The 55,886-nt window shown below is 73.2% G+C and carries 52 protein-coding genes (1 of these 52 only partly in view); 22 read left to right on the top strand and 30 right to left on the bottom strand.

The genetic code is table 11. The features are described 5' to 3' along the window. Window positions 1-307, top strand: the 3' end of a protein-coding gene (locus tag A6A06_RS24225) for an isocitrate lyase/PEP mutase family protein (RefSeq protein WP_073763454.1). It extends 578 nt beyond the left edge of the window; 307 of the gene's 885 nt are visible here — the last part of the coding sequence; its start codon lies off the left edge, out of view; its stop codon occupies window positions 305-307. A gap of 26 nt (window positions 308-333) precedes the next feature. Here the strand turns inward: A6A06_RS24225 and A6A06_RS24220 are convergent, their stop codons facing one another. Beyond that, the gene (locus tag A6A06_RS24220; protein ID WP_073763453.1) at window positions 334-747 is read right to left on the bottom strand and encodes an SsgA family sporulation/cell division regulator; all 414 of its coding nucleotides are present in this window, start codon (window positions 745-747) and stop codon (window positions 334-336) included. 275 nt (window positions 748-1,022) lie between these two features. Between A6A06_RS24220 and A6A06_RS41065 the strand changes: the two genes are divergently transcribed. Next, a complete protein-coding gene (locus A6A06_RS41065; protein WP_073763452.1) occupies window positions 1,023-2,567 on the top strand; it encodes a sigma factor in 1,545 nt (514 codons plus the stop codon). 54 nt (window positions 2,568-2,621) lie between these two features. On the opposite strand, the gene A6A06_RS24210 is transcribed toward A6A06_RS41065, so the two are convergent. Beyond that, window positions 2,622-2,936 (bottom strand): GNAT family N-acetyltransferase, encoded by a 315-nt coding sequence (locus tag A6A06_RS24210; RefSeq protein ID WP_073763451.1) that lies wholly within the window; start codon window positions 2,934-2,936, stop codon window positions 2,622-2,624. Window positions 2,937-3,192: 256 nt separating this feature from the next. On the opposite strand from A6A06_RS24210, the gene A6A06_RS24205 reads away from it, so the two are divergent. Then, on the top strand, window positions 3,193-4,323 hold the full coding sequence (locus A6A06_RS24205) for a WD40/YVTN/BNR-like repeat-containing protein (RefSeq protein ID WP_242440917.1): 1,131 nt from the start codon (window positions 3,193-3,195) through the stop codon (window positions 4,321-4,323). A gap of 70 nt (window positions 4,324-4,393) precedes the next feature. On the opposite strand, the gene A6A06_RS24200 is transcribed toward A6A06_RS24205, so the two are convergent. The 5 genes from A6A06_RS24200 to A6A06_RS24180 form a co-directional block, all read right to left on the bottom strand. After that, window positions 4,394-5,128 carry a class I SAM-dependent methyltransferase gene (locus A6A06_RS24200; RefSeq protein ID WP_073763450.1) on the bottom strand — a complete coding sequence of 245 codons (735 nt, stop codon included), beginning with the start codon at window positions 5,126-5,128 and terminating at the stop codon, window positions 4,394-4,396. A gap of 492 nt (window positions 5,129-5,620) precedes the next feature. Further along, entirely contained in the window at window positions 5,621-6,127 is a 507-nt protein-coding gene (locus tag A6A06_RS24195; RefSeq protein ID WP_073764506.1) for a MarR family winged helix-turn-helix transcriptional regulator, read from the bottom strand. 211 nt (window positions 6,128-6,338) lie between these two features. Next, window positions 6,339-8,297, bottom strand: a complete 1,959-nt coding sequence (locus tag A6A06_RS24190) for an FUSC family protein (protein WP_079194295.1) — start codon at window positions 8,295-8,297, stop codon at window positions 6,339-6,341. 50 nt (window positions 8,298-8,347) lie between these two features. Next, window positions 8,348-9,367: an acyl-CoA dehydrogenase gene (locus tag A6A06_RS24185; protein WP_073763449.1), complete on the bottom strand. Its 1,020-nt coding sequence runs from the start codon at window positions 9,365-9,367 to the stop codon at window positions 8,348-8,350. A gap of 83 nt (window positions 9,368-9,450) precedes the next feature. Then, window positions 9,451-10,674, bottom strand: coding sequence for an acyl-CoA dehydrogenase family protein (locus tag A6A06_RS24180; protein WP_073764502.1), 1,224 nt, complete (start codon window positions 10,672-10,674; stop codon window positions 9,451-9,453). A 120-nt stretch (window positions 10,675-10,794) separates the two neighbouring features. Here A6A06_RS24180 and A6A06_RS24175 point away from each other — a divergent pair, with 120 nt between their 5' ends. The 3 genes from A6A06_RS24175 (at window position 10,795) to A6A06_RS24165 (ending at window position 13,525) form a co-directional block, all read left to right on the top strand. Next, window positions 10,795-11,613 carry an SDR family oxidoreductase gene (locus A6A06_RS24175; protein ID WP_073763448.1) on the top strand — a complete coding sequence of 273 codons (819 nt, stop codon included), beginning with the start codon at window positions 10,795-10,797 and terminating at the stop codon, window positions 11,611-11,613. A 22-nt stretch (window positions 11,614-11,635) separates the two neighbouring features. Beyond that, on the top strand, window positions 11,636-12,262 hold the full coding sequence (locus A6A06_RS24170) for a TetR/AcrR family transcriptional regulator (protein WP_073763447.1): 627 nt from the start codon (window positions 11,636-11,638) through the stop codon (window positions 12,260-12,262). A 105-nt stretch (window positions 12,263-12,367) separates the two neighbouring features. Continuing rightward, the gene (locus tag A6A06_RS24165) at window positions 12,368-13,525 is read left to right on the top strand and encodes an acetyl-CoA C-acetyltransferase (protein WP_073763446.1); all 1,158 of its coding nucleotides are present in this window, start codon (window positions 12,368-12,370) and stop codon (window positions 13,523-13,525) included. Between the two features lie 55 nt (window positions 13,526-13,580). Here A6A06_RS24165 and A6A06_RS24160 read toward each other — a convergent pair whose 3' ends face one another. The 5 genes from A6A06_RS24160 to A6A06_RS24140 all read right to left on the bottom strand — a co-directional run bounded on the left by A6A06_RS24160 (window position 13,581) and on the right by A6A06_RS24140 (window position 17,741). Further along, entirely contained in the window at window positions 13,581-13,892 is a 312-nt protein-coding gene (locus tag A6A06_RS24160; RefSeq protein WP_073763445.1) for a hypothetical protein, read from the bottom strand. A 198-nt stretch (window positions 13,893-14,090) separates the two neighbouring features. Continuing rightward, window positions 14,091-15,146 (bottom strand): NAD(P)H-dependent flavin oxidoreductase, encoded by a 1,056-nt coding sequence (locus A6A06_RS24155; RefSeq protein ID WP_073764498.1) that lies wholly within the window; start codon window positions 15,144-15,146, stop codon window positions 14,091-14,093. Beyond that, a complete protein-coding gene (locus A6A06_RS24150; RefSeq protein ID WP_242440916.1) occupies window positions 15,143-15,994 on the bottom strand; it encodes a CoA-transferase subunit beta in 852 nt (283 codons plus the stop codon). Before A6A06_RS24150 ends, A6A06_RS24155 begins: the two co-directional genes overlap by 4 nt. After that, window positions 15,991-16,857, bottom strand: coding sequence for a CoA transferase subunit A (locus A6A06_RS24145; RefSeq protein WP_073764496.1), 867 nt, complete (start codon window positions 16,855-16,857; stop codon window positions 15,991-15,993). The genes A6A06_RS24150 and A6A06_RS24145 overlap by 4 nt, the downstream gene beginning before the upstream one ends. A gap of 11 nt (window positions 16,858-16,868) precedes the next feature. Next, window positions 16,869-17,741, bottom strand: a complete 873-nt coding sequence (locus tag A6A06_RS24140; RefSeq protein WP_073763444.1) for an enoyl-CoA hydratase family protein — start codon at window positions 17,739-17,741, stop codon at window positions 16,869-16,871. Window positions 17,742-17,839: 98 nt separating this feature from the next. On the opposite strand from A6A06_RS24140, the gene A6A06_RS24135 reads away from it, so the two are divergent. From A6A06_RS24135 to A6A06_RS24125, 3 genes are all read left to right on the top strand, one after another. Then, entirely contained in the window at window positions 17,840-18,688 is an 849-nt protein-coding gene (locus A6A06_RS24135; protein ID WP_073763443.1) for an SDR family oxidoreductase, read from the top strand. Then, window positions 18,678-19,667: an SDR family oxidoreductase gene (locus A6A06_RS24130; protein ID WP_073763442.1), complete on the top strand. Its 990-nt coding sequence runs from the start codon at window positions 18,678-18,680 to the stop codon at window positions 19,665-19,667. The genes A6A06_RS24135 and A6A06_RS24130 overlap by 11 nt, the downstream gene beginning before the upstream one ends. Window positions 19,668-19,863: 196 nt before the next feature. After that, window positions 19,864-20,640 (top strand): SDR family oxidoreductase, encoded by a 777-nt coding sequence (locus A6A06_RS24125; RefSeq protein WP_073763441.1) that lies wholly within the window; start codon window positions 19,864-19,866, stop codon window positions 20,638-20,640. A 61-nt stretch (window positions 20,641-20,701) separates the two neighbouring features. Here A6A06_RS24125 and A6A06_RS24120 read toward each other — a convergent pair whose 3' ends face one another. Further along, entirely contained in the window at window positions 20,702-21,526 is an 825-nt protein-coding gene (locus tag A6A06_RS24120) for an N-acyl homoserine lactonase family protein (protein ID WP_079194294.1), read from the bottom strand. Between the two features lie 118 nt (window positions 21,527-21,644). On the opposite strand from A6A06_RS24120, the gene A6A06_RS24115 reads away from it, so the two are divergent. Next, window positions 21,645-22,091, top strand: coding sequence for a hypothetical protein (locus A6A06_RS24115; protein ID WP_242440914.1), 447 nt, complete (start codon window positions 21,645-21,647; stop codon window positions 22,089-22,091). Window positions 22,092-22,356: 265 nt separating this feature from the next. Here A6A06_RS24115 and A6A06_RS24110 read toward each other — a convergent pair whose 3' ends face one another. The 3 genes from A6A06_RS24110 to A6A06_RS24100 all read right to left on the bottom strand — a co-directional run bounded on the left by A6A06_RS24110 (window position 22,357) and on the right by A6A06_RS24100 (window position 25,308). Beyond that, the gene (locus tag A6A06_RS24110) at window positions 22,357-23,160 is read right to left on the bottom strand and encodes a DeoR/GlpR family DNA-binding transcription regulator (protein WP_073763440.1); all 804 of its coding nucleotides are present in this window, start codon (window positions 23,158-23,160) and stop codon (window positions 22,357-22,359) included. 76 nt (window positions 23,161-23,236) lie between these two features. Beyond that, window positions 23,237-24,127 carry a class II fructose-bisphosphate aldolase gene (locus A6A06_RS24105; protein WP_073763439.1) on the bottom strand — a complete coding sequence of 297 codons (891 nt, stop codon included), beginning with the start codon at window positions 24,125-24,127 and terminating at the stop codon, window positions 23,237-23,239. 245 nt (window positions 24,128-24,372) lie between these two features. Then, window positions 24,373-25,308, bottom strand: coding sequence for an SIS domain-containing protein (locus tag A6A06_RS24100; RefSeq protein ID WP_073763438.1), 936 nt, complete (start codon window positions 25,306-25,308; stop codon window positions 24,373-24,375). 379 nt (window positions 25,309-25,687) lie between these two features. Here A6A06_RS24100 and A6A06_RS24095 point away from each other — a divergent pair, with 379 nt between their 5' ends. Next, on the top strand, window positions 25,688-27,097 hold the full coding sequence (locus A6A06_RS24095) for a sugar porter family MFS transporter (protein ID WP_073763437.1): 1,410 nt from the start codon (window positions 25,688-25,690) through the stop codon (window positions 27,095-27,097). A gap of 372 nt (window positions 27,098-27,469) precedes the next feature. Here A6A06_RS24095 and A6A06_RS24090 read toward each other — a convergent pair whose 3' ends face one another. Beyond that, a complete protein-coding gene (locus A6A06_RS24090; RefSeq protein ID WP_073763436.1) occupies window positions 27,470-28,051 on the bottom strand; it encodes a DUF6083 domain-containing protein in 582 nt (193 codons plus the stop codon). 300 nt (window positions 28,052-28,351) lie between these two features. Here A6A06_RS24090 and A6A06_RS24085 point away from each other — a divergent pair, with 300 nt between their 5' ends. Continuing rightward, the gene (locus A6A06_RS24085; RefSeq protein ID WP_073763435.1) at window positions 28,352-29,185 is read left to right on the top strand and encodes a DNA polymerase subunit beta; all 834 of its coding nucleotides are present in this window, start codon (window positions 28,352-28,354) and stop codon (window positions 29,183-29,185) included. 50 nt (window positions 29,186-29,235) lie between these two features. On the opposite strand, the gene A6A06_RS24080 is transcribed toward A6A06_RS24085, so the two are convergent. The 4 genes from A6A06_RS24080 to A6A06_RS24065 all read right to left on the bottom strand — a co-directional run bounded on the left by A6A06_RS24080 (window position 29,236) and on the right by A6A06_RS24065 (window position 32,070). After that, the gene (locus A6A06_RS24080) at window positions 29,236-29,538 is read right to left on the bottom strand and encodes a YciI family protein (protein WP_073764492.1); all 303 of its coding nucleotides are present in this window, start codon (window positions 29,536-29,538) and stop codon (window positions 29,236-29,238) included. Between the two features lie 100 nt (window positions 29,539-29,638). Then, window positions 29,639-30,160 carry a hypothetical protein gene (locus A6A06_RS24075; protein WP_073763434.1) on the bottom strand — a complete coding sequence of 174 codons (522 nt, stop codon included), beginning with the start codon at window positions 30,158-30,160 and terminating at the stop codon, window positions 29,639-29,641. Between the two features lie 499 nt (window positions 30,161-30,659). Then, on the bottom strand, window positions 30,660-30,875 hold the full coding sequence (locus tag A6A06_RS24070) for a ferredoxin (RefSeq protein ID WP_073763433.1): 216 nt from the start codon (window positions 30,873-30,875) through the stop codon (window positions 30,660-30,662). Window positions 30,876-30,879: 4 nt separating this feature from the next. Further along, window positions 30,880-32,070, bottom strand: a complete 1,191-nt coding sequence (locus tag A6A06_RS24065; protein WP_199931119.1) for a cytochrome P450 — start codon at window positions 32,068-32,070, stop codon at window positions 30,880-30,882. Between the two features lie 137 nt (window positions 32,071-32,207). Here A6A06_RS24065 and A6A06_RS24060 point away from each other — a divergent pair, with 137 nt between their 5' ends. Continuing rightward, entirely contained in the window at window positions 32,208-32,873 is a 666-nt protein-coding gene (locus A6A06_RS24060) for a TetR family transcriptional regulator (RefSeq protein WP_443333774.1), read from the top strand. Window positions 32,874-33,001: 128 nt separating this feature from the next. On the opposite strand, the gene A6A06_RS24055 is transcribed toward A6A06_RS24060, so the two are convergent. Further along, window positions 33,002-33,565 (bottom strand): GNAT family N-acetyltransferase, encoded by a 564-nt coding sequence (locus A6A06_RS24055; RefSeq protein ID WP_073763432.1) that lies wholly within the window; start codon window positions 33,563-33,565, stop codon window positions 33,002-33,004. A 162-nt stretch (window positions 33,566-33,727) separates the two neighbouring features. Between A6A06_RS24055 and A6A06_RS24050 the strand changes: the two genes are divergently transcribed. Next, window positions 33,728-34,456 (top strand): endonuclease V, encoded by a 729-nt coding sequence (locus tag A6A06_RS24050; RefSeq protein WP_073763431.1) that lies wholly within the window; start codon window positions 33,728-33,730, stop codon window positions 34,454-34,456. A gap of 38 nt (window positions 34,457-34,494) precedes the next feature. Here A6A06_RS24050 and A6A06_RS24045 read toward each other — a convergent pair whose 3' ends face one another. Beyond that, window positions 34,495-35,715, bottom strand: coding sequence for a saccharopine dehydrogenase family protein (locus A6A06_RS24045; RefSeq protein ID WP_073763430.1), 1,221 nt, complete (start codon window positions 35,713-35,715; stop codon window positions 34,495-34,497). A 253-nt stretch (window positions 35,716-35,968) separates the two neighbouring features. On the opposite strand from A6A06_RS24045, the gene A6A06_RS24040 reads away from it, so the two are divergent. Together A6A06_RS24040 and A6A06_RS24035 are read left to right on the top strand one after the other, a co-directional pair. Next, window positions 35,969-36,898, top strand: coding sequence for a dihydrodipicolinate synthase family protein (locus A6A06_RS24040; RefSeq protein WP_073763429.1), 930 nt, complete (start codon window positions 35,969-35,971; stop codon window positions 36,896-36,898). Beyond that, window positions 36,895-38,409: a sialate:H+ symport family MFS transporter gene (locus A6A06_RS24035; RefSeq protein WP_073763428.1), complete on the top strand. Its 1,515-nt coding sequence runs from the start codon at window positions 36,895-36,897 to the stop codon at window positions 38,407-38,409. Before A6A06_RS24040 ends, A6A06_RS24035 begins: the two co-directional genes overlap by 4 nt. Here A6A06_RS24035 and A6A06_RS24030 read toward each other — a convergent pair. Continuing rightward, complete coding sequence (locus A6A06_RS24030; RefSeq protein ID WP_073764486.1) at window positions 38,385-38,807, bottom strand: protein-tyrosine phosphatase family protein; 423 nt, start codon at window positions 38,805-38,807, stop codon at window positions 38,385-38,387. The two genes, A6A06_RS24035 and A6A06_RS24030, sit on opposite strands and share 25 nt — an antisense overlap. Before the next feature lie 172 nt (window positions 38,808-38,979). Next, window positions 38,980-39,717: an MgtC/SapB family protein gene (locus tag A6A06_RS24025; RefSeq protein WP_073763427.1), complete on the bottom strand. Its 738-nt coding sequence runs from the start codon at window positions 39,715-39,717 to the stop codon at window positions 38,980-38,982. Window positions 39,718-40,065: 348 nt separating this feature from the next. Between A6A06_RS24025 and A6A06_RS24020 the strand changes: the two genes are divergently transcribed. The 4 genes from A6A06_RS24020 (at window position 40,066) to A6A06_RS24005 (ending at window position 46,044) form a co-directional block, all read left to right on the top strand. Beyond that, entirely contained in the window at window positions 40,066-41,283 is a 1,218-nt protein-coding gene (locus A6A06_RS24020; protein WP_199931118.1) for a CaiB/BaiF CoA transferase family protein, read from the top strand. Between the two features lie 49 nt (window positions 41,284-41,332). Next, window positions 41,333-42,487, top strand: a complete 1,155-nt coding sequence (locus A6A06_RS24015; protein ID WP_073763426.1) for an acyl-CoA dehydrogenase family protein — start codon at window positions 41,333-41,335, stop codon at window positions 42,485-42,487. A gap of 133 nt (window positions 42,488-42,620) precedes the next feature. Continuing rightward, on the top strand, window positions 42,621-43,835 hold the full coding sequence (locus tag A6A06_RS24010) for an acetyl-CoA C-acetyltransferase (RefSeq protein WP_073763425.1): 1,215 nt from the start codon (window positions 42,621-42,623) through the stop codon (window positions 43,833-43,835). Between the two features lie 34 nt (window positions 43,836-43,869). After that, complete coding sequence (locus tag A6A06_RS24005; RefSeq protein WP_073763424.1) at window positions 43,870-46,044, top strand: 3-hydroxyacyl-CoA dehydrogenase NAD-binding domain-containing protein; 2,175 nt, start codon at window positions 43,870-43,872, stop codon at window positions 46,042-46,044. Window positions 46,045-46,201: 157 nt separating this feature from the next. Here the strand turns inward: A6A06_RS24005 and A6A06_RS24000 are convergent, their stop codons facing one another. Beyond that, on the bottom strand, window positions 46,202-47,662 hold the full coding sequence (locus tag A6A06_RS24000) for an ATP-binding protein (RefSeq protein ID WP_079194291.1): 1,461 nt from the start codon (window positions 47,660-47,662) through the stop codon (window positions 46,202-46,204). A gap of 22 nt (window positions 47,663-47,684) precedes the next feature. Next, entirely contained in the window at window positions 47,685-48,416 is a 732-nt protein-coding gene (locus A6A06_RS23995; protein WP_073763423.1) for a MerR family transcriptional regulator, read from the bottom strand. Between the two features lie 548 nt (window positions 48,417-48,964). Here A6A06_RS23995 and A6A06_RS23990 point away from each other — a divergent pair. Then, window positions 48,965-50,461: an amino acid permease gene (locus A6A06_RS23990; protein WP_073763422.1), complete on the top strand. Its 1,497-nt coding sequence runs from the start codon at window positions 48,965-48,967 to the stop codon at window positions 50,459-50,461. A 145-nt stretch (window positions 50,462-50,606) separates the two neighbouring features. On the opposite strand, the gene A6A06_RS23985 is transcribed toward A6A06_RS23990, so the two are convergent. From A6A06_RS23985 to A6A06_RS23975, 3 genes are all read right to left on the bottom strand, one after another. Continuing rightward, a complete protein-coding gene (locus tag A6A06_RS23985; RefSeq protein ID WP_242440913.1) occupies window positions 50,607-52,121 on the bottom strand; it encodes an MFS transporter in 1,515 nt (504 codons plus the stop codon). A gap of 103 nt (window positions 52,122-52,224) precedes the next feature. Beyond that, a complete protein-coding gene (gene sph / locus A6A06_RS23980; RefSeq protein ID WP_073763421.1) occupies window positions 52,225-53,235 on the bottom strand; it encodes a sphingomyelin phosphodiesterase in 1,011 nt (336 codons plus the stop codon). Between the two features lie 304 nt (window positions 53,236-53,539). Further along, window positions 53,540-55,051, bottom strand: coding sequence for a M1 family metallopeptidase (locus A6A06_RS23975; RefSeq protein ID WP_079194393.1), 1,512 nt, complete (start codon window positions 55,049-55,051; stop codon window positions 53,540-53,542). A gap of 245 nt (window positions 55,052-55,296) precedes the next feature. On the opposite strand from A6A06_RS23975, the gene A6A06_RS42950 reads away from it, so the two are divergent. Next, window positions 55,297-55,886 (top strand): CocE/NonD family hydrolase (locus A6A06_RS42950; protein ID WP_443333773.1); only part of this gene is annotated, 590 nt, incomplete at its 3' end.

The raw sequence follows: 55,886 nt of genomic DNA, 5'->3' as shown, positions 1-55,886 counted from the left end.
GTCCGTCTACGTGGCGGCAGGAGCGGACGGGATCTTCGTGCCGGGCGTCGCGCACCCCGCGGCCGTACGGGCGCTGGCTGCGGGTATCACGGCCCCGCTGAACGTGATGGCAGGCCCTGGAGCGCCGCCCGTGGCCGAACTGGGCGCACTGGGCGCCGCCCGGGTCAGCGTCGGCGCGGGCATCGCGCAGGCGGCGCACGCCCTGGTCCGCGCCGCCGCCCGTGAGCTTCTGGCCACCGGCACGTACGACACGCTGGCGGGCGGCCTCGACTACGGCGAGCTGAACACCCTTCTCGGGCGCGGCTGAGAGGCAGGACGGCCGCACCCGGCCGCCTACGCCTCCCGCAGCAGGGCCGCGAGGTCGCCTTCGATGTCCAGATGGCGGCCCTCGCTGCCCAGGGCCACGACACCGTACGAGCGCATCAGGAACCTGCGCAGGTCACGGGCCTGGAACTGCACCATCGCCAGACCGTCGGCGGTGTGGAACTCCAGCATCGTGTTGTCCGGGCCGCACGGCCAGATGTGCACGTCGCCCCTGCCGGACGGCTCCCGCAGGCCCGCCGTCAGCAGATCGCGGGCGAACGTCCACACGACCTCCGCCCCGTCCAGCGACGCCACCGGCGGGAAGACGACCTGCACCGCGAGCGGGTCGCCGCTGTCGTAGCGCAGCCGGGCGGGCACCTTCCTCGACCGGGGCACGGTCGCGATGAGTCGGGCCTGAACGGCTTGGTCGATGACGTGGGACATCTCCGGCTCCCTGGGTGTTCGTGTGTACGGGTCCTTGCCTCTACGACCCGTAAGACGCGCCGTGTATTACGCCAGTGCACCGAACGGCTGCGTGAAGTGCGTCACGAACTTTTGATTGCGGGGATATGCGCTCCTTACGCTTACAAAATCTGTGCAAGGCCGCCAGAACCGGAAGAGGTCTGCCCGGAAGTGAAAGCCGGTGACCGGACCCCGGGCCCGGCCGGTGCCGGGGTACAGTTCCGGGCCGGGGGTGTCACGTCAGGGGTTGTCCGTTCATGTCCGAAGTATCCGCAGAGTCCCCGGCGTCGGCGGCGGACGACTACACCCGGCTCTACGAGCGTGAGCACCCGCGTCTGGTCGCCTACGCGCGCTCGCTGACGACGAGCGCCTGGCTCGCGGAGGACCTCGTCGCCGAGGCGCACTTCCGGGTCTGGCGCCGCATCCGGTCCGGCCACCGCATCGACAACGTCCCGGCCTACCTCCGCACCACCATCCGCCACCTCGCCTCGGCCGTCGGAGCGGCCGCCGCCCGCGAGATACCGCAGGACCCCGAGGACGGCCCGGCGTGGCCCGGCACCGGCCCGGCGTGGCCCGGCAGCTCGCCCGCGGCCGAGCAGGCCGACCCGGCACAGCGCGTCGCCTACGTCGATCTGCTCGCCCGCGTCATGGGGCGGCTCCCGCAGCGCTGGGTCACGGCCCTGTGGCTCGCGGAGGCCGAGGACCAGCCGCTGGAAGAGGTCGGCAGGGCGATCGGGGCGGGCAAGGGCGCGACGGCCGTCCTGCTGCACCGGGCCAGGGAGGGCATGCGGCAGGCGTTCCTCGGCTCGGTGCCCGGAACGCCCGACGACCCGGCGTGCGAGGTGCACTGGCGGCGGATGCCCGCGTTCGTACGGGGCGAGGCCACCGCGAAACAGGCCGACGGGGTCGCGGGCCACCTCGCGGGCTGCCCCGACTGCCGGGCCCGGATGGCACTGCTGACCCGGGCCAACGACCGGCTGCCCGCGCTCACCGGGCCCGCGCTGCTGGTGCTCCTGGCGGGCGGTTCGGCGAAGTTCCTGCTGCCGCTCGCGGGCGCCGGGGCCGCGGCGGCCGGCGGCCACGCGGCCGGGAGCGGCGCGGCCGCCTCCGTGCAGCACGCGCTCACCTCCGTACCGAGGTCCGTACGGCAGCTGCTGCGCGGCCAGATCGGGCAGGCCGGGCCGGTGGCCGCCACCGTCGCGGGCGTCGGTGTTGCGGTGGTCGCCGGTGTGGCGGTCGCCGCGGGCGTCGCGCTGACCGGCGGCGACGCGTCACCGGCCGCCGAGCGGACGGCCGCGGCACCGGGGGAGTCCGGGAGCGGCGGCGCGGGCCGGGCGGCGCCCGATGCCACGGCGGACCGGTCGGCGACCTCCGCACCCACCGGCGCTCCGGACGCTCCGCCGGCACCGGCAGCGCGCGGCACGGCCAGTGCGCCACCGGCGCCCCGTGCGGGCGCGCCGGCCGCCTCGCAAGCTCCCGCGCCGTCCGCGTCACAGGCGCCCGCACCGTCCGGCACCGGGCGGCCGGGCCCCACCCCGGCCCCCACCGGACCAGCGACGAGCCCCGGCCCGGACCCGACGGCGTCCGCACCGACCGGCGGGCCCACACGGCCCACCGCCGTCCCCACACCCGTACCGACCGGCAGCCCCACGGCGCGGCCCACGCCCACGCCTACGCCCAGCCCGACGATCACGCCCACGATCACGCCTACCCCGACACCCACGCCCACTCCGTCCCCGTCCGAACACTGTCACTGGGGCTGGTGGGGCTGGGGACCGGTCTGGATCTGCCGGACCGGGTGAGGTCTCCGGCCGCCCCGGCCCTCCCTGGGAGGGGGCAGCCGGGGGCGGCCGACGTCAGTCCGTCACCGCGCTGCGGTTCTCGTACGCGAGATCCCCGTACTCGGGGTGCCGCGCCATCCAGCCCGCGACGAACGGGCACACGGCCAGCACCCGCAGCCCCTCCGCCCGCGCCGCGTCCAGCGCGTGCCGCGTCAGCGCCGAACCGACGCCGTTGCCCTCGTACACCGGGTCGACCTCGGTGTGGACGAGGGCGATGAGCCCTTCGGCGCGCAGATAGGCCGCCACGCCCGCCACTTCGCCGCCGAGCCGGGCCTCGTAGCGGTTCGCGCCGCGGTCGTCGGTCACCGCCACCGGCGGCGGCGCGTTCATGAGCGGATCTCCTGCCGGTCCATCGCCGTCTCCTCCCGCGTCGCCCCCCGGCTGCTTCCGCACCCCTGTTCAGCACAGTAGGAGGGGCGCCGGGCCCGCGCGAGGCGAGGCACCGGCGGAGGGCGGTACGGGGATCTCTGGACGGGGCGTCCCGGCTGGGCTAGCTTCCAGCGTCATGAGGGTCATGAGGGTCATGGGGAAGCCGGGACGGTCAGGACAGCGGGGGCGCCGGAGAGGCGGGCGCGGGGTGTGGGCGGTGGCCTGTGCCGCGGCGCTCGGTGCCGCGGGCACGGCCCCCGTATCGGCACAGACGCAGACGCAGACGCAGGCGCAGGCACAGACGCAGACGCAGACGCAGACGCAGGCGTCCGCCGCCGCACGGTTCGCCGCGCCGCTGACCGCGTCCGCGGCGCTGGCGGGCGGCTGGGACCTGAAGGACAGCGACTCCGACGCGCGCTTCCGCGGTCTGGCCGCCGTCAGCCGCAGCACCGCCTGGGTCGCCGGCACCGGCGGGACCGTACTGCGTACCCGCGACGGCGGCGACCACTGGCGCGACGTCTCACCACCGGGCGCCGAAGCGCTGGAGTTCCGCGACATCGAGGCGTTCGACGCGCGCCACGCCGTGGCCCTGGCGGCCGGCGAGGGCGAAGCGTCCCGGGTCTTCCGTACGGACGACGGCGGCGCCACCTGGACCGAGAGCTTCCGCAACACCGACCCGCGCGCCTTCTACGACTGCATGACCTTCTTCGACAGCAGCCACGGCATCGCGCTCGCCGACCCCGTCGACGGGACGTACCGCATCCTGTCCACCGTCGACGGCGGCCGGAACTGGCGGGTGCTGCCCACCCGCGGCATGCCGCCCGCCCAGCCGGGCGAGGCGTCCTTCGCGGCCAGCGGCCAGTGCCTGGTCAGCTCCGGCGCGTACGACGCGTGGTTCGCCACCGGCGGCGCGGCGAAGAGCCGTGTCCTGTACTCCCCGGACCGCGGGCGCAGCTGGACCGTGTCCGAGACGCCGGTTCCGGCGGGCGACCCGGCACGCGGCGTCTTCGGCCTGGCCTTCCGCGACCGTACGCACGGACTCGCGGTCGGCGGTGACCACCGGACCGGCAAGCCCTCACCGAAGGCCGCCGCGGTGAGCGCGGACGGCGGCGCGTCCTGGCAGGCGTCCGCCAGGCCGCCGAAGCGCTACCGGTCCGGGGTGGCGTGGTTCCCCCGCACCACGCGCGTCGCCCTGGCCGTCGGCCCGACGGGCAGCGACGTCACACTCGACGGCGGCCGCTCCTGGCACGCCTTCGACGACGGCTCGTACGACACCGTCGGCTGCGCCGCGGACTTCGGCTGCTGGGCGGCGGGGGAGGACGGGCGCATCGCCCGCCTGGAGCCGTGACGCCCCGGCCCCTCGGCCCGGTCCGGGAGGCCGGTCCGGGAGGCCGGTCCGAGGGGTGCCGCTCCCGGCCTCAGCAGGCGCGCGCCGACACCGCCAGGACGTGCGGCGCCGCCAGGTAGCGCCCGAACAGTGACGCGCTGCCGTCGGCGGCGGTGCGCGGGGACTGCCAGGCGACGTCGGTGAACCCGGCCTCCACCAGGGCCCGTTCGTGCGCCTCACGGGACCAGTAGTAGGCGGTCACCTGGAAGGTCTCCTCGTCGGCCCGGCCGTGCAGGCCGACGGGGTCGCCGTCCCGCAGGTGGGGGTCGGCCACGGTGAGGTCGAAGCCGTAGGGCCGGTAGAAGTGGGGGACCGTCGCGAAGTCCGGGTTGAGCGTGACGGCCACGAAACGGCCGTCCGGGGCGAGGGTGTCGCGTGCGGCGGCGCACAGCCGGGTGAGCGCCGCCGGGGTGGCGGCGTGCGACAGCGCGTAGATGGCCACGGCCAGGTCGAAGGCTCCGGTGAGCGCGTCGGCGGTCGCCGCGTCGAGTACGCGGTAGGAGACGCCGAGGGGGTCCACCTCCTCCCGGTGCCGGGCGTGCGCGATCATCCCCGGGGACCGGTCCACGCCGAGCACGCTGTCCGCCCCGCTGCGGGCGAAGAACCGGGCGTAGTGCCCCGAGCCGCAGCCGAGGTCCAGGACCCGCCGCCCGTCGACGCTGTCCGCCGCGGCGAGGACGGAGGGCATTTCGATGTGCCGTCGGAAAGGCAGCTCGTCGATGCTGCGCTCGTGCAGCGCGGCCATACCGTCGAAGGGGGAAATCATGACGCTGCCTCAGGAGTACGGGTCGCCGGGCGACGGGCGGGCGGTGGGCGGTCGGAGCGGGGCACGCTCCGGGAGGACGGGACATGCCCTGGAGGACGGGACACGCTCCGGGAGGCCCGCGTCCGCCGACGTGGGGGAGCCGCTCCCGGCGGTCTCCCGCGGAGGAGAGCGTGCGATCGGGCAAACCGGCGCTCCTCCCTCCGCCCGCGCGTCACCGGCACCGCCGCGGTGACCGCCGGCCGGCGGGCGGACACCTGGGGAGCCGTCTACGGAACGCATCATTCCGCAGCCCGCGCGCGGAGCCGGGGAGGCGCCGGACGAACGGCCGGTGCGCCACTCGCCCTGCCCAGGCGGCCCGGCCCCGCGGCCACCGTACGAAGGGGCGACCCGCAGACCGTGGTGTCGCCCGTCCGGCCTACGGGGCTTAGGGGGCGTGCCGCTCGGCGTACGGGTGGTACGCCGTACGCCACTCCCCGTACGCCACGGAGGCCATCAGTCCAGCAGGCTCCCGAGCCGCCCCTCCAGCAGCACCAGCAACTCGCTCAGCCCCGCGGACAGTTCCTCCCGCCGCTTGCCGTCGATGCCTTCCAGCAGACCTGCCTCGTAGCGCAGTTGATCGGGCAGCAGCCGGTCGATGACCGCGCGGCCCTCGTCGGTGAGCGAGAGATGCGAGACCCGCCGGTCCCGCTCGTCGGGGCGCCGCGCGACCAGCCCGCGGGTCTCCAACTGCCGGACCCGCTTGGTGACCGCGGCGCCGGAAGCGAACGTCTCGCGCGCGATGCGGCCGGGCGTCAGCTCACGGTCCATCCGCCGCAGCGTCCCGAGGATGTCGAACTCCGGGCGGGTCAGCCCCTCCCGCCGCAGCGGCGCGTCGGCGGCCTGCTGCAACAGCGCGGAACAGCGGTTGAGCCGCCCGATCACCGCCATCGGACCGGTGTCCAGCCCCGGATGGACCTGCTGCCACTGCCGCAGCACCCCCGCGACGATGTCCTCGGTCACGCGCACCCCTTCTTCCCGGGCTCTCCCGGCCCCCGTCGGCGTCCTGTGTCGCGCACGGCGAGCCGGGGGCCGCCGTACGGACCCCGCGCCGCGCTGCGCCCGGCCAATTCTGCCTGGTGCCGTTCCCGCGGGCAGGCCGGGGCGGTACGGGTACGGGTACGGGGCGGGCGGTACGGAATCGGCATGGGCGGCACTGGCGGTACGGGAACGGCTACGTGGCCGGTACCGGTACCGGTACCGACGCCGACGCCGACGCCGACGCCGGTGCCGGTGTCGGCGCGGACAGCCGGCGGACGAGCCGGGCCAGGGCGCGGTGCCCCCGCTGCTCGGCCAGGGCGACGCGCTCCGCGGGGACGGCGCGCTGCCACCACTCGCCGGCCGACACCTCCACCGCCTCCCGCAGCTCGACCAGACTCCCGGCCAGACGGTCCCGCGCCCAGCCCGCCTCCGGCCCGTCGTAGACGGCCGGCAGCCCGTCGGCCGGCAGCCCGCCGTCGAGCAGCCGGAGCGCCGTGGCCTCGGCGGCCGTCACCCGGTCCAGCGCCGCCTCGATGCGGTCGGCGGCGCGGCGGTTGGTGACCAGGACGCAGCAGGCCAGGCCGACGGCCGCCCCCACGACGGTGTCGGTCCAGCGGTCGGTGACCAGCGTCCGCGCGGGCAGGTGGCTGCCGAACTCGGTGAGGAGCAGGGCCATCGGGGTGACCCAGACCGACCCGAGCCAGTAGTTGCGGGTGATGCTCGCCTCCGCGCAGAACTGGAAGGTGAGCGCCAGCAGGATCATCGCGAGGTGGCCGGTGTGGATGACCGGCAGCAGCGCGGTGAAGAGCAGCAGGCCGAGGAGGTTGCCGAGGGTGCGCTGGAGGGCCCGCTGCCACGAGAGCGTGGTGTTGGCCTGGTAGATGGAGGCCGCGGTGACCACGGCCCAGTACGGGTGGCCGACGCCGACCGCCATCGAGCCCCAGCCCGCCAGCGCGCAGCCGACGGCCACCCGGGCGCCGACGGGCAGCAGCGGGGAGCCGGGCGCGAGGCGTCGGAGCACGGCCCGGACGCCGTACGGGCGGCCGGGCGCGGGGCGGCGCGGCTCCGGACCCGCGGCTTCTCCTCGGCGCGTGCGTCCGTCGGGGTACGTGTGCCCGTCGGGGTCCGAGTGCGCGTCGAGGCCGGTGTGCCTGCCGCGGCCCGCGTGCCCCTCGCGGCCCGTGTGTCCGTCGCGGTCCGCGTGCTCCGCGAGGACGCCCGCCAGCTCGCCGGCCTGTGCGCCGGTGAGGGCGACCTCCGGCAGCGGTCGGCCGCGGCGCAGGTCGCGGGCCCATGCCGTACAGCGTTCGGCTTCGTCCGCGTCGGCGTCCCGCGCCGCGAGGGCCGACTCGGCCCGTACGAGCAGCCGCTCCAGCCCGGACCGGGCGGCAGCCGCGGCGGGCGTACGGCCCGGGACCTGGAACAGCGTGTGCCAGGCGGCGTTCACGGCGGCAGCGGCGGCGTGCCGCGCGCGGTCGGGCCCGGCGGCGGGGGCGTCGTCGGGCGCCGGGCCGGTACGCAGCAGTGCCGCGGCGGCTTCCAGCGCCCGCGCCGTGGCGATGCGCTCCGGCCCGCGCGGCCGGAGCAGCGCGGGCGCCATGCACACCAGCCAGGCGAGCGCACCGGCGCCGAGGGCCAGCGCCAGATGGAAGGGCACCTGCCCGGTCCGCTGCGGTACGAAGAAGGCCGACGCCGAGATGAAGGTGAAGATCAGGTTTCCCGGCGGCCCGACGCGCGTCGCGTCGCAGACCGTCTTGTGCACGGCGGCGACCAGCGAGGCGAGCAGGACGAGGAGGGGGACCGAGGAGGTCAGGGAAGCGGCGGTCAGGGCGGCGCCGAGGCTCGCGACCATGCCGAGCACCACCCACGCCAGGGTGCGGGCGCGGGCCGCGTACGGCAGGCCGTGCGCGTACAGGGCGCACATCGCTCCGGCCGAGGTGTACAGGACCAGGTCCAGGCGGCCCAGCGCGAGCAGGGTGAACTCGGGGATGCCGAGGGCGACGACCGCGCTCAGCGCGGGTTTGTGCCAGATGTCCACGGGGCGGCGCAGGAGGACCGTGCTCTTGACGGGCAGCGGACGCGCGCGGACCGCGCCGCCGTCCCCGGAGAGGGCCGCCGCGCGCTTTCCCGTAGGTCTGGCATGTTTCCCCATGCCAAAACCTTAACAGGTGTTTTACTCGTAAAAGATTTGCGTCCGTGTGGTCACCTGCCCGGCACGGGGGAGCGCAGCACACGGGCACGGCATTCCGCGGGTGTGCCCCAGGCGCCACGCAGCGCCCGCGCCTTGCGTATCCACAGGGAAAGGTCCAGCTCGTCGGTGTACCCCAGGGCGCCGTGCAACTGGAGTGCGGTCCGCGCCGCGGTATAGGCGGCCTCGCCCGCGGCCACCTTCGCCATCGCGATGCCGGTGCCCGCCTCCCCGTCACCCGCCAGCTCCACCGCCGCCCCGTAAATCAGCGGCTCGGCGAACTCCAGCGCCACCAGGACGTCCGCCAGCCGGTGCTTCACCGCCTGGAAGGAGCCGATGGCGACGCCGAACTGGGTGCGCTGCTTGACGTACGCCACGGTGTCGTCCAGCAGTCGCCGGCCGACGCCGAGCGCCTGCGCCGCGGTGAGCAGCCGTGCGGTGTCCGCGGCGCGCGCGGCGGCGGCCCGCACGGCCGGCCCGCTCGCGAGAGCGGTCCCGCCGCCCGGCTCGCACCGGGACAGCCGCCGGGCCGGATCGATCGAGGGCTGGACCGAGGGCTGGGCCGTTCCCTCCCGGTCGAGCCGCCACAGGGTGTCGCCGCTCGCGAGGAAGGTGGCGTCGGCGGCCGTCGCGTCGAGGGCGTACGGCCCGCACGCCGGGTCCGCGTACGACACCACCGCGTCCCCGGCCGCGACGGCGGGCAGCCACTTCTCGGCCGGGCCGCCCGTATCGCCGAGCCGGCCGAGCAGTGCGGCCGCCGCGGCCGTCTCCACCGCCGGACCCGGGACGGCGTACCGCCCCAACTCGACGAAGGAAACGACCAGTTCGACCGGCAGGAACCCCGCACCCCCGTACTTCTCCGGTACGGCCAGCCCGAACACCCCGGCCTCCGCGAGCCGCCGCCACACCGCGCGCCCGGGGCCGCTGTCCCCGGCGCCCCACGCCCGTGCGGCGGCCGGGGTGTCCGCCGCCGCCAGCATCCGGCCGAGTGTCCGCCCGAACTCCCGCTGCTCGTCGTCCAGAAGGAACCGCATCCCTCAACTCCCCTCGCCGGTGCGGCCTGTTGCTCCGGACCGTCGATCCGGACCGTCGATCCGGTCCGCCGATCCGCTCCGCCTCAGCGCCGTCCCTTGGGCAGGCCCAGCAGCCGTTCGGCGATGATGTCGCGCTGGATCTCGTTCGTACCGGCGTAGACCGGGCCGGCCAGCGCGAAGATCCAGCCGTCGGCCCACCTCCCGTGGTCCGGCGCCTCCCCGGCGTCGGCGGCCAGTTCGCCGTACGGACCGAGGAGGTCGAGCGCGGTCTCGTGCAGGGCGATGTCCAGCTCGGACCAGAAGACCTTGGTGAGACTCGCGGCCGCGCCCGGTGCGCCGCCCGCCGTACCGCCTGCTGTGCCCGCCGTGCCGCCTGCCGCCCCCGGCATGCCGCCCGCCGCGGTCCGCGAGACCTGGGCGCAGGCGGACAGCTGGTAGGCGCGGGCGCCAGTGACCGCGTCGGCGACCCGGTCGCGCAGCGCGGTGTCCGAGGGGTCGGCCGCGGCCCGCCACAAGGCGGCGAGGCGGGCGGCGGCGGCCGTGAAGCGCCCCGGGCTGCGCAGGGAGAGCCCGCGCTCGTCGCCCGCCGTGCTCATCGCGACCCGCCACCCCTGCCCCGCCTCGCCGATCACGTCCTCGTCCGGCACGAACACCTCGTCCAGGAACAGCTCGGCGAAGGCGGGCCTGCCGTCGAGGCGGCCGATGGGCCGCACCGTCACCCCCGGCGCGGCCAGGTCGAACATCAGGTACGTGAGGCCGCGGTGCGGCCGGTCCGCGCCGGGATGGCTGCGGAACAGCCCGAAGGCGCGGTCCGCGAAGGCCGCACGGGAGGACCACGTCTTGTGCCCGCGCAGCAGCCAGCCGCCCGCGGTCCGTACGGCGGACGACCGCAGCGCGGCGAGATCGGAACCGGCGCCGGGCTCGGACCACGCCTGCGCCCAGACGGTCGCGCCGCTCGCCATCGGGGGCAGGACGCGCGCCAACTGCTCGGCCGTACCGTGCGCGAAGAGGGTGGGGGCGAGCAGGCTGATGCCGTTCTGGGAGACCCGGCCGGGGGCGCGTGCCGCGTGGTACTCCTCCTCGAACAGCAGTTGGCGGAGCGCTGACGCGCCACGCCCGCCGTACTCCTCCGGCCAGGTCACGGCCGACCAGCGGCCGGTGTGGAGTGCGCGCTCCCACTCCCGGTGGGCGGCGAACCCTTCGGCGGTCTCCAGGGAGGGCAGCGGCACGGCGGGTACGTGGGCGGCCAGCCAGTTCCGCGCTTCGCGCCGGAACTCCTCGTCCGCCGGGCTGAGTTCGAGATCCATCGACGAGCGGCCTCCCATGCGGTGGCGGCGGGCTCCGGCGTTCGGCGTGGTTCCTCCGGGGGCCGCGGGGTTGCTCCGGGACCGTTCCCTAACAAGTGTTTGGTAGGTTAGCGTACGGTCATGACGCCCGAGAAGCCTCCGACGGCGCACCCGGCGCACCTCGCACCCCCTTACGTCCCCGGACACGGCCTGCTCACCGGCCGCACGGCCGTCGTCACCGCCGCGGCGGGCACCGGCATCGGCGGCGCCACCGCCCGCAAGCTCCTGGAGGAGGGCGCGGACGTGGTCCTCTCCGACGCGCACGCCCGGCGCCTGAAGGAGTCCGAGGCGGCGCTCGCCGACGGGTTCGGAGCCGGGCGGGTCGCCGCGCTGCCCTGCGACGTCACCGACGAGGCGCAGGTCACCGCCCTCTTCGACTTCGCCGAGCAGCGGCACGGACGGCTGGACGTCGTCGTCAACAACGCCGGACTCGGCGGCAGCGCCGACCTGGTGGCGATGACCGACGCGCAGTGGACCGCAGTCCTCGACGTGACCCTGAACGGGACCTTCCGCTGCACCCGCGCCGCGCTGCGCCGGATGCGGGCCGGCGGCCGGGGCGGCGTCATCGTCAACAACGCCTCGGTCGTGGGCTGGCGGGCCCAGCGCGGCCAGGCGCACTACGCCGCCGCCAAGGCCGGAGTCATGGCGCTGACCCGCTGCGCCGCGGCCGAGGCCGCCGCGTACGGGGTCCGGGTCAACGCCGTCTCGCCCAGCCTGGCCGTCCACCCGCACCTGGCGAAGGTCACCGGCGAGGAACTGCTGACCGAACTGACCGCCCGGGAGGCGTTCGGACGGTCCGCCGAGCCGTGGGAGGTCGCCAACGTCATCGTCTTCCTGGCCAGCGACTACGCGTCGTACATGACCGGCGAGACGGTCCCGGTGAGCAGTCAGCGCGCGTGACCGGGGGAGGGACAATGGGCCGGTGTCCACCGCAAAGAAGACCGGGAAACCGGCCGCCGTGACCCCGCCCTCGCCCGCCCGCCGCCGCGCGCTGCTCGCCACCGCGGCCGAAGTGTTCGCCGCCCACGGCTACGACGCGACGACCGTACGCCGGATCGCGGACGAGGCCGGGCTGCTCGCGGGCAGCCTCTACTACCACTTCGACTCCAAGGAGTCGATGCTGGACGAGATCCTGAGCACGTTCCTGGACGAGCTGTGGGCCGGCTACGACGCGGTGCTCGCGGCCGGGCTCGGTCCCCGGGAGACCATCGAGGCCCTGGTCACCGAGTCCTTCCGGGAGATCGACCGACACCGCGCCGCCGTGGCCATCTACCAGAAGGAGTCCAGGCAGCTCGTCGGGCGGCCCCGCTTCGGCTACCTCGCCGACTCCCAGCAGAAGTTCGAGAAGGCGTGGCTCGGCACCCTGGAACGCGGCGTCGCCGACGGCGTCTTCCGCCCCGACCTCGACGTCCGGCTCACCTACCGGTTCGTCCGCGACACCGTCTGGGTCGCCGCGAGCTGGTACCGGCCGGGCGGCCACCACGGCCCGGAGGAGATCGCCCGCCAGTACCTGTCGATGGTGCTGGACGGCATCGCCGTACGGGCCTGACCGCCCCGACCCGCACCACACAGGACACCGCACCACACAGGACACCGCACTGCGCACGCTCCGCACCACGTACGCTCCGCACGCCCCGACGACCGAGGAGCCGGCATGGCAGAGGCCTACATCATCGACGCGCTGCGCACCCCCGTCGGCAAGCGCGGCGGCGGGCTCGCCGCCGTACACCCCGCCGACCTCGGCGCGCACGTCCTGAAGGCACTGATGGAGCGTACGGGCGTGGACCCGGCCGCCGTGGACGACGTGGTGTTCGGCTGCCTGGACGCCGTCGGCCCGCAGGCCGGCGACATCGCCCGGACCAGCTGGCTGGCGGCCGGGCTCCCCGAAGAGGTGCCGGGCGTCACCGTCGACCGGCAGTGCGGCTCCTCCCAGCAGGCCGTCCACTTCGCCGCGCAGGGCGTGCTCTCCGGCACCCAGGACCTGGTCGTCGCGGGCGGCACCCAGAACATGTCGATGATCCCCATCGCCTTCGCGAGCCGCCGGGCCGCCGAACCGCTCGGGCTGGCCGAGGGCCCGTTCGCGGGCAGCGCGGGCTGGCGCGCCCGCTACGGCGACCGGCCGGTGGACCAGTTCCACGGCGCCGAACTGATCGCGGAGAGGTGGGGCATCACCCGTACGGACATGGAGGAGTACGCGCTGCGCTCGCACCGGCGGGCCGTGCGCGCCGCCGACGAGGGACGCTTCGCGCGCGAACTGGTCCCGTACGGGGACGTGGCGGCCGACGAGGGCCCGCGGCGCGACACGTCGGCGGCGAAGATGGCGGCCCTCGCGCCGGTGGTGGCCGGCGGCCGGCTCACCGCCGCCGTCTCCTCCCAGGTGTCCGACGGCGCGGCGGCCCTGCTGCTGGCGAGCGAGCAGGCCGTACGGGATCACGGACTGACGCCGCGCGCCCGCGTCCACCACCTGTCCGTACGCGGCGAGGACCCGATCCGGATGCTGTCCGCGCCGGTCCCGGCCACCGCGCACGCACTGAAGCGGACCGGGCTGAGCATCGACGCCATCGACCTCGTGGAGATCAACGAGGCGTTCGCGCCGGTGGTGCTGGCCTGGCTGAAGGAGACCGGCGCCGACCCCGGCCGGGTCAACGTCAACGGCGGCGCCATCGCGCTCGGCCACCCGCTCGGCGCGACCGGCTGCAAGCTCATGGCCACACTGCTGCACGAACTGGAGCGGACCGGCGGGCGCTACGGGCTCCAGACGATGTGCGAGGGCGGCGGACAGGCCAATGTGACCGTGATCGAACGGCTGTGAGCCGGGCGGCCGGGGCGGCTAGGGCGACTACCCGGGTCGGGGTCCCGGCGACGTGTCAGCAGGCCCGATTACGTACATAAAGGGCGCGCGGGCCGCGGTCCGTCCCGTACCGGACGTCCTTCGTCGCGGCCTTGGCGAGGCGGCCGTTCACGGCGGGCCGGGCCGGCACGACGATCGTGTAGCAGGCCGTACGCTGCGCGCACAGGTTCTTCAGGCGGACGAACCGCTGGTGGTCCTTGGTGAAGTACTTCATCACCTTCGCGCACTGCGGAGCCCGCGGGGCCGCCGCGGCCTGCGAGGCCGTGGCCAGACCCAGCGTCGTACTGAGCGCCGTCACCGCGACGGCCGTGGCAAGAAACTTACGCAATGTGATCTCCCCCGATGGAAACCTCCGCCCGCGGCAGAATCCCGGGCGGCCTTCAGTGGTCATTCTCCACCGTAGTGCGGCGAAATCCAGACCGGTGTTCGGGTCGGTCACCGGGCCGGTCTTCGGGTCGGGCTTGGGGTCGGTCTCCGGGCCGGGCTTCGGGTCGGCGGGCGGTCGGGCCCGGACCGGGCGGCCCGCTCAGTCCGGGCCGCCCGGCCCCAGCCGGTCCAGCGTCGCCACCGCCTCGGCCATGATCCGGCCGACCAGCTCCGCGCACGACGGCAGATCCCCGATGAGCCCGGCCACCTGCCCGGACGCCATCACCCCGGCATCCGTACGGCCCTCCACCAGCGCGGCCCGCAGCATCATCGGCGTGTTCGCGGCCAGCAGCACCTGGCTCCAGGTCAGCTCGCCGCCGTGCTTCATGGCCAGCCCGTCGCGCACCATACGGGCCCAGCCGGTCCCCGCCTGCTTCCGGAACGCCGCCGCGTGCCGCACGGCCCGCAGCAGGGCCGCCGGGCGCCCGGACCGTTCCAGGGCGGCCACCAGATCCGTCCGCAGCATCCGGTGCGGCAGCCCGTCCACCTTGCGCGTCACGGTGACGTCCTGGACCGACGCCGCCAGATACCGGGCCTTGACCGCGGCCGGGACGGTGCTGTCGGACGTCAGCAGGAAGCGCGTCCCCATGGCCACGCCGGCCGCACCGAAGGCCAGAGCGGCCACCAGCCCGCGCCCGTCGTGGAAGCCGCCGGCCGCCACGACCGGGATGTCCACGGCGTCCACGACCTGCGGCAGCAGGACCGTGGTCGCCACGTCACCGGTGTGCCCGCCGCCCTCGGACCCTTGGACGACCACCGCGTCCGCGCCCCAAGCAGCGACTTTCTCCGCGTGCCGCCGCGCCCCCACCGTCGGGATGACGACGACACCCGCGTCCTTCAGGCGGGCGATCAGCTCCCGCGAGGGCGCCAGCGCGAACGAGGCGACCCGTACGCCCTCCTCGATGATGATGCGCACCCGCTCCCCGGCGTCCCCGGCGTCCGCCCGCAGATTGACGCCGAAGGGCCGGTCCGTACGGGAGGCGACCTCGCGGACCGCGGCACGCAGCTGCCCGGCGGACATGGTGGCGGAGGCCAGGATGCCGAGCGCCCCCGCCTCGGCGGTGGCCGAGACGAGCCGCGGTCCGGCGACCCACCCCATACCGGTCTGGACGATGGGGTGGCGGACGCCGGTCAGGCCGGTCAGCGCGGTGGTCAGGGACGGCACGGCGGCACCTCGCGGTCGCGCAGCCCGCGCGGGTCGACGACCTCGCGGATCAGCCGCAGCTCGGCGGCGTCCGGCGCGCGCGTGCACGGCACACCGCCGTCCGGCACGCGGAGCGCGAACCCGGTGGCCGCGCGGACGTCGTCCAGCCGTACGCCGGGGTGCAGCGACCGGACGCGCATGGTGCGGTCGGGCGTGTCGAAGTCGAACACGCCGAGATCGCTGACGACTTGCGGGATGTGGTGGAAGCGGGTCGCGGACGGCCCGGCCGCCGCGGCCCGGTCGTACCCGACGCCGCAGACCATGTCGACCCGCTCGACGAAGGTCCGCGGCGAATGCTTCGGCACCCAGTAACTCGTCGGGTTGTTCAGGGTGTTGGCGGGAGCGCCGCGCACTCCGAGCAGTTGCCGGGCCGGGCGCGCCCAGTCCCCGATGCAGGAGATGTTCTGGTTGCCGTACCGGTCGATCTGGCTCGCGCCCATCATGACGTGCCGGCGGCCCGTGGCGACCAGCGCCAGATGCCGGCGGTAGGGCAGCCAGCCCTCGGTCACCTCCGACGGCGATCCCGCGGCCGGTACGTCGCCGATGAGCAGCGCCTCGCCGTCCGTCAGCAGCAGGCCGGGGGAGAAGGTCAGCTTCGCCAGCCGCGCGCCGAGGGAGGGCACGGTCCCCATGGGAGAGGCGAGCACCTCGCCCGCGCCGCGCCATGCCTCGGCGCAGGCGATCACGCAGTATTCGGCGCGGGAGATGGGGGCGGGGGCGGGGGCGATTACGGATTCGGGTACAGGGCCTGGCTCGGGTGAGGGGCCGGAGCCGGGTGCGGATGCGGGTGGGGTTGTCATGAACGCCGCTCCCTCCGTGCGGTCTCTTCGGCGAAGGCCGCGACCGCCGCCCGGTAGTCGTCCTCGTCCCCCGACAGGAAGCGCTTGACGAACGCGGCCCACGCGTCCGGATCCGCCGCAGCGGCGGCGTACGCCTGCTGGAACGCCTCGTCCCGCCCGTAGTCCGGCGCGCAGGAGGTGAAGTGCGCACCGTACGGAGCCTCGACGACACCGCTGACGAACATCCGGCTGACCAGCAGCGTCTGCGGGCCGCCCGCCCGGGTCAGCTCCTCGCCGCCCACGATCCGCTCGCACGAGACGTACGCCGCGTCCGCCGCCTCGCAGAAGAGGTCGTCGAAATACGGGTCGGGCCCCAGGTACTGGCCGTTGCCCCGCGCGTCCGCCCGGTTGAGGTGCACCAGCGCCGCGTCCAGCCGCAGCGCCGGGGCGGCGACCAGCTCCTCGCCGTCCGCGTACGGAGAAGTGACGGTACGGATCCCGGGATTGACCCGCAGGACGTCGGAACCGAGCCCGGCCCGTACCGGCATGAAGGGCAGCCGCTGGCCCGCCGCGGTCAGCCCCCAGAGGAACATCGCCTCGTCCAGCTCGGTCAGTTCCAGTCCGCCGCGCTCGCGGGCGGCGCGGAAGTGCGGCTCCAGCGGCACCGAGTCCAGGGTCACGAAGGGCGCGACCAGCCGGCGGATCATCCCGGCGGCCGCCAGCAGTCCCACGTCGGGGCCTCCGCAGGAGACGACGGTCAGGTCCGTCAGGCCGGACCGCAGCAGGGCCCGTACGAGCGCCATCGGCTTGCGGCGCGAGCCCCATCCGCCGATGCCGATCGTCATCCCGCTCTCCAGCCGGGCCACCACGTCGTCGGCGGTCATGGTCTTGTCGCTCAATTCGGCTCACCTCCGGGCGTGTCGGTGCCGGGTTCGCGCTCCGGGCTTTTGGGGGGCTCTGGGGCCTCGGTGGCCTCGGGGGTCCGCTGTACTGAGGGTGTCTGCTGTACGGAGGGTGTCCGCCGCGCGAAGGCGTCCCGGTGCCGGTCGGCGACGCCGCTGAGGTTGGCTTCGAAGGTGAAGCCCTGCTCGAAGCGGTAGCTGCGGTGGACGTCGACGGGGTCGATGCCGTTGATGGCGGCTTTGGCCAGCCGCAGCAGGTACCCGTCCTTGGCGGCGATCTCCCCGGCCAGCGCGAGCGCCGCCGTCGGCAATGCGCCGCGCGGGACCACCTCCCACACGGAGCCGTGCCGGTGCAGTTCGGCGGCGGTCACGGTGCGCGAGGTGTAGTAGAGGGTGCGCATCAGATGCGGCGGGACGAGCCGGGCGAGGTGGGTGGCCGCGCCGAGCGCGCCACGGTCCAGTTCGGGCAGCCCGAACGTCGCGTCGTCGCTCGCCACGATCGCGTCCGCGTTGCCCACCAGCCCGATCCCGCCGCCCAGGCAGTGGCCCTGCACGGCGGCGACGACCGGCACCTCGCAGTCGTACACGGCCGCGAACGCCTCGTAACAGCCGTGGTTGGCGCCGAGCAGCGCCCCGTTCCCCGGCGTCCGCTGCATCTCCTTGATGTCCACGCCCGCGTTGAACCCGCGGCCCGCGGCGGCCAGCACCACACAGCGGACACCGGGGTCGCGGCCGGCCGCGCGTACCGCGTCGGCCAGGTCGAACCACCCCTGTACGGGCAGGGCGTTGACCGGCGGCCGGTCGACGGTGACGAGCGCGACGCCGTCCGCGGGACACGACACGGTGACGGTGGTGGAGACACCCATGGGCGGATCAGCTACCTTTCCACCAAACGTTTGTTAGGTGCAGGTTGCTGGAGAAGGTAGCAGCGCGGCGCCCGCAACGGGAGGGCGGAGGTGACCTTTTGGCACTCGGCATCGATCTGTCGGGGCGTGTCGCGGTCGTCACGGGCGGCACACGGGGTGTCGGCGCCGGTATCGGCCGCGCCCTGCTGGCGGCGGGCGCCGAGGTCGTCGCCTGCGCCCGCCGCCCGCCGGAACGGCCGGCCGCGGCGGCGGACGGACGCACGGCCGCCTTCGAGCCGGTGGACGTGCGCGATCCGGACGCGGTCGCCGCGTGCGTCGACCGGATACGGTCCCGCCACGGACGCCTCGACATCCTCGTCAACAACGCGGGCGGCACGCCGTACCGCCCGCTCGACGCGACGTCCCCCCGGCAGGCGGCCCGCGTCATCGAGCTGAACCTCACGGCCCCGCTGACCGTGTCGCTCGCGGCGCGTGCCGTCATGGCGGAACAGGAGACCGGCGGCTCGATCATCATGATCGGCAGCGTCAGCGGCACCCGCCCCTCGCCCGGCAGCGCCGCCTACGGAGCCGCGAAGGCGGGCCTGGAGAACCTCGCCCGCACCATGGCCGTCGAATGGGCGCCGCGCATCCGCGTCAACACCCTCGTCGTCGGCATGGTCCGAACCGAACTCTCCCACCTGCACTACGGCGACGCGGCGGGTCTCGCGGCCGTCGGCCGCACCGTCCCGCTCGGCCGCCTCGCGACGCCGGACGAAGTCGGCGGGCTCTGCGCCTTCCTGGCCGGCGACCCCTGCGCGTACGTGAGCGGAGCGAGCCTGGCCGTCCACGGCGGGGGCGAACGGCCGGCCTTCCTGGACGCGGCCGGACAGCCGCCCGGCACACCGATCCCACCCCGAACGGCCACCCCGCCCGCCACTTCCGACCCGGAGGGTACCGATGACCGATGACCACCCGACCGAAAGCACCTCCGGTGGTATCTGCGCTGGTGGTATCTGCGCGGGGCGCGTGGTCGCCGTCACCGGCGCGGGCCGGGGCCTGGGCAGGGCCCATGCCCTCGCCTTCGCCGCCGAGGGCGCCCGCGTCGTCGTCAACGACCTCGGGGTGCGGCCGGACGGTTCGGCGGGGGAGGGGGCGGGCGGCCCCGCCGACGCGGTCGTCGCGGAGATCCGCGCGGCGGGCGGCGACGCGGTCGCCCACGGCGGCGACATCGCCGCGGAGTCCGGAGCGGCCTCGCTGATCGCCACCGCACTGGACACGTACGGACGCCTCGACACCCTGGTCAACAACGCGGGCTTCGTACGGGACCGGATGCTGGTGAACCTGACGGAGGACGAGTGGGACGCCGTCGTACGGGTCCACCTCAAGGGCCACTTCCTGCCGCTCCGGCACGCCGCGGCGCACTGGCGCGCGGAGGCGAAAGCGGGCCGCCCGCCGCGGGCCCGCGTCGTCAACACCAGTTCGGGAGCGGGCCTGCTGGGCAGCGTCGGACAGGGCAACTACTCCGCCGCCAAGGCGGGCATCCTCGGCCTCACCCTCGTGGCCGCCGCCGAACTGGGCCGGTACGGAGTCCAGGTCAACGCCGTCGCCCCGGCCGCCCGCACCCGTATGACCGAGCGGACCTTCGCCGAGACCATGACGGCTCCGGCGGACGGCGCCTTCGACGCCATGGCACCGGAAAACGTCTCGCCTCTCGTCGTCTGGCTCGGCTCCGCCGCCTCGGAAGGCGTCACCGGCCGCGTCTTCGAAGCCGAAGGAGGGCGCATCACGGTCATGGACGGCTGGCGCAGGGGCCCCACCGCCGACAGGCAGTCCCGCTGGAAACCGGCCGAAGCGGGAGCAGCCGCCCGCGAACTCCTCTCCACGGCCACACCGCCGGAACCGGTGTACGGGGCACCGCCCGAACCGGTGCAGGGGGCACAGAGGTAGGTTGGCGGGGCCCGGACCGCTCGCTGCCGGGCCACCCGCTGACCGCAACACCCGTAGTGCCCGCAACACCCGCAACACCCGTAACCCCTGCAACACCTGTAATCCCCACAGAACCTGTAATCCCCGCAACACCTGTAATCCCCGCAGCGCCTGTAACACCCGCTGCCCGCAACACCCGTCGAGGAGCCGACCGATCATGTCCCGTACCTGTCTCGTCACCGGAGCGGCCTCCGGCATAGGCGAGGCCACTGCCGCCCGCCTCCGTTCACAGGGGCACACCGTGATCGGCGCGGACCTCGAAGGCGCCGACATCCGCGTGGACCTCTCCACCGCCGAAGGCCGTACGGAACTGGTGGCACGGGCCCGGGAACTGACCGGCGGACGGCTCGACGCGGTGATCGCCTGCGCCGGGACCGCCGCCTTCGACCCGCTGACCGTCAAGGTGAACCACTTCGGGGCGGTGGCCACCCTGGAGGGGCTGCGCCCGCTGCTCGCCGCCGGTACCGACCCGCGCGCGGTCGTCGTCTCCTCGGTGGCGTCCGTGCATCCCGTCGACACCGTCATCGTCGACGCGGCGCTGGCCGGTGACGAACCGACGGCGGTCGCCGCGGCGCAGGCGGCCGTCGACCGCGGCGAGGGGTACCTCGTCTACGGCTCTTCCAAAGCCGCCCTCGCGCGCTGGGTCCGCCGCACCGCCACGACCGGCGACTGGGCGGGCGCCGGAATCCCGCTCAACGCCGTCGCGCCGGGCACCGTCATCACCCCCATGACCGCGCCCATGCTCGCCGACCCGGAGATGCGCCAGGTGGTGGACGCCAGCGTCCCGATGCCCCTGCACGGGCACGCCCGCCCGGAACAGGCCGCCGCGCTGCTCACCTGGCTGACGTCACCGGAGAACACACACGTCACCGGCCAGGTCGTCTTCCTCGACGGTGGTGCTGACGCTGTGCTGCGGGGGGACAGTACTTGGTGACGGATCGTCAGGCGGGGAGGGGGCGGGCAAGGGGCGTGGGCAAGGGCGTGGGCACGGCGTTTCAGGGGGCCTGAGGCGGCCCGGAAGGTTCGGGTTGCTCGGACGGCCAGATGCGCCCGGACGACTCGGACGACTCGAAGCGCTCGGTCGGCTCGGTCGGCTCGAAGCGCTCGGTCGGCTCGGACGGCTCCCACACGGAACAGTCGTGGGCGAACATCACCCGCCGCGGATCGAAGGCGCTGAGCCGCTCCAGCCACGGCGGACAGCTGGGCAGCGGGGCTTCGACCCCGTCGAGGGCGGCCTGCCGGGCGAGCTGGTCCGACGCGAATTCCGACGTGCTGTCACGGGCCTGCCCCGCCAGCACCGCGGTGCCGTCCCGCTGCCGTACCACCAGGGACTGGTGCCCCGCGGTGTGCCCCGGCGTCGGGACGATGTGGACGCCGGGCCACACCTCGGCCTCGCCGTGCAGCTCCTCGTACACCGCACCGGGGAAGTCGACCAGCGCGTCCACCGTATGACCGCCCGCGCGGGCCAGGGCCAGTTCCGCCGCCTGCACCAGAACGGGCCTGCCGCTCAGCAGCGGATTGCCGCCGCAATGGTCGAAGTGCAGGTGACAGTTGACCACCAGGGAGATGTCCGCGAGCCGGTGCCCGGCCGCGCCCAGCGCGGCTTCCAGGGACCTGCGCCGCGGACGGTAGTGCGCCTCGGTCTCCGGGTCGGCGGCGCCGATCCCCGTGTCGAACAGCAGCAACCCGGCGTCGTGCCGCACCAGGTAGGCGAGCGCCGGCTCCACCCGCGGCTCCCGGCCGCCGGTTTCCGAAGCAGGACGTACGAAGTAGCCCAGGTCGAGCCGGCGCACGCCGCGCACCGTACTCTCGTGGTCCATAGGATCCATCGGGCCATCGTGGCAGCGGCGAGGCGGGGCGGGGAGTGGGGCTGTCCCCACCCGCCCGTGGGCCCAGACGGATACCGCGTCGGCCGGGCGCTTCATAGCGTCAGTGACCATGGAAACCAACGAGCACTCCACCACCGCGGCGGCACTCCACAGCGTGCCCGGCCACCGCGCGCAAGAAGCCTTCGGCGCGGCGAAGACCAGCATCAAGGTCTACGGCGCACTCAGCGCCGTCGCTCTCCTGGCGGTCGTCGCGGTGGCGAGCGGCGGCCATATGGTGAACACGTTCATGTGGGTCCGGGCAGTCCTGCTGCCCGTGGCCGCCGTGCTGATCCACCGGCTGGCCGTCTCGGCTTCCCGGGGATCGCGACGGGCCTTCGAGCGCGTGAGCGCCCTCGCCGTCATCATGCCGATCGCCATCATCGGCGTCGACCTGATCCCGGGGGTCTGCCCGCCCTGGTACGCCGCGACGCAGACCGTCTGCATGCTGCCCGTCATCCGAGTCGCGTTCCTCACCCGGGGCTCCACACTGCGCGCCGCCTTCCCCAAAGCGCGCTGACCCTCCGGCAGCCCCCGGCAGCCTCCGGAGGCCCCCGCAGCCCCCGGAGGCCCTCGGCGCCGTCATCGCTCAGCGGTCCTGGTCAGGTGGCCCTCACTCAGCGGCCCTGGTCCGGTGGCCCTCGTTCAATGAACCCTGCTCAGCAGGCCCTGCTCGACGAATCCTGCTCTGCGAATCCCGGTCGGTGAATCCTGCTCTGCGAATCCCGGTCGACGAATCCCGCTCAGCGAATCCCGGTCGGCGAATCCCGCTCAGCGGCCCGCGCTCAGTCGTCCGCCGCGGGGCGGGCGGCGACCACGCGCAGCCCCCGCTCGCCGAACTCCCGGCGGGTGGCCTCCTTGGCGCCGCTGTCCGTGATGAGGGTGTCGAAGACATCCGCGCCGCCGACCCGCGCGAAGCAGCGTTCGCCGATCTTCGAGGAGTCCGCGACGAGCACCGCGCGCCGGGCCCGCTCGGCCATGAGCCGGTTGATCCGGGCCTCCGCCTCGTCGTGCACGGTCGCACCCATCACCGGGTCTATCCCGTTGGCGCCGATGAAGGCGATGTCCACGGAGATCTGCTGGAGGACCAGCTCGCTGAACGGGCCGACCAGTTCGAACGACCGGGAGTGTGCCACCCCGCCGGTCAGCACGATCTTGATCTGCGGCCGTACGGCGAGTTCGTTGGCGATGTTCAGCGAGTTGGTGACGATGGTCAGGTGCGGCTGCGGGCCCGCTTCCGCGAAGTCCGGCCGGGTCGCCAGTACCCGCGCGATCTCCGTGGTCGTGGTGCCGCCGCTCAGGCCGACCACGTCGCCGCGCTCGACCAGCTTCGCCGCGGCCTGCGCCACGGCTTCCTTCTCGTCGGCGCGGTGCGCCCGCTTGTAACGGATGGGCAGGTCGTACGCCACCGAGCTGAGCACCGCGCCGCCCCGGGTGCGGGTCAGCAACTGCTGATCGGCCAGGGCGTCCATGTCGCGCCGCATCGTGGCGGCCGAGACCTCCAGCTTGGTCGCGGCCTCATCGACCTCCACCCGGCCACGTTCGCCGAGGAGCTCCAGGAGGGCGTTCATCCGTTCGTGGCGGTTCATGGCGCGAGCCTAAGTCCTTCCCGGTGACCTGTGTGATATCGGTGAGCCCGCCGACGGCAGGAGGCCCGCCGCGCTCTCACCCCCGCACGCGCGCCTCCGTGACGGCCGGCCGACCCGCTTCCGCGGGCGCGGCAGGGGCGCCGAGCAGGGTCAGGAGCCGGGCGGCCTCCCGGGCCACGGCTTCACGCGCCGGTTTCACGTACTTGCGCGAGTCGACGAGGGAGAGATCCTCGTCCAGGGAGTCCCGGATGCTGCGGGTGAAGACGGAGACCAGGTGGGTGGAAATGTTGATCTTCGTCATGCCTGCTGCGACGGCCCGGCGGAGTTCGTCGTCGGGTACGCCCGAGGAGCCGTGCAGCACCAGCGGCACCGGGAGCCGCCCGGCCAGTGCCGTGATCAGCTCCTTGTCCAGGACGGCGGTGCGTTCGTGCATCGCGTGGGAGGAGCCGACGGCGACGGCCAGCGCGTCCACCCCGGTCGCCCGGACGAACGCCAGCGCCTCGTCGGGGTCGGTACGGGCGCCGGGGGCGTGCACCCCGTCCTTGCCGCCGACCTCGCCCAGTTCGGCCTCGACATAGGCGCCGCGCTCGTGGCACCAGGCGGTCAGCTCCGCCGTGGCGGCGACGTTCTCCTCGTACGGGAGGGCCGAGGCGTCCACCATCACCGACCTCACCCCGGCCTCGACGCCCTCGCGCACCAGCTCCGCCTCGGTGATGTGGTCCAGGTGCACGGCGACCCGCGCGGCGGACGCCTCGGCGAGCGCGAGGGTGGCGCGGGCGATGGGCAGCAGGCTGCCGTGGTAGCGGATGCAGTTCTCACTGATGCCCAGAATGACCGGGAAGCCGCTGCGCTCGGCGGCCGTGACGAGCGCCTCGGCGGTCTCCAGGTGGATGACGTTGAACGCCGCGGCGCCGGCCCGCGCCTCACGGGCGGCATCGACGATCGACGAGGTGGGAACGAGGGGCATGGAATCCTGCCTCCCTTGCGGGCACCGCCGTTACCGACGGTTCACGGACGGAACGAAACGGAGCGGAACGAAGCGGAGCGGAGTGGAACAGAACGGAACGGAACGGGGACAGGGACGGGTGGGACACGCGGGGACGGCCGGGCACAGGCGGGGACGAGAGGGACGGCCCCGCCGACGCGCACGGCCGATACCCGACCCCGCTGACACGTACGGCCGCTACCCGACCCCGCAGGCACGTACGCCCCCTACCCGGCCGCCGGCTCCGGCTCGGCCTCCGCCTCCGCCTCCGCCTCCGCGAGCATCACCGACCGGGTCAGGCTGCGCGGGTTGTCCGGGTCCAGGCCGCGGGCGCGGGCCCGCTCCAGGGCGATCCGCTGCACCAGCACCAGATCGGCCAGCGGGTCGCGCCCGTGGTGCACGAACCCGGCGCCGGTCCGTGCGACGTCCGCTTCCAGACCCTCCGGCACCTGGCCGAACACCCAGGTGACACGGCCCGGTGCCGCTATGGAGATGGGGCCGTGCCGGTACTCCATCGCGGGGTAGGACTCCGTCCAGCTCTGCGACGCCTCCCGCATCTTCAGTGCCGCCTCGTTGGCCAGGCCGTACGTCCAGCCCGTGCCGAGGAAGGAAAACTGCTCGGCGTCCACCCACTCCTTCTCCACGGGCGCGGCCAGCGCCTCCTCCGCGTCGCCCACCGCGCCGGACAGGTCCTCGCCGAGGTGGGCCCGCAGCAGCGCGAGCGCGGTCGTCGCGAACCGGGTCTGCACCACGGACTTCTCGTCGGCGAACGGCAGGGTGACCGTCGCGTCCGACAGCTCGGTGGCCGGGGTGTCGGGGTCACCGAGCACCGTCACGGTCGGGATGCGCCCCTTCACCTGCTCCAGCAGGCGCAGCACCTCGGTCGTGGTCCCGGAGCGGGTGATCGCCACGACGGCGTCGTAACCGCGGTCGGCGCCGAGGAACGCCTCCGACGCGGCGAACGCGTCCGTCACGCCCAGCCCGGCGCCCTCACGCAGGGCCGCGTACGCCTGCGCCATGAACCACGAGGTGCCGCAGCCCACCACCGCGACCCGCCGGCCGGCGCCGGGCAGCGGGGTGTCCGAGCGGCCGATCCGCGCCGCCTCCCGCCACGTCCCGGGCTGGCTGCGCAGCTCCTGCTCCATGTACGAGGTCCCGCTCACGACGCCCTCCAGTTGTCTGCGTGAACTTGCAACAAGATGCTCCGTTGCAAGCAACTCTACGCACGCCCTGCGGCGTAATCCATCCCTCGAAAGGGTGGGAGCGCCGGTGCGGCGGGGAAGGATGTTTCATGAACTGGCGCTCTTTGCAGGAGATATAGGGAAGGCCTGGTCGCCTCAGGTGACTGTTGACACATGAATGAAAGGAGTCGAATACTCGCAGGATCACTCATGCAGCCGCAGTGGAGCGGCGGCCGTCAGGCAGTGCAGCCAGCGCTGGCGCCGGGCGGTGCGTCCCGTCACCGGCCGCGCACCCGCGGCTGCCGCAGTGACCGACACGCAGCAAGGCCGATCCGCCGACAGTCGTCACAAAGGACTCCCCATGTCCGTTGCAACGCGCTCCACGCAGTCACCGTCATCGCCGCCGGGCCAGCCGCCCCGCCGCACCGGCCGGCTCTTCGCCCTCACCGGAGCCGTCGTCGGCGTCATCTACGGCTACGACACGGGCAGCATCTCCGGCGCTCTGGTGTTCCTGAGCAAGGACTTCCACCTCAGCGACACCGAGAAGGGCCTGGTCAACAGCATTCTGGTGTTCGGTTCGATCGTGGGGGCGCTGATCGGCGGCAAGCTGGCCGACGCGCTGGGCCGCAAGGCAGCCATGCTGATCGTCGCGGGGTCGTACACGGTCTTCGTGGCGCTCTCCGCCCTCGCTCCGAACGTCGTCGTCCTGGACGCGGTGCGGTTCCTGCTCGGCGTCGCCATCGGCATCTCGATCGTGGCGGCCCCGCTGTACATCGCCGAGTCGACACCGGCGCGCATCCGTGGCGCCTCCGTGGCCGCGTACCAGGTCGCCACGGTCTTCGGCATCGCCCTGACGTACTTCGTGAACTGGGGACTGTCCGACGGCGGCCACTGGCGGCTGATGCTCGGCCTGGCCGCGATCCCCGCCGCTCTCGTGCTGATCCCGCTGTTCCGGCTTCCCGACACGCCCCGCTGGTACGTCCTCAAGGGCCGGACCGAGAAGGCCGTGGAGGTCATGGCGCTGACCGACCCCGACGTCGACGCCCGCGCGGAGACCGAGGCGGTCCGTGCCGCACTGGCGGAGGAGAGCGGCGGTTCGCTGCGCTCGCTGCTGCACAAGCCGTACGCCCGCGCCACGGTCTTCGTCGTCGGGCTCGGCTTCTTCTGCCAGATCACCGGCATCAACGCGGTGACGTACTACAGCCCGCAGATCTTCGAGGAGATGGGCTTCACCGGCGACGGGCAGAACTTCCTGCTGCCGTCCTTCGTGCAACTGGCCTCACTGGCCGCGACGGTCCTCGCCATCCTGATCATCGACCGGCTCGGCCGCCGTGTCGTCCTGCTCTCCGGCATCGCGACGATGACGGTCATGCTCGGCGTGCTGACCGCCGTGTTCGGTTTCGGGGACCCGCAAGGCGCCGGGACGTGGATCGGCTTCGGCGCCATCCTGCTCTTCACCGCCGCCTTCAACTTCGGCTTCGGCTCGCTGATCTGGGTGTACGCCAGTGAGGCGTTCCCCGCCCGGCTGCGCTCCACCGGCGCGTCGGCGATACTGACGGCCGATCTCGTCGCCAACCTCCTCATCGCACAGTTCTTCCCGTCCCTGATGTCCTGGGCGGGCGCCGCCACGACCTTCGCGGGTCTCGGCGTCCTCGCGCTCGGCGCGCTGGTCTTCGCCGCGTTCACCGCCCCGGAGACCAAGGGCCGGCAGCTCGAAGAGATCCAGGGCTTCTGGCTCAACGGGGGCCGCTGGCCGACCCCGGCCCCGTAACGGCACGGCACGGGGCGGCGGCTGCCGGGTGCCACCGTGGTGGCGTGCCGGTCTGTACCGCATGCGCGGATGCGGCGCGGCGGGAACCGGTGAACAGGGCCCGGCCCCGTCGACGCCGTGATGGAGTTCGTGATCCTCCGGGTTCGTGACCTTCCGGGGTCATGACCCTCCAGGGAGGAAGCGGCGGTGCTCCATTACGTGGTGCCCGGCAGAGTGCGGGGTGGGAGATGGCGGCCGAGGCGTGGTCGTGCAAGTGGCCGGCGGATGATCCGGAGGCCCTGGCGGGGCTGACGGATCTGGCGTTCGGGCTGCGGCTGGGCGGGATGCGGGCGTGGGTGGTGTACGACGCCGCCGACCACACCTACCAGCTGTTCACCAGGGGCACGCGGGCGGATTGTGCGGCATGCGGCCAGGCCGGTCGCCCGCCCGGTCGTCCGCCTCGCCGGTGAAGGGCGGTGTCTCGGTTGAGGGCGGCGCGTCCCGTCCGCGGACGCGGCGCTCGTAGCCGGCGTTCAGTTCCCACACCGCGAGGAAGATCCGGGGCAGTTCCGCGGGCCGTGGGCTTCTGGCGCAGACGGGGCGGTGGGCGATGCGGCAGCACGGCGGCGGAGAGCCGCCGACCCGGTTGACGGCGCAACCGTCGTGGCCGATGACCCAGCGGTGCCCTTCGGGTACGTCGAGCGCGGCCGGCTGGACCTCGGGTTCGAGGAGGACCCAGTGGCCGTATCCGGTCGGGAACCGGTCCTGTTCACGCCCGCACGCCCGGCAGGCCGGCGGCGCAGGAGGCGCGGGGGCGTCGGAACCTTCGGCTTCGGCCTGTTCGTGGTCGATGCCGGCCGCGGTCCGGGTCCAGCAGGTGCCGCACAGTGCGCCGAACGGGTGTCCCCGCCAGGTGGTGCTGTCGTCAACGGCGCGGCAGCCTCGGCAGGTGCGCGGTTCGGAAATGTCCCCCATGTTCGCAGGGTGGTCGGGACGGGGCGTGGCTGCCAGGGGGCTGTTGGCCAGGTGCGCCGGAGCGCGGAGGCATCCAGTGGTGAAAGCCGCGCCCTACGCGCCCCTACGTGCCCTTCCGCAATCTTTCACGCCCGTTCACACCCCTGCGCCTCGTGCACCCCTGCGCCTCGTGCACCCCTGCGCCTCGTGCCGCGCTGCGCCTCGTGCCGCCCTGCCTCGTGCCGCCCTGCCTCGTGCCGAAATCGCTGGTCCGGCCCCGGTCACGGTCCCTACGATGCGTTCATGCAGGAGACCCCGCCCATGCCCGACATGCCTGCCTCGTCCTGCCCCGCCCTCGACCGCCGCGTCACGCGCCTGCGCGAGCTGGCCGAGGCCGAGCCCCGGCTGGAGGGGGTGCTGCTCTACGGCTCGTGGACCCTCGGCGAGGCCGACGCCCACTCCGACATCGAGGCGTACCTGTACGTCCGTGACGCGCATGCCGACACCTTCGACGGCCGGGAGTTCGTCGGCCGCATCGCCCCGCTGAAGCTGGCGTACACCAACATGTACGGCATCCTGGCCGTCGTCTTCGACGACCTGATGCGCGGCGAGTTCCACGTCGTGGCCGCCGGGCCGGGCATCGACGAGGTGCCCACCTGGCGTGGCATGGTGCACCTGCCGGACCCCGGGGCCGCCGTCCTGCTGGACCGCGGCGGACGGCTGACCGCCGCGGCCCGCCGCCTCGCCGACCCGTGCCCGCCGGAGCCGGGCCCGACCGCTCAGCAGCTCACCCACGAGCTCACCAACTGGACGCTGATGCTCGCCCACGTCCTGAGCCGCGGTGAAACGGCCCGCGCACACGCGCTGCTGCACTCGGTCGTCGCCCCGCTACAGCTCCAGCTGTGCCGGCTGCTGCGCGGGGCCACCACACACTGGCTCACTCCCAGCCGCGCCCTGGAGCAGGACCTGCCCGTCGGCGACCGCGACCGTTACACCGCGACCACCGCTCCCGCCGTGCTCCCGGCCGTACGGGCGGCGGCGCGGGCCGGCTGGCAGTGGAGCCGGGAGCTGACCGGCCAGGCAGCGGCACGGTGGGGTACCGAGGTGCCGACCGGGCTGCACGAGGAGATCGGGGAGCTTCTCGGCCGCGGCTGATCCATGGAGCGGGCCGCTCCGGCAGGCACGGCGGCGTTCCGGGCGGCCGCTCAGGAAGGAGGCAGCTGTTCCTTGTAGGGCTCCAGCCCCGGCGCCGTCGTGGTCGCCACGAATTCGGTGATCCGGTAGTCGCAGACGCCCGCGACCGTGAAGGGGTCCTCGGCGATGATCCGCTCGGCCGTCGCCCGGTCCGTGACGGACGCGAGGATGACGCCGCCGTCGCGCGGCACCTTGCGCCCGGCGGCGAGGAAGTGGCCGGCCGCGTAGTGCTTCTTGAGCCAGTCCACGTGGTCGGCCAGTGCGGCGTCGACGCGCTCCATCGGCGCGGTATAGGTCAGCTCCAGTACGAACATGCGTGCCATGGTATGCAGTCGCTGTGCCCCGCCGGGCCGGGAGGTGGGGCCCGGCGGGGCACAGCGGCCCGGTGCGCCGCGGAATGGGTGGCCCGTGGCGTCAGGACTGGTCGTTCTGGCGGCGGCGCAGGAAGTAGGTGCCGCCGACCGCGGCCGTGGCCAGGACCGCGGCACCCGCGACGATCTCCGTCGTGTTGGAGTCCTGGCTGGTGCTGCCGACACCGGTGTGCACCTTGCCGTGCGGCTGCTTGGCGTCGGTCTTGAAGGTCGTGAACCACTGCTTGCCGTCGGGGCAGTCGCCGTTCACGCCCCAGGACGCGTAGCGGCCGAGATGGTTGGGGCCGCCGGAGAGCTGGGACGCCACCCGGGCGGTCCCGCGGTAGGTCTTGCCATGCTTATGGGTGCGGTGCAGCCAGATGGTGCCGCTGCGGAAGCCCTGTGAGGAGGCGGCGATCCGGCCGGCCTTGCCGGTGTCGCAGGTGACGGTGACGGTGACGGCCCCGCCGGGGCCGACCAGCTTCGGGCTGGTGGTGGCCACGGGCTTGGCGAACGCCGCGCCGGCCGACAGGCCCAGGGCGGCGATGGTGAGACCCGATGCTGCGATGACGCGAGTGGAACGCATGGGTGATCCTCCGGCAGCGCGGAGGCGGCGCGGGTGCGCCGCGGCAGATCGGATGGATCCGCGCTGACGCATTTGAGATAAGCCTCGGCGCGCCGTCCCCGCCCGGTGAGGGCCCGTCAGGTAGGGTGCCGCCCTCCGGCGTGTCGTTTCCCGCCGGGCGGCGTCGCGGCAGGTCACTGCGCCGACACGCGGTCGGCGATTTGTCCGCGCCGGTCAGGGACAGACGGGTGAGGGGCGGCCGCGCCGGTGTAGGCCGTTCGGTGGGCCGGGCGGGCCGGAGAACACGCCGTCACCGACACGCCCGTAACGACACGCCGTCACCAGCAGGCACGCACCGGCAGACCGCCACCGACACGCCCACATCGACACCCCGTCACCAGCAGGCCCGCACCGACCCGCCGCCACCAGCACACCCGCACCGACCCGCCGTCACCGCCCCGCCGCCACCGAAGCGCCCTCACCGACGCCCCGTCACCGACACCCCCTCACCGACACGCCCTCACGGCCGAGGCCCGACGACCGTCTCGCCCTCCCGGATCAGGATCGCCATGGCCGGACAGGAGTCCGCCGCGTCCAGTGCGCTCTCCTCCTCGGGGATCTCCTCGTGCAGCGGCCGGGCGTACGGCCCGTCCAGGACGAAGAGGTCCGGGGCGATGCCGGCGCACATGCCGGACGCCATGCACTGTTGTCCGTCGATCGCGGCCTTCCAGGTCATCGGCTCACCACCCCACCGGCAGCACGCGCGGGCCGCGGACCAGCATCTGGTTCTTCCACACCACGTCCCCGGCGACGTGCAGCCCGGGGAAGCGGGTGATCAGGACGGTCAGCGCCTCCTGGAGCTCCAGCCGGGCCAGCGGCGCGCCGAGGCAGTGGTGCACACCGTGACCGAAGCCGAGGTGCTGGTTGCCGTCGCGGGCGATGTTGAGGGCGCCCGGTTCGTCGAAGCGCAGCGCGTCGCGGTTGGCCGCGCCCACGGCGACCACGACCGGTTCACCCGCCCGGACGAGCGTGCCGCCCACCTCGATGTCCTCGGTGGCGTAGCGGGCGAAGCTGGCGCCGCTGCCCAGCGGTACGAAGCGCAGCAGCTCCTCGACGGCGCTCTTGACGAGTGTGGGCTCCGCGCGCAGCCGTTCCAGCTCGCCGGGGTGGTCCAGCAGGGACAGGACGAAGTTGGGGATCTGGGTGGCCGTGGTCTCGTGCCCGGCGACCAGGATGCCGATGCACAGGTCGATCAGTTCCAGCTCGGTCAGCCGGTCGTTGACGTCCCGGGCCTCGATCAGCCCGGTCATGATGTCGTCCCGGGGTGTCGCGCGGTGATCCTCGACCAACTTTGCCATGTAGGCGCGCAGTTCGTCGCGGTTGGCGTCGAACTCCTCGGCCGTCAGGGAGCTGGTGGACAGTGCCGCGTCGCTCCATGCGCGGAACTTGGGCCGGTCCTCCTCGGGTACGCCGAGCAGCTGGCAGATGACCGCGACCGGAATGGGCAGGGCGTAGCGGTCCACGAGGTCGACGGGCGGGCCCGCGGCCTCCAGCTCGTCGGCCAGCGCGTGCGTCAGCTCGCGCACCCACGGCCGCAGCTTCTCCACCTGGTGAACGGTGAACGCCTTGGCCACGAGGGTGCGCAGCCGGGTGTGGTGGGGCGGGTCCATGCTCAGGATCCCGCTGTCGAGCCGGCCTTCGGACTGGCGCGGTTCGTCGCGGTCGAGCCCTTCCGCGCGGCTGAAGCGCCGGTCGCCGAGGACCAGCCGCGCGTCGGCGTAGCGGGTGGCGAGCCAGGCCGGTTCGCCGTACGCCATCTGTACCCGCAGCAGGCCGGGCCGGTCGCGGATCTGTTCGTAGGTCTCGGAGAGAGCCAGTCCTTCGGGGTCGTTGAACGGGTAGGCAAGGGGCATCGTGTCGGTCGTGGTCACCGGGGGCCTCCCTCGTGTAAGCAGCTGCTTACAAAGTAGAGGGGTGTTCTTGGTACGGTCAACGGCCCTGCACGATCTTCGTGTTGACGGCGCGTCGGGCCGTGCCGGGCCCGGCGAGGGACGAGAGGAGTACGCGGGTGGACGAGAACGAGCCGGTGGCCGGGCCGGACATCGGTACGGAACGCGTACCGGACGTGCCCGGACCGGTGCCGGAGACGGGCGGCGCGGCCCGGCGCCGCGGGGCACAGGGCACCCGGCAGCTGCTCCTGGAGGCGGCGGCCGCGCTGTTCGCCGAACGGGGCTACGAACGGGCGACCGTACGCGACATCGCGGAGCGGGCCGGAGTCAACCAGGCCCTCCTCTTCCGCTACTTCGGGTCGAAGAAGGCTCTGTTCGGCGAGGTGGTGGCGCTCGATGGCCAGGCGCAGCTGCACAGCACACCGCCCGGCGAGCTGTTCGAGGCGGCGCTGCGCGGCATGCTCCGCCACCGCGGCGAGGACCCGGAGAGCCGAGCCCTGGAGACCTTCCTGCGCTCGATCGGCGACAGCGAGGAGATCACCACCGCCGTACGGGAGATGAGCGACGGCTACGCGCGGGTGCTCGCCACCCTCAGCACCGCCGACGACCGCGGGCTGCGTGCCGATCTCGCCCTGTCGTGGATGCTCGGCGTCGGCCTGATGCGGGTGGTCGTCGGCAAGCAGCCGCTGGCCGACGCCGACCCGGACACCGTGTGCGCGCTGGTCACCGGCGCGCTCGGCACCCTCCTGGAGGACCTGCCCCGGTCGGCGCCGCCCCCCGCGTGACGGCTCCGCCGGGCCACGCCCAAGCACGCCCAAGCACGCCCACAGGCCACCGGCCTGCCGGGCGGCCTACAGGTCACCGGCCTGCCGGGCGGCCTACAGGTCACCGGTCTCCCGAGCACGCCCTCGGCTCACCGCCCACCCGCCCGCTGCGCACGCCACTCCGGGGCCAGCACCGACCAGATCTCCGTGTCGTGGCGTACGCCGCCGTGCAGGTGGAACTCCCGCAGGACCCCGTCGCGTACCAGCCCGAGCCGCTCGGCCAGCTTGGTGCTCGCGGTGTTCCCGGCGGACGCCCACCACTCCACGCGGTGGATGCCGCGCTCCTCGACCGCCCAGTCGACGATCACCCGGATCGCCCGCGTCACGAGCCCGCGCCCGACGGCCGTCTCCTCCAGCCAGCAGCCGACCTCGCAGGTCCCCGCGGCGGCGTCGAAGGTGCGGAACAGGACGCCGCCGACGAGCGTGCCGTCCGTCCAGATCCCGTACAGCCGCCCGCTGTCGGCCGCCGCCTTGTCCGCGTACGACTGCAGGAACGCCCGGGACGAGGGGAGGTCGGTGCACATGTCGGCCAGCCCGATGAAGCGGCCGATGTACTCCCGGCCGCGCTCCATGTGCGCCAGGTACTCCTCGGAGTGGTGGGGCTCCAGGGGCCGCAGTTCGGCACCGTCGTCACCCAGCGATATCGCGAACATTCCACTCCCGCATCACACGTGCTTCTTCGCCCGCACGGACAGGGCTCCGCGGCGCGCGGCACCGGCCGCAGCCGGAACGCGCGTCGCGCGCGCATCATCACACACGGCTGCCGCAGCTCACAGCGGTTTACCCGGCCGCCCGTTCGATACCGTGGTCCCACCATGACGAACGACGCCGCGATCTCCCTCGATGACGAACTGGCCCACTGGCCCACCGACGAGGCCGGGGCGCTGGCGGCCCAGGACCGGCTGCGCGCTCACGTACGGCGGGAGCAGTCCGGGCCCGAGCCGGGTTCCGCCGGGACGGTCGTCGGGGTGGACGTCGCCTACGACGACGAGCGCGACCTGGTGGCCGCGGCAGCCGTCGCCATGGACGCCGTCACGCTCGCGGTCGTGGAGGAGGCCACCGCCGTCGGCCGGGTCTCCTTCCCGTACGTGCCGGGGCTGCTGGCCTTCCGGGAGATCCCCACCGTGGTGGACGCCCTGGGCCGCCTCGGCCGCACGCCGGACCTGGTGGTCTGCGACGGCTACGGGCTCGCGCACCCGCGCCGCTTCGGCCTCGCCAGCCACCTCGGCGTACTCACCGGCCTGCCCACCATCGGCGTCGCCAAGAACCCTTTCACCTCGCGGTACGCACTGCCCGGCGGGGAACGCGGCGAGTCCTCACCGCTGCTGGACGGCACCGCCGACGGCCGCGACGAGGTGGTCGGGCGGGTGTTGCGCACGCAGCAGGACGTGAAGCCGGTCTTCGTGTCGGTGGGCCACCGCATCGACCTCGACCGGGCCTGCGCGCACACCCTCCATCTGACGCCCGCGTACCGCATCCCGGAGACGACCCGGGCCGCCGACGCGCTGTGCCGGCGCGCCCTGGCACAGGCACGCGCCGACTGACGGCCCGGCGCCCGGACGGATCACGGCGCCCGGTCGGATCACGGGGCCGTACGCCCCGAAGGCGACGCGGATTCGGCGACCACCCGGAACGTGATGCCCGCCCGCCGGAGCCGCCCGGTGAGCGCGTCGCCCATCGCGACCGCCGTGGTCACCTGGCCGGACGTCGCGGGCAGGTCGTCGAAGGCCAGGCTCAGCGCCGACTCCGCGAGGATCTTCGCCGTCTCGTCGTAGCCCGGGTCGCCGCCCGCGACCTCCGTCAGGACGCGCCGGCCACCGCCCTCGCCGACGAACCGCAGGGAGAACCAGCTGCGCGCCCGCCGCTCCTCGTCCGGCCCCGCGCCCGGTGCCAGGCGCCCCGACAGCCAACGGCGTGCGGGCGGCAGCTGCGCGACCGCGCAGGCGGCGCCCGCGCCCAGCGCGCCGCCCACGGCGACCGGCAGCCACTTGACGGCGGCGAAGTGCCGGTACCGGAAGTCGGGCCCGTACTGCTCCAGTCCGGCCGCCGAGCGGGCGACCACCTGCGGGTCCAGCGTCGGCAGCGGCACGGCCCAGGCCCGTACGGCGCCGTTGCGGTACGGCCGTCCGAGCGGGGCCCGTACCGTACGGCCCGCCGGCCGCGCCTCCAGGCGCTGCCGGTCGCGGGCGGCGCGCACCATGCCCAGCGGACGCGAGGCCACCGTCAGCGCGGAGGCCAGTGTGCCGCCGGAGACGGCGGCGTTGCTCCGTACGAAGCCGTCGACGCGCAGCGGCACACCGGACGGCAGCAGGCCGACCGTGAAACGCACGCCGAGGTCCGGCGGTACGCAGTCGAAGCCGCAGGCGTGCACGATGCGGGCGCCCGACGCACGCGCCGCCGCGTCGTAGCGCACATACGTCCGGTCGACGAACTCGGCCTCGCCGGTCAGGTCGGCGTAGTCCGTACCCGCCTCGGCGCAGGCGGCGACCAGCGGGTCCCCGTAAGTGAGGTACGGGCCGACGGTCGTGGCGAGCACGCGGGTGCTCGCGGCGAGCGCGCGCAGCGAGCCGGGGTCCTCGGTGTCGGCGCACAGCAGGGGGAGGCCGGAGCACGCCGGGTCGATCGCGGCCAGGCGGTCCCGCAGCCGGGCGAGCTTCGCGCGGTCGCGGCCGGCCAGCGCCCAGCGGCAGTCCGCGGGAGCGTTCCGGGCCAGGTACGCGGCGGTCAGCTGCCCCACGAATCCGGTGGCGCCGAAGAGGACCACGTCGTGGGCTCGTGCTGCGGTGTCCTGCCGTGCCGTCACGCCTGCCTCCGCCTCGGTTCCCGGCCGTGGCGCCGGCCGGTCCGGCGTCACGCTAGGCAGCGGTTGACGTTCCGTCAACGAAGGGGCCGTGGCACGCGGTCTTGACACGCCCGGACGGCTGGTCCACATTCACCCGCACGTCCGCCGACACAGGACGTCCGACGTCCGGAATGTGTATGACCGTGCCCGTGCGGGGACGTACCCGGCGCGTCCACGACGCAGGCACACGGCACGAGCAGAAGGCTGATCACCCATGCGTCCTCCCGCGCCGCTCACCGGCGTCGTCCCACCCCTGTGCACCCCGCTGACCCCTGACGGCCGGGTCGACACCCGCTCGCTGGCCGCGCTCGCCGCCCGGCTCGCCGGCGCCGGGGCGAGCGGGCTCTTCGTCCTCGGCTCCAGCGGCGAGGCCGCCTTCCTGACCGACGCGCAGCGCCGCACCGTCGTCGAGACGGTGGTCGAGGCGGCCGGGGGACGGCTGCCCGTACTCGCCGGCGCCATCGACATGACCACGCCGCGCGTACTCGAACAGGCCCGGCAGGCCCGGAGCCTGGGCGCCGACGCGGTCGTGGCCACCGCGCCCTTCTACACGCGCACCCACCCCGCCGAGATCGCCGGTCACTTCCGTCGCGTACGCGACGGCGCCGGCCTGCCGCTGTTCGCGTACGACATCCCGATGGCCGTGCACACCAAACTGCCGCTCGACACGGTGCTCACACTCGCCCGGGACGGTGTGCTGGCCGGCCTCAAGGACAGCAGCGGCGAGGACGGGGCACTACGGCGCCTCCTGGTGCGGGTGCGTGCGCAGGCACCGGACTTCTCCGTGCTCACCGGGTCGGAACTGACCGTGGACGGCGCCCTGCTGGCGGGCGCCCACGGAGTCGTCCCCGGCCTCGGCAACGTCGACCCGCACGGCTACGTACGCCTCTACGAGCACGCCACCGCGGGCCGCTGGCGCGAGGCCGCCGCCGAACAGGACCGGCTCGCCGCCCTCTTCTCCCTCACCGACGCGGGCGACGCGGCGGTGATGGGCCGCAACTCCTCCGCGCTCGGCGCCTTCAAGGCGGCCCTGCACCTCCTCGGCGTCATCGACTGCCCGGCCACCGCGCCGCCGCAGCTCCCGCTGGACGAGGCAGCGGTCGGCACGGTCCGGCGGTGCCTGGAGGAAGCCGGGCTGCTGTGAGGGCGCGCCCGGCGCAGGCCCCCGGGCGCCGGGACCGGCGCCCGCCCTGGTACCGGCAGGTGTCGCCCCGCCAGTGGAAGTCGATGTTCGCCGCCTGGGTGGGCTACCTCCTGGACGGCTTCGACTTCGTCCTGATCACCCTGGTCCTGACCGAGATCGCCGACACGTTCGGCCTGAGCACGGCCGGCGCGGCCTCCCTGGTCTCCGGCGCGTTCATCACCCGCTGGCTCGGCGGGGCGCTCCTCGGCGCGATGGGCGACCGGTACGGGCGCAGGCCCGCGATGATCGCCAGCATCCTGCTGTACTCGCTGGGCACCTTCGCCTGCGGCTTCGCCTGGGACTACACCAGCCTGTTCGCCGCCCGACTGGTCATCGGCATGGGCATGGCGGGCGAGTACAGCGCCAGCGCCACGTACGTCCTGGAGAGCTGGCCCGCCGCCCTGCGCAACCGGGCCTCCGGCTTCCTGATATCCGGCTACGCGGGAGGCACCGTCCTCGCCGCCCAGCTGTACCAGTGGGTCGTGCCGAACTGGGGCTGGCGCTGGATGTTCTGGATCGGGGTGCTGCCCGTGCTGGTCGCGCTCTGGGTCCGCAGGTCGCTACCGGAGGCGGACGACTGGAGCGCCGAGGTGGGGGCCGCCGGAGCGCGCCCCAACCCCTTCGGGCCGCTGTTCGCCGGGCGGGCCAGGCGGCGGCTCAACACCGTGCTCGCGGCCGTCGCGTCCGCCGCCCTCTTCTGCGTCTTCACCCCGGCCGGTACGGGACACGTCCCCTGGCTGGCGGCGCTCGCCGCGCTCTGCCTGACCGCGTTCGCCGTCCAGCTCGGCGGCCGGCGCGGCTGGGTGCTGTACGTGTCCCTGACGGTCACCGTGTTCTGCGCGTTCCTCTACAGCTGGCCCGTCCAGGCGCTGCTGCCCACCTACCTCAAGACCGAGCTGGGGTACTCGCCCGGCCAGGTCACCGACGTGATGTTCTACGCCGGGTTCGGCACGATGGCGGGCTGCTGGCTCGCCGGCTTCGCGGGCGACCGGTTCGGCACCCGGCGCGCGTACGCGGGGACGCTGCTGGCCTCCCTCGCGTTCGTCTTCCCGGTGTTCGCCGTCCAGGACAGCCTGGTCGCCCTGGGCGTGCTGCTCTTCGCCCTGCTCGCTCTCGGCCAGGGCATCTCGGGCATCCTGCCCAAGTACATCGCCGGGCACTTCCCGACCGCGGCGCGCGCGGCGTCGCTCGGTTTCGTCTACAACGTCGGCGCGCTCGGCGGGGCGGTCGCCCCGGTGCTCGGCGCCCGGCTCGCCGAGGGCATGCCGCTGGGCCGGGCGCTGGCCGTCCTCACCTTCGGGCTGACGCTGGTCGTCATCGTCCTGGTGGGCGGCGACGTTCCGGTACGGCTCGCCAGGCTGCTGGACCGGGACACGGTGGGCGACCACCTGGTGCCTTCCGGGACCGGGACCGGGACCGCGGCCGGGACGGCGGCCGCATCCGGCGGTCAGTGCCCAAAACGACGTACGTAGCGCCGCTGCCAGGGTGTCTCGACGGCGCGGCGGTCGTAGCCGCCGCGTACGAAGTCCACCGCCTCTTCGGGCGGTACCCCGTCCAGGACGGCGATGCAGGCGAGGGCCGTACCGGTACGGCCGCGGCCGCCTTCGCAGGCGACCTCGACGCGTTCCGTCGCCGCGCGTTCCCGGACCTCTTGGAAGAGTTCACGCGCCCGGACGCGGTCGACCGGCAGCCGGAAGTCCGGCCAGCGCAGCCAGCGGGCCTCCCAGGAGACCTCCGGCGGCTCCTTGCCGAGCAGGTACACGGCGAAGTCCGGCGCCGGTCCCGGCGGCAGCGGGCGGCGCAGCCCGCGGCCCCGGACCGTGCGTCCGGAGGGCAGCCGCAGCACCCCCGCGTCGGTGTCCTGCCACATCGAACTCACCGTGCCGCCTCCCCGTTCCCGCCCGTCGCTCTGCATGACCCCGTTGCTCCGTACGGCTCCGTTGCTCCGTAGGGCCCTGTCGCTCCGTAGGGCCTTGGCACTCTACGGCTTTGGCACTCTACGGCCTGGGCGCTCTAGGGTCCTGGCACTCCGTACGGCTTTGTCACTCCGTACGGTCCGACTCCCGCCCCATGGACACTCCGCGCACGCCGTCCAGCTCCGTCAGCCGCTCCACGAGCGGGTGTGCCGAGCCGGTGCCTTCCAGCCGCAGCAGCACCTCGGCCGGCACCTGGTCGTCCGACCCCGTCTCCACCTGGACGTCGGTCACCTGGAAGCCGCTGCTGGTGCACATCTCCAGCATCCGGCCCAGCAGACCGTGCTGGGCACGGTAGCTCAGGCGCAGTTCGAAGCGCTCGACGAGCGGCGCGCGCCGCCGTCCCGAGAACAGCTTCGGGAACCCGCGGACGACGAGGAAGTGGACGAGGGTCGCGCCGAGGGCCAGCAGGGGCAGGCCGCCGCCGCAGGCCATGCCGATGGCACAGGTCAGCCAGATCGTCGCGGCGGTCGTCAGACCCCGTACCGCGTCCTTCTTCACGAAGATCAGACCGCCGCCGATGAAGCCGATGCCCGAGACGATCTGCGCGGCGACGCGGGACGGGTCCAGCGTGACCCCGTCCGTGCCCAGCAGGGCGTAGAAGCCGTGGACCGAGACCTCCATGAACAGCGCGCTGCCCACGCCGACGAGGGTGTGGGTGCGCAGCCCCGCGCTCTTCTGCTGCACCTGCCGTTCCAGCCCGATGAGGGAGGACAGGAGCAGCGCCAGGGCCAGTTCGGCGAACTGGCGGAGGCCCTGACCGTGGCTGATGTCGAACAACGGTGATGCGAGGTACGTGTGAGGCATCTGGCCATTGTCCCTCCGTGTCCGGCGCGCGGGCCGTTGTCAGTGGTCGCCGCTAGCGTGGTTCTCACGGTGACCGGCAGGCGGCCGGTCCGGCGCGGGAGGGAGTGGTTCCGGTGGTACGGCGGTCCATATCCGGGCGGGGGTCCATCGCCGGTTCCGACGGGGGAGCGCGCCGCTGGTGAAGTGGCGCGTGAAGGCCCGTGGCGGCGGTGGGAGTTGACCACTGCCGCCACGGGCCTTTTCCGTGCCGGTCCGTGGCCGAGGGGGCTTGTGGAAAGTGGAACACGTTCTTAACATCGCGAGTGTTACATCAGTAGTGTCACAGTGCTGCGGAGCTCAGGGGGCCCGATGGCAGGGACAGGGAACGGCCCGCTGAGCGGGGTGCGCGTGGTGGAGCTGGCCGGCATCGGGCCCGGCCCGTTCGCCGCGATGCTCCTGGCGGACCTCGGCGCCGACGTGGTGCGCGTCGACCGGCCCGGCGGCTCCGGCCTCGGCGTCGATCCGGCGTACGACATCACCAACCGCAACAAGCGCTCCGTGCTGGTGGACCTGAAATCCGCCGAAGGCCCCGGCCAGGTGCTGGACCTCGTCGAGCGCGCCGACGCGCTGATCGAGGGGTACCGCCCCGGCGTCGCCGAGCGCCTCGGCATCGGCCCGGACGCCTGCCTGGAGCGCAACCCGCGGCTGGTGTACGGCCGGATGACCGGCTGGGGCCAGCAGGGACCGCTGGCCGCGACCGCCGGACACGACATCGGCTACATCGCCGTCACCGGCGCGCTCGGCATGATCGGCCCGCCCGGCGGGCCGCCCGCCGTCCCCGCCAACCTCCTCGGCGACTACGCGGGCGGTTCCCTCTACCTCGTCGTCGGCGTCCTGGCCGCGCTCCGGCACGCACAGACCGAAGGCGGCCGGGGCCAGGTCGTGGACGCGGCCATCGTCGACGGCACGGCCCACCTCACCGCGATGATCCACGCCATGCTGGCGGCCGGCGGCTGGCAGGACCGCCGCGGCGCCAACCTCCTCGACGGCGGAGCCCCGTTCTACGGCACGTACGAGACCTCCGACGGCGGCCACATGGCGGTCGGCGCGCTGGAGCAGCGCTTCTACGGCGAGTTCATCCGGCTGCTCGGCATCGAGGACGAGGCGCCCGCCCGCGACGACCTGGCCGCCTGGGAAGACCTGCGGGCCGCCATCGCCGCCCGCTTCAAGACCCGTACGCGTGCGCAGTGGACGGCCGTCTTCGAGGCATCCGACGCCTGCGTGGCGCCGGTGCTCTCGCTGCGCGAGGCCCCCGGGCACCCGCATCTCGCCGCCCGCGGCACCTTCGCCGGCCACGGCGGCATCACCCAGCCCGCACCGGCCCCGCGCTTCTCCGACACCCCCGGCGCGATCCGCCGGCCGCCGGCCCAGCCCGGCGCCGACACGGTGGACGTGGCCCGCGACTGGGGCGTCCCGGCGCTCACCGACCGCCGGGCCCCGGCGCCCGGCGCGGACGGCGGCGGCGCCTGGGCCGACGGCACCCGGGCCTCGGACGGCCGCGCCCGGCCGCGGGACGCGGCCGGCTGATGGACACCACCCCGCTGACCCACCGCCGTCCCCGAGGAGGCCCCACGCGATGACCGCGCAGCTCGAACGCCAGATCTTCACCGAGGACCACGACGCGTTCCGCCGCACCGTACGGACCTTCCTGGACAGGGAGGTGACGCCGCACTACGACCAGTGGGAGAAGGACGGCATCGTCAGCCGCGACGCCTGGCGGGCGGCGGGCAAGCAGGGTCTGCTGGGCCTGGCCGTCCCCGAGGAGTACGGAGGCGGCGGCAACGCCGACTTCCGCTACGCCGCCGTGCTGGCCGAGGAGTTCACCCGGGCCGGTGCCGCCGGACTCGCCGTCGGCCTGCACAACGACATCGTCGGCCCGTACCTGACCCAGCTCGCCACCGAGGAGCAGAAGCGCCGCTGGCTGCCCGGCTTCTGCAGCGGCGAGACGATCACCGCCATCGCCATGACCGAACCGGGCGCCGGCTCCGACCTCCAGGGCATCCGCACCACCGCCGAAGACCGCGGCGACCACTGGCTGCTGAACGGCTCCAAGACGTTCATCTCCAACGGCATCCTCGCCGACCTGGTCATCGTCGTCGCCAAGACCACGCCCGAAGGCGGCGCGCACGGCCTGAGCCTGCTGGTCGTCGAGCGGGGCGCGGAAGGCTTCGAGCGCGGCCGCAACCTGGACAAGATCGGCCAGAAGTCACAGGACACCGCCGAGCTGTTCTTCACCGGCGTACGGGTGCCCAAGGAGAACCTCCTCGGCGAGCTGAACGGCGCGTTCATCCACCTGATGACCAACCTCGCGCAGGAGCGGATGGGCATCGCGGTCGCCGGGATCGCCGCCGCCGAGCATCTGCTGGAGATCACCACGCGGTACGTGAAGGAGCGCGAGGCGTTCGGCCGGCCGCTCGCCAAGCTCCAGCACATCCGCTTCGAGATAGCCGAGATGGCGACCGAGTGCGCCGTCACCCGCGAGTTCCTGGACCGCTGCATCGTGGACCACTCCGACGGGAAGCTGGACGCCGTGCACGCCTCGATGGCCAAGTGGTGGGCCACCGAGCTGCAGAAGCGGGTCGCGGACCGCTGCCTGCAACTGCACGGCGGCTACGGCTACATGAGCGAGTACCCGGTCGCCAGGGCCTTCACCGACGGCCGTATCCAGACCATCTACGGAGGCACCACCGAGATCATGAAGGAGATCATCGGCCGCTCGCTCCTCGGCTGACCGGCCCGCAGCCCGCCTGGGCCGCCGAGCCCCGGCCCCGTGCCCCCGCACACACCCCGAACTCCGAACCCCGAAGCCCACCCTCACCCCACCCCCGCCGCTCCCGGACCAGGAGCTGGAAAGGCTGCTCACCGTGACTTCCGAAGCGTACGTGTACGACGCGATCCGCACCCCGCGCGGCCGCGGCAAGGCCAACGGCGCGCTGCACGGCACCAAGCCGATCGACCTCGTCGTCGGCCTCATCCACGAGGTCCGCCGCCGCTTCCCGGACCTCGACCCGGCCGCCGTGGACGACGTCGTGCTCGGTGTCGTCGGGCCGGTCGGCGACCAGGGCTCGGACATCGCCCGCATCGCGGCCATCGCCGCCGGGCTGCCCGACACCGTCGCGGGCGTCCAGGAGAACCGCTTCTGTGCCTCCGGACTCGAAGCGGTCAACATGGCCGCCGCCAAGATCCGTTCCGGCTGGGAGGACCTGGTGCTCGCGGGCGGCGTCGAGTCGATGTCGCGGGTCCCGATGGCCTCCGACGGCGGCGCCTGGTTCGCCGACCCGATGACCAACTTCGACACCGGCTTCGTCCCGCAGGGCATCGGCGCCGACCTCATCGCCACCATCGAGGGCTACTCCCGCCGCGACGTCGACGAGTACGCCGCGCTGTCCCAGGAGCGCGCCGCCGCGGCCTGGAAGGACGGCCGCTTCGCCCGCTCCGTCGTGCCCGTCACCGACCGCAACGGCCTGCCCGTCCTCGACCACGACGAGCACATGCGGCCCGGCACCACCGCCGACTCGCTGGCCGGCCTCAAGCCGTCCTTCGCCACCATCGGCGACATGGGCGGCTTCGACGCGGTGGCCCTGCAGAAGTACCACTGGGTCGAGAAGATCGACCACGTCCACCACGCGGGCAACGCCTCCGGCATCGTGGACGGCGCGGCGCTGGTCGCCATCGGCTCCCGCGAGGTCGGCGAGCGCTACGGGCTCACCCCGCGCGCCCGCATCATCTCCGCCGCGGTCTCCGGCTCGGAGCCCACGATCATGCTCACCGGCCCCGCGCCCGCCTCCCGCAAGGCGCTCGCCAAGGCCGGGCTGACCATCGACGACATCGACCTCGTCGAGATCAACGAGGCGTTCGCCGCCGTCGTGCTGCGCTTCGTCAAGGACATGGGCCTGAGCCTGGACAAGGTCAACGTCAACGGCGGCGCCATCGCCATGGGCCACCCCCTCGGCGCCACCGGCGCGATGATCCTGGGCACCCTCGTCGACGAACTGGAGCGCCGGGACCAGCGCTTCGGCCTGGCCACCCTCTGCGTCGGCGGCGGCATGGGCATCGCCACCGTCATCGAGCGCGTCTGACCCTCGTCCCCACCCACTACGGAGAACGCACCCCATGAGTGAATCCACCACCATCCGCTGGGAACAGGACGAGACCGGCGTCGTCACCCTCGTCCTCGACGACCCGGACCAGTCGGCCAACACGATGAACGCGGCCTTCAAGGCCTCCCTGACGGCCGTCGCCGACCGCCTGGAGGCCGAGCGGGACACCGTACGCGGCGTCATCTTCACCTCCGCGAAGAAGACCTTCTTCGCCGGTGGCGACCTGCGCGACCTGATCGCCGTCACCCCCGAGCACGCCCAGCGGGCGTTCGAGACGGGCCAGGGCATCAAGCGCGACCTGCGCCGCATCGAGACCCTCGGCAAGCCCGTCGTCGCCGCGATCAACGGCGCGGCCCTCGGCGGCGGCTACGAACTCGCGCTGGCCTGCCACCACCGGGTCGCCCTCGACACCCGCGCCACCAAGATCGGCCTGCCCGAGGTGACCCTCGGCCTGCTCCCGGCGGCCGGCGGCGTCGTCCGTACGGTCCGGCTGCTGGGCATCGCCGACGCGCTGCTGAAGGTGCTGCTCCAGGGCACCCAGTACAACGCCACGCGCGCCAGGGACAACGGCCTGATCCACGACGTCGCGGCCACCCCCGGGGAACTGCTCGAAAAGGCGCGCGCGTTCATCGACGCGCACCCCGAGGCCCAGCAGCCCTGGGACGTCAAGGGCTACCGGATCCCCGGCGGCACCCCGGCGCACCCGAAGTTCGCCGCCAACCTCCCCGCCTTCCCCGCCAACCTGAAGAAGCAGCTGAACGGCGCCCCGTACCCGGCCCCGCGCAACATCCTCGCGGCGGCCGTCGAGGGCTCCCAGGTCGACTTCGAGACCGCGCAGACCATCGAGGCGCGCTACTTCGTCGAGCTGGTCACCGGCCAGGTCTCCAAGAACATGATCCAGGCGTTCTTCTTCGACCTCCAGGCCGTCAACTCCGGCGCCAACCGCCCCAAGGACATCGCGCCGCGCACGGTCGGGAAGGTCGCCGTCCTCGGCGCCGGCATGATGGGCGCCGGTATCGCGTACTCCTGCGCCAAGGCGGGGATCGAGGTCGTCCTCAAGGACGTCTCCCCGGAGGCGGCCGCGAAGGGCAAGGCATACTCGGAGGGGCTGCTCGCCAAGGCGCTGAGCCGCGGCCGGACGACCGAGGCCAAGCGGGACGAACTCCTCGCCCGCATCACGCCCACCGCCGACCCGCAGGACCTGGCCGGCTGCGACGCCGTCATCGAGGCGGTCTTCGAGGACACCTCCCTCAAGCACAAGGTGTTCCAGGAGATCCAGCACATCGTCGCCCCCGACGCGCTGCTGTGTTCCAACACCTCCACACTCCCCATCACCGGCCTCGCCGAAGGCGTCGAGCGCGACGCCGACTTCATCGGCCTGCACTTCTTCTCGCCCGTCGACAAGATGCCGCTGGTCGAGATCATCAAGGGCGCGCGGACCGGCGACGAGGCGCTGGCCCGCGCCTTCGACCTGGTACGCCAGATCCGCAAGACCCCCATCGTCGTCAACGACTCGCGCGGCTTCTTCACCTCGCGCGTCATCGGCCACTTCATCAACGAGGGCGTGGCGATGGTCGGCGAGGGCATCGAGCCGGCCTCCGTGGAGCAGGCCGCCGCCCAGGCCGGTTACCCGGCCAAGGTGCTCTCCCTGATGGACGAGCTGACCCTCACCCTCCCGCGCAAGATCCGCAACGAGACCCGGGCGGCGGTCGAGGCAGCCGGCGGCACCTGGCAGCAGCATCCGGCCGACACCGTCATCGACCGCATGGTCGACGAGTTCGGGCGGCCGGGCCGCAGCGGCGGCGGCGGCTTCTACGAGTACGGCGAGGACGGCAGGCGAACCGGCCTGTGGCCGGGCCTGCGCGAGCACTTCGGCACCGGGGACGCCGGCATCCCCTTCCGGGACATGCAGGAGCGGATGCTGTTCGCCGAGGCGCTGGACACGGTCCGGTGCTTCGAGGAGGGCGTGCTGACCTCCGTCGCCGACGCCAACATCGGCTCCATCCTGGGCATCGGCTTCCCCGGCTGGACCGGCGGCGTCATCCAGTACATCAACGGCTACGAGGGCGGCCTGCCCGGCTTCGTCACCCGCGCCCGCGAACTCCAGGCGGCATACGGGGACCGCTTCGCGCCGCCCGCGCTGCTGGTGGAGAAGGCGGACAAGGGGGAGAAGTTCAGCGACGCGTGACGCACGGGTGACGCACGCTTGACGCGGACCGGTCCGCCGGGGCCGGTCCGCGCAGCTCCGCGGGCCGCCGGTCAGAGCCGCGCAGCTCCGCGGGCCGCCGGTCAGAGCCGCGCAGCTCCGCGGGCCGCCGGTCAGTGCTGCCGGCCAGTGCCGCCGGTCAGTGCTGCCTGAGGCGCCACGCCGCGCGGGGACCGGCCCGGTCCGGCACCGGCTCGATCTGCCCGGCGTCCCGCAGCCGGTGGAAGACCCGCTTCATCCGGTTCTCGGAGGCGATTCCGGTGATCCGCCGCGCGATCCGGTTGGGGATCTCCGGGTTGGACCGCAGGTACTGCAGCACCAGCTCCTCGGGCCGGGCGAGCGGCGTGTGCTCCAGCACCACGACGAACGCGTTCGCCTCCACGAAGAACCGCGGCTCCTTGAGCTTCGCCGCCTTCATCGTGCTCAGTACGGTGTCCAGCCCCTCGCCGATGTCCTTGTTCGGCGGGTCCGGGTACTTGTTCAGCAGCCGCACGATGGTGGGGTTGCGCGCGAAGCGATCCGTGAAGAGCTTGTCCGGCGTCATGTGGCCGGGCAGCCGGCCCGGACTGCGTACCTCCACCCGGTTGTCGAAGACGGAGATCAGGATGTCGTCGGAGAGGTTGTAGTCCCGGTGGATCACCGCGTTGACGATGATCTCCTTCAGCGCCTCCGGCGGATAGGCCATCGGCGACAGGGAGCCGTCCGCGCCCAGCACCGGCACCGACTGGATGATCCGGGTGACCGCCGCCAGCGTCCGGTCGATCAGCACCCGCGCCGGCCCGTCCACCGTCGTCGGCGCGGACTTCAGGTGCCGGCGGTCCGGTACCTGCTCCCCGGTCTCGTACCGGGCGATCTTCACCGAGCACTTCTTCGGTACGACGGCGGGCGGCTCGGCGGCGAACAGCACGGCGCCCGCGACGGTCGCCAGCGACCCGCCGCGGTCCACCAGGCGCTGGCGGCGCACGAACCGCTCGGCGGAGGTGCGCGGACTGTACCGGCCGAGGAAGACGTGCAGCTCGTCCTCATCCCGCAGTTCCTCCAGGGCGTAGTCGCGCAACAGCTGGTCCTCGTAGGAACGGGCGCCCTTGGACAGCGACAGATCGGTGATCTGCGTCCCCTTCAGCCGCCGCGACTGGGCACCGCGGCGCTGGGGCACCTCGCCGCGGGCCGTCCTGTGCACATCCGGGCTCTTGTGGACCGTGACCAGGCAGGCCCAGCCCAGTTCCGCGCGCCCCTGGACCCGCAGGAACTCGATGTCGTACGGAACCGGCGGCTCCACCTGGTCGACCATGGCCTGCTGGACGAAGTTGGCGTCCTCCAGCGAGGCGAAGCCGCGCCACCGCGCCAGCCCGTGCCCGGTGCGCGGGTCCTCGATGCCGATGATGAACTCGCCGCCCTCGGCGTTGGCCAGGGCGGCGGCGATGACCTGCACGACCGCCCCGCCGCTGCGGCCGCTCTTGAACTCCCAGAAGTGGTCCTCCTGCCGGGCGAGGATGTCCGCCGCCTCGGCCCGGGAAATGCTGCGCCCCTCCACCCACGGCCTCGTCTCGCTCGTCGGGCTGTGCCGCACCACCGGCCGCACCCGGGGACCGGTACCCACGTCATGCCCGCCGGGCGGGCGCTCACTCCTCGGCGTACGTCGCCCGCAGCTCCTCGCGCATCGACCGCTGGAAGGCCGTCACCAGCGCCTGCACCACCATCGGCTGCATGTGCGCGGAGAGCGACTTCATCGACTCCACCTGTTCGGGGTCCGACTCGCGCTCCCGGTAGGGGCCCCACACCTCGTCGTGGAAGAGCCGGGTCAGCTCGCGTGCCGCCGAGCGGGTGTGCTCCTGGACGACGGTACGGGCGGCGAGCAGCGTCTCCAGCGCGACCGGTACGTCCAGCAGCCGGATGCCCAGGTGGAGGACGGCCGGGTCGACCCGGAACGCGTCGGGGTCCGCGGTGCGCTCCAGGACGTCCATCGCCGCCAGCCGGTCGATGTCGTCCTCGCTCAGCGTGCGGCCCGCGCGGCGCTCCAGGTGGGCCCGGGTCGCCTCCTCGGCGGAGTCCGGCGACCAGGAGGCGACGAGCGCGCGGTGGATGGCGAGGTCGTGGGCGCTGAGGTCGTCGGGCAGCCGGGCGAGGTAGCGCTCGATGGCGGCCAGCGTCATGCCGTGGTGCTGGAGTTCCTCGATCAGCGCGAGCCGGGACAGGTGGGCGGCGCCGTACCGGCCGACGCGGCGGGGGCCGATCGCGGGCGGGGGCAGCAGCCCGCGGGTGCTGTAGAAGCGGACGGTCCGCACGGTCACGCCCGCGCGGGCGGCCAATTCGTCGACGGTGAGCGTCGGTTCTTCCCCGGTCCCGGTGGCCATGCCGCGCCTCGCTTCCCTCGCTGCGTCCGCGCGGGTGCCCGCGCCCCCTGCGCCCGCCGCGTCCCATGGCGCGGTCCGTGTTCAACAGTATTGCTGTCTCACCAGCTCTGTGAAACCTTCCGGAGCCCAGCGGGATCGGCGGCGCGGCCCGGACCCGCGCCCGACGCCGGATCCCCGGTGGCCACGCTCCCGGGTACTCGGTGGTCACGCACCCGGATCCCGGTGGCCCCGCACCCGGATCCCCCGTGGTCCCACCCCCGGTCCGGCGGCGGTTTCCGGCCATCGCGGCGACCGGAATCCGATACCCGCACCGTTCTCCTGGGTGAGCAAGGGTGACCGGAGCGTGGTGAATTGGTGGAGGTGTGGGCATGACCCCGACAACCCATACAGGACATATCCGTACGGATTATGGGTGGCTCATACACGGTGTGACCCAGCACACAGACGAGGGGGCGGCTCTGGGGGAAGGTGTGCCGTCGGCCGGACTCGCGTGACCCATGTGACCGGCGACGGCTCCATCGCCTGCCCGAAAGCGAGATGAACCAGCTGTGAGCACGGAAACCGTCCAGGAAGAAGCCAACAGGCCACCGGGCGGGGGGAAGGCGTCGACCGCCCAGGACGCGGGCGACGCCGGATACAGCAAGGGCCTCAAGGGCCGGCACATCAACATGATCGCCATCGGCGGGGCGATCGGCACCGGCCTGTTCCTGGGCGCCGGCGGCCGGCTCGCCTCCGCCGGACCCGCGCTCGCCGTCGCGTACGCGGTCTGCGGCCTGTTCGCGTTCTTCGTCGTACGGGCCCTGGGCGAACTGGTGCTGCACCGGCCGTCGTCGGGTTCCTTCGTCTCGTACGCGCGAGAGTTCCTGGGGGAGAAGGGCGCGTACATCGCGGGCTGGATGTACGTCGTCAACTGGTCCACCACCGGTATCGCCGACATCACCGCGATTGCCCTCTACACCCACTACTGGAGCCTGTTCACCGCCATCCCGCAGTGGGTCATGGCGCTGATCGCGCTCGCGGTGGTGCTCTCCATCAACCTGATCTCGGTGAAGATCTTCGGTGAGATGGAGTTCTGGTTCGCGATCATCAAGGTCGCGGCGCTGGTCGTCTTCATGTTCATCGGCATCTTCCTGCTGGCCACCCAGCACCCGGTGGGCGGCGAGACCCCCGGCCTGAGCCTGATCACCGACCACGGCGGCTTCTTCCCGAGCGGCCTGCTGCCCGTGGTGATCGTGTTGCAGGGCGTGGTCTTCGCCTACTCCGCCGTCGAACTGGTCGGCGTCACCGCGGGTGAGACCAGCGAGCCGGAGAAGGTCGTGCCCAAGGCCGTGAACTCGATCATGTGGCGGGTCGGTGTCTTCTACGTCGGCTCGGTGATCCTCCTCGCGCTGCTGCTGCCGTGGAACAAGTACACCGGCTCCGAGAGCCCCTTCGTCACCGTGCTCTCCAACGTGGGCGTGCCGGCCGCGGGCGACGTGATGAACCTGGTGGTGCTCACCGCCGCCATGTCCAGCCTCAACTCCGGCCTGTACTCCACCGGCCGCATCCTGCGCTCGATGTCGATGGCGGGCTCGGCGCCGAAGTTCGCGGGGCTGATGAACCGCAACCAGGTGCCGTACGGCGGCATCATGCTCACCTCCGCGGTGTGCGTGCTGGGCGTCGGCCTCAACTACCTCGTGCCCGGCAAGGCGTTCGAGATCGTGCTGAACATCGCGGCGCTCGGCATCATCAGCACCTGGTGCACGATCATGGTCTGTCACATGGTCTTCGTCCGGCGCTCCCGCGAGGGCCTGGTCGACCGCCCCCGCTTCCAGCTGCCGGGCACCCCGGTCACCGACATCGCGACCATCGTCTTCCTGGTCGGCGTCGTCATCCTGATGGCCTTCGACAGCGAGGGCGTGGGGCAGCAGACCGTGATGCTGGTGCCGGTCATCGGCGCCGCGCTGGTCGTGGGCTGGTTCGCGGTCCGCGGCCGGGTGGGCCGGATCGCCGCCGAACGCGAACAGGGCGCGGCGGCCGGGCCGGGAACGCTCGACAAGGGCTGACCGTACGGACGAGGGCGACCGGCCGGGGCCGACCGTACGGCCCCGCCGACCGTACGGCCCCGGACACGGCGAAGGGCGGCCGCGGCGCTCCGGATGGAGCCGCGCGGCCGCCCTTCGCCGTGTGTCCGTGCCCGCCGGACGCCCTTCAGGAGGCGTCCGCCGCCCGCTTCGCGTCCTCGTCCGCCGCCTGCTGCGCGCGCTCGGCCCGCGCGGTACGGTCGGCCGCCCGCCGGATGGCCGTCGTCAGCACCGTGACGACACAGGTCAGGGCGACCGAGACCACGGTGGTCCACATGGCGGCGCGGGCGTACCCGGCGGCGCTCGGCGTGCCGCCGGCCAGGGCGAAGAACGCGGCGCCGATGACCGCGACCCCCGCGGCGCCGCCGAACTGCTGGGCCGTGGTGAGCACCCCGGCGCCGATCCCGGCCCGCTGCGCGGGCACGCGCACCAGCGAGGCGCCGATGAGCTGCGGGAACATCAGCCCGTTGCCCACCCCGGCCACCGCCATGGTGACGACGACCCAGGGCAGCGCGCCGCGGTCCGGCAGGAAGTGGAGTACGAGGGCGACCGCCGTCAGGCCGATCACCGTGACCACGCTCCCCAGTTGCAGGATGCGCAGACCGAAGCGCTGGACCAGGTTCCGGCTGAGCAGCGCGAAACCGGCGTAGCACACACCGGTCGGCGCGAAGGCCAGTCCGGCCTGGAACGGGCCCAGCCCGAAACCGCCCTGGAGCAGCAGCGTCAGTGTGAACATGACGCTGGCCCAGTACGCCATGAAGGCCGCGCCCGTCACCACGCCGGCCAGGTAGGAAACCTCGCGGAACAGTGCCAGGTCGAGCACGGGGTCGCCGCCGCGGGCGGCCAGGGACCGCTGCCAGTACACGGTGGCCGCGCCCACCGGCACGGAGGCGGCCAGGCAGATCCAGGTCCAGGCAGGCCAGCCGGCGGTGCGCCCCATGGCGAGCGGTACGAGCACCAGGCCCAGGGTCAGCGCCACGCCGCCCGCGCCGGTCAGGTCCAGCCGGGCCCGGCGGGCGGAGCGTACCGAGGGCAAAAAGCGCAGGGCCAGCAGGGCCGCGACCGCGCCGATCGGCACGTTGATCAGGAACAGGACCCGCCAGCCCAGTCCGAGGATGTCGGCGTCCAGCATCAGCCCGCCGAGCACCTGGCCGGCGACCGAGGCCGTACCGCCGGCGACGCCGTACCAGGCCATCGCCCGGCCCCGGGCGTGCACCGGGAACGAGGCGGTGATCGTGGCGAGCACCTGCGGCACCATCACGGCTCCGGCGAAGCCCTGTAGCAGCCGGGCGCCGACCAGCTGGGCCGGGTTCACCGCGATGCCGCACAGCAGCGAGGTGACGGCGAAGGCGATCATCCCCGCGACGAACGTACGCCGGTGGCCGAAGAGGTCGCCGAGCCGGCCGCCGGTGATCATGCCGCTGGCGTACGCGAAGGCGTAGCCGCCGACGATCAGTTCCAGGGCGGCGGGTCCGGTGTGGAGGTCCTTCTCGAACGAGGGGGCGGCGACGTTGACGACGAAGAAGTCGAATTGCGCCATGAACCACGCGGTGAGCAGGACGGCGAGCAGCGGTCCCGGGCGCGGGGCGGCGGGGGAGGGCCGCGCGGAAGTGGGCCGTGGGCCAGCTGATAACTCGGTCACGTCAGCATCCTGGACCCATTGTGTCCAGGAATGCAAGCGGCGTCAGGGCTGGTAGCCCCTTACGGACCGGTCCGTGATCGCCGTCCGGCGACCCGCCCCCGGCCTACCCCAAGCGCTGAGACGCCGTCACGGGATAGTGGTCCGAGAGATTGGTGTAGGTGTACTCCTTGCCCCAGCTCGACACCGTCCAGGGAGCGGACCGCTCCTTGACGACCTCGTTGCGCCAGCCGTCGGGCCGGGCGTGGCCGCGGCGGTGCAGGATGTGGTCCAGGTCCTCGCGCGGGTCGTCGGGGTAGCGGTACGCGGCCACCGAGTTCTCGCGGGTGTCGAAGGAGTACGGGTGGCCCGTGCGCGTATCGGCCGCCACGAGACCGGCGTCGGTGAGCAGGGACGCGAATTCGGCGCTGCGCGAGTCCACGTTCACGTCACCGGCGACCATGACCTGTTCGCCCGCCGGAATGCTCTTCGCGTCCAGGAAGGCGTCGATCTCCTTGAACTGCTTCGCCCGGACCGCGGCCGCTTCTCCCGCCTTGCATCCCGGGTCGGTCGACTGGGTGTGCGTACCGACCACGTGCACCGTGGTGCCGCGGACATTCAGCGCGGCATAGGCGAAGCCCTTGTTCGACCAGGAGTCGGAACCGCAGGCGTCCTTGAACACGTACTGCTCCTTGCGGAGCACCGGCCACTTGCTCAGCACGGTGACCCCGCCGTCTTCCGGAGTGGTGGCGGAATAGGCGCCGCCCGTGGCGTCCCAGCCGCCCTTCCCGCGTCCGACGACCGGGGTCTGGTACGGATACTGCGCCGCCGCGGCCGACTTGAGCGCGTCGGAAGAGGAATTGTCGAAGGCTTCCTGGAGGACGACGACGTCCTGGTCCCGGAAGAAACCGGCGGAGGCTATCGCCTTGGCCCGGTGGTCCTGCCCCCAATTGGGGTAGAGATTCTTGCTCATGAGGAACACGTTGTACGAGAGCACCTTCACCGCGGGTACCGCGGCCGGTGCCTGCGCGGCCGACGCCGCGGGAGCCGTGGCGAAGCACGCCGTGGCGGCCAGCCCGAAGGCCAGCACCGTGCCGAGGGCGGCTCCGTGGGGGCGGTGTGACGTGCGGTGCGGCATGCGGACTCCTGGTCGCGTGGGGGTGGGTGCGTGACCCGTCGCACATCAAACCAGGCGTGCTTACTTCTGAGTAACCGATGGGTGATACGGAGGTGGACGGGATACGGCGCGTGGGGTGGGGCGTTCTCCCGGAGACGTCCTCCCGGAGACGTCCTCCCGGAGACGTCCTCCCGGAGACGTCCTCCCGGAGACGTCCTCCCGGAGGCGTTCTCCCAGAGGCGGTCTGCCGGAGAACCACGCGTCGGCACTGTCCGGGGACATACGGGCGGGGCCCGGCGCGCGCTGCGCCGGGCCCCGCTTCGGGTCAGTGGTCGTGACCGTGGTCGTGCACGTGGTTCGTCGCCTGGATCGACTTCCAGGACTTCGGCTGGGCCGGTGCCTTGGCCGGGGCGGCCGACCGGGCGCCGAAGGCGGCCTTGAGCGCCGACGCCGAGGGCTTGGCCGGCTGGAAGAGCCAGGTGTCGAAGAACTCCGCGAGCGGCTTGCCGGTCTTGCTCTCGGCATACGTCACGAAGTCGTGCACCGAGGCGTTGCCGTACTTCTTGTCGGTGGGCCAGGACTTCAGGAGCGCGAAGAAGTCCTTGTCGCCCAGCTTGTTGCGCAGCGCCTGGAGCGTGAGCGCGCCCCGGTCGTAGACGGCGCCGTGGAACTGGTTGTCCGGGCCCGGGTCGCCCGGCTTGACCTTCCAGAACGGGTCGTCGGCCGGGTGCTGGGCGTAGACGTAGTCGGCCAGTTCCCGGCCGGTGCCCTCGCCCTCCTTCTCCGACCACAGCCACTGGCTGTAGCGGGCGAAGCCCTCGTTGACCCAGATGTCCTTCCAGTCCTTGACGGAGACGCTGTCGCCGTACCACTGGTGCGCGAGCTCGTGCACCACGACGGAGACGTTGGTGCCGCCGCCGAACGCCTCCTTGCCGTAGAACGGGCGGGTCTGCGTCTCCAGCGCGTACCCGGCCGGCACGTTCGGGACGTACCCGCCGACGGAGTTGAACGGGTACGGCCCGAAGACCGACTCCAGCCACTCCGTGACCTCGGTGGTGCGCTCGATGCTGGCGCGCGCCGAGCCCGCGTAGGCGCCGAGGTCCTTGCTGACGGCGTTGATCACCGGCAGGCCGCTGGCCGTGGTGTCCTTGGTGACGTCGAACTTGCCGACCGCGAGCGTGGTCAGATACGTCGCCTGCGGCTTGTCCGAGCGCCAGTTGTACCGAGTCCAGCCCAGCTTGGAGGACTGGGACAGCAGGACGCCGTTGCTGAGCGCCTGGCTGCCGTCCGGAACCGAGACCGAGATGTCGTACGTCGCCTTGTCGGACGGGTGGTCGTTGCTCGGGAACCACCACACGGCGGCGTCCGGCTCCTGCGCGATGACCCCGCCGTCGGGCGTGCGGTGCCAGGCGGAGAAACCGTCGATCTTCAGCTCGGACGGCTTGCCCGCGTAGCGCACGACGACGCTGATGTCCTTGCCCTTCGGCAGCGGCGTGGCCGGAGTGACCTCCAGCTCGTGCTTGCCGGAGGTGGCGAAGGCGGCCTGCTTGCCGTTGACGCGTATCTCGCTGACCTTGAGGCCGAAGTCGAGGTTGAAGCGGCTGAGATCCTGCGTCGTCTTGGCGAGCAGCGTCGCCGTGCCCTCCAGCAGGTCGGTCTTCGGCTGGTACTTCAGCCGGAGGTCGTAGTGGGAGACGTCGTACCCGCCGTTGCCGCTCTCGGGGTAGTAGGAGTCGCCCGCGCCCGGAGCGCCGGGTGTGTAGCTGGCCGCGGAAGCCGGGATCGCCAGCAGCAGGCTGAGGGCGGCCGCACCCGGAACGATGAGTCTGTGACGCACGAAATCCTCCATCTTGTAGGGGAGGTGAGCCGGTTCGGCTCTTCGGATCCTCGGTTCTTCAGACCCTATGTACTCGGAACCCACCCGTCATGTCCATGGCCCCATCTGACACATGACCGACATCCGGACGTCACAGGCCCCTTCGCCGTCGCACGCACCAGCACCCCCGCGGACCCGCTTTCGCGCCTGTCCGCCACAGCGCGCACTCTTACGCACAACAGTTCCCCCGCGCTACCGTCCGCCCCGTGACCCATAGTGCGCGGTTCCCCCGCATCCCCTGGAAAGCGCTCGTGGCGGCGGTCGCCGTCGCCCTGTTGACCACGCTCGCCGGACCGGCGTCCGCGGCCCGCGCCGCTCCCGGTGAGACCAGACCCGTGTACTCCTACGACCACGCGATACGCGAATCGGTCTGGGTGGACACGAGGATCGACGGCGACTCGGACGGGCGGACCGACCGGGTCGCCGTCGACATCGTGCGGCCGCGCGAACCCGCGCAGCAGGGCCGCCGGGTCCCCGTGATCATGGACGCCAGCCCCTACTACTCCTGCTGCGGGCGCGGCAACGAGAGCCAGAAGAAGACCTACGACAGCGCCGGGAAGCCGGTGCAGTTCCCGCTTTTCTACGACAACTACTTCGTGCCGCGCGGCTATGCGACGGTCCTGGTCGACCTGGCGGGCACCAACCGCTCGGACGGCTGCGTGGACGTCGGCGGGCGCTCCGACATCCAGTCCGCACGCGCTGTCGTCGACTGGCTCAACGGCCGGGGACGCGCCTACGACTCCCGTACGGGCGGCAGACGCGTCACCGCCGGCTGGTCCAACGGCAACACCGGCAT

Origin of the sequence: Streptomyces sp. CB02923 (assembly GCF_001905005.1) — a bacterium.
Taxonomy (GTDB): Bacteria; Actinomycetota; Actinomycetes; order Streptomycetales; family Streptomycetaceae; genus Streptomyces.
This window is presented reverse-complemented; position numbering and strand designations above follow the sequence as displayed.

Bases quoted from the DNA above. Each gene is read 5' to 3' on its own strand.
- A6A06_RS24005 (WP_073763424.1), top strand. From the start codon at position 43,870: ATGAGTGAATCCACCACCATCCGCTGGGAACAGGACGAGACCGGCGTC.
- A6A06_RS24120 (WP_079194294.1), bottom strand. From the start codon at position 21,526: ATGGACCACGAGAGTACGGTGCGCGGCGTGCGCCGGCTCGACCTGGGC.
- A6A06_RS24210 (WP_073763451.1), bottom strand. From the start codon at position 2,936: ATGAACGCGCCGCCGCCGGTGGCGGTGACCGACGACCGCGGCGCGAAC.
- A6A06_RS24190 (WP_079194295.1), bottom strand. From the start codon at position 8,297: ATGGGGAAACATGCCAGACCTACGGGAAAGCGCGCGGCGGCCCTCTCC.
- A6A06_RS24180 (WP_073764502.1), bottom strand. From the start codon at position 10,674: ATGGATCTCGAACTCAGCCCGGCGGACGAGGAGTTCCGGCGCGAAGCG.
- A6A06_RS41065 (WP_073763452.1), top strand. From the start codon at position 1,023: ATGTCCGAAGTATCCGCAGAGTCCCCGGCGTCGGCGGCGGACGACTAC.
- sph (WP_073763421.1), bottom strand. From the start codon at position 53,235: ATGCCGCACCGCACGTCACACCGCCCCCACGGAGCCGCCCTCGGCACG.
- A6A06_RS24165 (WP_073763446.1), top strand. From the start codon at position 12,368: ATGGCAGAGGCCTACATCATCGACGCGCTGCGCACCCCCGTCGGCAAG.
- A6A06_RS24030 (WP_073764486.1), bottom strand. From the start codon at position 38,807: ATGTGGCAGGACACCGACGCGGGGGTGCTGCGGCTGCCCTCCGGACGC.
- A6A06_RS24150 (WP_242440916.1), bottom strand. From the start codon at position 15,994: ATGACAACCCCACCCGCATCCGCACCCGGCTCCGGCCCCTCACCCGAG.
- A6A06_RS24140 (WP_073763444.1), bottom strand. From the start codon at position 17,741: ATGGGTGTCTCCACCACCGTCACCGTGTCGTGTCCCGCGGACGGCGTC.
- A6A06_RS24080 (WP_073764492.1), bottom strand. From the start codon at position 29,538: ATGTTCGTACTGGAGCTGACCTATACCGCGCCGATGGAGCGCGTCGAC.
- A6A06_RS24105 (WP_073763439.1), bottom strand. From the start codon at position 24,127: ATGCCCCTCGTTCCCACCTCGTCGATCGTCGATGCCGCCCGTGAGGCG.
- A6A06_RS24070 (WP_073763433.1), bottom strand. From the start codon at position 30,875: ATGACCTGGAAGGCCGCGATCGACGGACAACAGTGCATGGCGTCCGGC.
- A6A06_RS24020 (WP_199931118.1), top strand. From the start codon at position 40,066: ATGGCAGGGACAGGGAACGGCCCGCTGAGCGGGGTGCGCGTGGTGGAG.
- A6A06_RS24050 (WP_073763431.1), top strand. From the start codon at position 33,728: ATGACGAACGACGCCGCGATCTCCCTCGATGACGAACTGGCCCACTGG.
- A6A06_RS23995 (WP_073763423.1), bottom strand. From the start codon at position 48,416: ATGGCCACCGGGACCGGGGAAGAACCGACGCTCACCGTCGACGAATTG.
- A6A06_RS24015 (WP_073763426.1), top strand. From the start codon at position 41,333: ATGACCGCGCAGCTCGAACGCCAGATCTTCACCGAGGACCACGACGCG.
- A6A06_RS24115 (WP_242440914.1), top strand. From the start codon at position 21,645: ATGGAAACCAACGAGCACTCCACCACCGCGGCGGCACTCCACAGCGTG.
- A6A06_RS24095 (WP_073763437.1), top strand. From the start codon at position 25,688: ATGTCCGTTGCAACGCGCTCCACGCAGTCACCGTCATCGCCGCCGGGC.
- A6A06_RS24040 (WP_073763429.1), top strand. From the start codon at position 35,969: ATGCGTCCTCCCGCGCCGCTCACCGGCGTCGTCCCACCCCTGTGCACC.
- A6A06_RS24200 (WP_073763450.1), bottom strand. From the start codon at position 5,128: ATGATTTCCCCCTTCGACGGTATGGCCGCGCTGCACGAGCGCAGCATC.
- A6A06_RS24110 (WP_073763440.1), bottom strand. From the start codon at position 23,160: ATGAACCGCCACGAACGGATGAACGCCCTCCTGGAGCTCCTCGGCGAA.
- A6A06_RS24220 (WP_073763453.1), bottom strand. From the start codon at position 747: ATGTCCCACGTCATCGACCAAGCCGTTCAGGCCCGACTCATCGCGACC.
- A6A06_RS24130 (WP_073763442.1), top strand. From the start codon at position 18,678: ATGACCGATGACCACCCGACCGAAAGCACCTCCGGTGGTATCTGCGCT.
- A6A06_RS24125 (WP_073763441.1), top strand. From the start codon at position 19,864: ATGTCCCGTACCTGTCTCGTCACCGGAGCGGCCTCCGGCATAGGCGAG.
- A6A06_RS24055 (WP_073763432.1), bottom strand. From the start codon at position 33,565: ATGTTCGCGATATCGCTGGGTGACGACGGTGCCGAACTGCGGCCCCTG.
- A6A06_RS24025 (WP_073763427.1), bottom strand. From the start codon at position 39,717: ATGCCTCACACGTACCTCGCATCACCGTTGTTCGACATCAGCCACGGT.
- A6A06_RS24090 (WP_073763436.1), bottom strand. From the start codon at position 28,051: ATGGGGGACATTTCCGAACCGCGCACCTGCCGAGGCTGCCGCGCCGTT.
- A6A06_RS24175 (WP_073763448.1), top strand. From the start codon at position 10,795: ATGACGCCCGAGAAGCCTCCGACGGCGCACCCGGCGCACCTCGCACCC.
- A6A06_RS24085 (WP_073763435.1), top strand. From the start codon at position 28,352: ATGCCCGACATGCCTGCCTCGTCCTGCCCCGCCCTCGACCGCCGCGTC.
- A6A06_RS24185 (WP_073763449.1), bottom strand. From the start codon at position 9,367: ATGCGGTTCCTTCTGGACGACGAGCAGCGGGAGTTCGGGCGGACACTC.
- A6A06_RS24075 (WP_073763434.1), bottom strand. From the start codon at position 30,160: ATGCGTTCCACTCGCGTCATCGCAGCATCGGGTCTCACCATCGCCGCC.
- A6A06_RS24145 (WP_073764496.1), bottom strand. From the start codon at position 16,857: ATGACCGCCGACGACGTGGTGGCCCGGCTGGAGAGCGGGATGACGATC.